The sequence below is a fragment of the Streptomyces sp. NPDC047108 genome, from assembly GCF_040643575.1.
In the GTDB taxonomy this organism is placed as follows: Bacteria; Actinomycetota; Actinomycetes; order Streptomycetales; family Streptomycetaceae; genus Streptomyces.
Map to the genome: position 1 here is coordinate 1 of NZ_JBEYUP010000004.1, position 57671 is coordinate 57671.

The window sequence follows — 57671 nt, forward strand, 5'->3', positions numbered from 1 at the left end:
GGGGGTGCGGTGTGCGGCTGCGCGGCCCCCCCTACCACGACGGGGGTGGGGGGGGGCGCGAGGCGGGCCCCACCGCCGGGCCGCCGGGGGGGGCCCCCGGGGCCCCCCCCCGCGACCGTATGTCCATGGCACCGCCTCACGGCGCGTGCCGCACCGCTGCCTCACGGCGGCGGTGCCTCACACCCGCCTCCACTGCCTCCACGGCACGCGTCTCGCCTCCACGGCACGCGTCCCGCGGCCATGACGCGCGGGTCGCCTGCCGCACGACGCGCAGACCGCCGCGCGTACGCCGGAGTCAGAGCCCGTGCTTGCGGTTGTCGCGCTGCGCGGGAGGCAGCGCGGGCGGACCCGCGCGGTGCTGGCCCCGTCCCCCCGAGTCCCAGCCCTCGGTGCGCTCCCACGAGCCGTGGGGCTCGCGGTTGCCGAACGGCTTGAACCCGAGGTCCTCCTCGCCCGATCGGTCTCCGGGCAGCGCCTTGAAGGAGCGGCGGTACTCGGCGTAGAGCGCGTCGTAGATGGGTGTGGCCGACTGGTGGCCGCTCGCCGGTCTGGCGTCGTGTGGATGACGCATGCCGGGGATGTGGCTCTGGTAGGGAATCCGGGCAGGGGGGTCATATGCGTGCACATAGGTGCCAACGACCTCCGGGCCGCTCGGATGCGGCCGCGCCCCGAAACCCCCTGATCGGCGCGGGGTGAAGGGAACGGCTGACCGGACGGAACGGTGCTGGCCGTTCGCCGGTCCGCCGTCCGGGGTCCGGGTCATGTGCCCGCCAGGGGCATGACGGCGGCCACCAGCTCACCGCGGGCCGCAGCCTTGTCCAAGGCGTCGCGCAGCAGGTCCTCGCGCGGCTGCTGGCCGATCGCGCCGACCGGGGCGGCGAACACCAGCACCTTGGAGGACCGGTTCACGGCCGTACGCCAGTTCTCGGTCACCAGCATCGGCTGGTGCGCCTGCCACCAGGAGACGGGCTGGCCGCCGCCGGTGCCCGGCATCAGGATCGCGTGCAGCTGACCCATGGCCAGAAGGACGGACCAGCCGGGGAGTTGGGCGGGGACGTTCTCCACGTCGTGCACCGGCATGAAGCCCTGCTCGATGAGGAGCGGCAGGAACTCGTCGCCGGCGCCGTCCGTGCCCGGGCGCGCGATGGGACCGGTCGGTTCGACGACCAGAGCCGGGAAGAGCTGGCCGCTCACCAGGACCAGCCCGCTGGTGACACCGATGACCGCCTGCCGCGGTTCGAGGTGGAAGTCCTCTTCCTGGTGCGGCTCGTGGCGGAAGTCCTCGTCGTGGAGCGGCGCCTGACCGTAGTCGTCCCCGGCGCGCGGGGCCGGGGCGAGGACCTCGGGGCCGTGCGCCGCGGGAACCGGCTGGGGGTGGTACTGCGACTGGGGCTGCTGCGCGGCACCGGGGTCGCCGGTGATGCTGCGGACGGCGCCCTGGAGCTGCTCCTCGGAGACCGAGACGACCTGGGACGGGATGCAGCTCGCGTGGGCGAAGGCCAGGACCGCCGTCTCGTCCCCGACGAACAGCACGGTGCTGGTGCGCTCCTGCGCGGTGTCGCCGGGGGTGCGGCAGGAGGTGCAGTCGTAGTTGCCCGGGGCGTTCTCGCCCGCGATCAGCCGGTCGGCTTCTTCGTCACCGATCTCGGCGCGTACGTCATCGCTGACGTCGAGCATGCGCGGCACTGGAGGGCTCCTCGAACTCGGGGATGGGCGCCGGTGAAGAGGACCCGGCTCATAAGAGGACAACGGGTGATCTGTGGGCGGAGTCACGCGCGCACGCCCGCGGAATCGGCGCGTCGGGTGCGGAGCGTGAAGGCAGGCCCGGAATGCATCACTCCCCGTCAATTCCTGGGGATGAGTTGATGGTTGGCGCTGGTGAGGTGAACCACACGACGTGAGGTGATGTGGAGGAAATGGCAGGACATCAAATGATGTAGTGGGTGACCGGAAGTCGCCGCTACCTGAGGTAACCCGCAACTGGCCTGGCACAACGGGGAGTTGTTTGATTCCCGCCGAGGCCGCTGCCTAGATTCTCCGGCCGTGTGCACCGAGCACCGCCCGGGAACGCCCGCCACCCGCGCCTCGCACCACCGGCGCGACAGCACCACCGCAGTACCTCCCCTCGGCGGGCGGGGTGGAACGGCTCGCCGACGCCGGACGCGTACGGCAGCCGGCCCGTCCAGGGGGCCCCGGGTTCGTGGAGAGGGAATACATGTCCAAACGTCGTCGTGAGACAGCAGCGCTCGCCGGGGCCGCCCTGATCGCCGCCCCGCTGGCACTGCTCGCCGCCGCCGGCCCGGCCGGCGCGGCGGACACCGGAGTGTGGGACCGCATCGCGAAGTGCGAGAGCGGCGGCAACTGGCACATCAACACCGGCAACGGCTACTACGGCGGGCTCCAGTTCGCCGCGAGCACCTGGCGCGCGTACGGGGGCACGTCCTACGCGCCGACCGCCGACCGGGCGAGCCGTGCCCAGCAGATCGCCGTCGCCACCAAGGTTCAGGCCGCCCAGGGCTGGGGCGCCTGGCCCGTCTGCGGGGCCCGCGCCGGAGCATCCGGCGACGCGCCCGCCACGTCCACGCCCGCGGCCTCCGCGCCGCGGTCCGAGATCGCGGCGGTGAAGCCCACCAAGCCGTCCGAGCCGCGCCAGGCACCCGCCCGCTCGGACGGGCACACGGACCGCAGCCAGGGCCGCGCCGACTACACGGTGCGGCAGGGCGACACCCTCGGCTCCATCGCCGATGCGCACGGCACCACCTGGCGCCGCGTCTTCGAGGCCAACCGCGCCGTGATCGGTGACGACCCGGACCTCATCCTGCCGGGGCAGCCGCTCGCCCTCTGATCCGTCCCGCTCCACCAGCCTCACCACGCCCCACCCGGTCCCGCCGGACACGTCTCGCGGGACGGCCGACCGACGTCCGGCGGACTGTCGCATCGTCGGCTTGTCGGATCGTCCGACCGGGTGGGGCTCGGTGCGTCCGAGGGCGCGGCTCCCCGGAAACCGCCCAGGGGTCTGCTTAGCGTCTGGCGGCATGTCCCATGTTCTGATCGGCAGGTCAATGGTTCTCGCCCTCGCCGCGCTGATGTCCATGGCGCCCGGAGCGTCGGAGGCCGCCCCCGGCGGTTCCGCCGCGGACAAGTCCCCCGACGAGGTGGAGACGAACGGCAAGAACGGCACGGACGGGAAGTTCGTCAGGCCGGCGGGAGCAACCATGAGCGTCATGGGCCTCCTCGCCACCGACGGCGGCACGAGCGTGGCGAGCGGCACGAGCGGCATGGCCGTGAGCGCCACGGGCGACGCGGTCCGCCGGAGCGACGGAAGCCCCCGGAACGACAGCAGCGAGCGCAACGACAGCAGCGACCGCAAGGACACGAGCCCGCGGAACGAGAGAAGCCCCCGGAGCGAGAGAAGCGACCGGAGCGGCCGGATCGGGAACGACAACGACGGGAACTCCGGCGGCTCGGGCGGTACGGCCGTCTGGGACCGCCTCGCCCAGTGCGAGAGCAGCGGCGACTGGCACATCAACAGCGGCAACGGCTACTTCGGCGGACTGCAGATCCACCACCGCACCTGGGTCGAGCACGGAGGCCTCGCCTTCGCCGCACGCGCCGACCTCGCCACCAAGCAGGAACAGATCATCGTGGCGCGTTCCGTCCAGGCCAGGCAGGGCTGGAACGCCTGGCCGGTGTGCGCCAAGCGCGCCGGAGCCGCGTCGCCCGTCCGGCCCGCCACGCAGGTGGACGCCGCCCGGGCGGTATCGGGCCGGGTCCACGTCGTACGGTCCGGCGAGACGCTGTCGTCGATCGCCCGGCGCTACCGCGTCCCCGGGGGCTGGCAAGCCCTCCACCGGGCCAACGCCCGTACGGTCGGCGCCGATCCGGACCGGCTGACTCCGGGGACGAGGCTGCGCGTGCCCGTGGCGAAGCAGGCCGCACGTCCCGCCGCACGTCCCGCGGCCGCCGCACGCCCGGCGCGGAAGCCCGCGGCCCGCCCCGCGGCGACCGCCCGTCCCGCGGCCGCCGCCGAACCGGTACCGGTCGTGAAGCGTCCCGCGGCCCCGGACCGCACCCCGTCACCGGCCGTCCCGGTCGCCGCTCATGGCGTCGGAGGCGCCTGACCGGTCGTCAGCCCTGCCGTCCGCCCGGCCGGTCCGGGTCCGCAGCGACCGGTGGCTCCTCCGGGATCTCCCCGGGTTCGCCGCTGAGGACCACGGCACCGCGCCGCAGCACGTGCACCACGCTCGCCTCGGCGCGCAGCGCGGGCGGCAGGGACTGCTCCGCCACCACGACCGTCCGCCCGGCCGCGGCCGCCTCGCCCAGCAAGGCGTACGTACGGGCGGCCGTCTCCGGCGACATGCCCTGCGACGGCTCGTCGAGCAGCAGCAGGCGCGCGGGCGACAGCAGTGCCCGCGCCACGGCGAGCATCCGCTGCTCGCCGCCGGACAGTGTGGCCGCCCGGCGGTCGAGAAGAGGCCGCAGCGCAGGGTAGACCCCGGCCACCGCCCGCCCGGGGCCGGTGCCCTGACGCGTCGCCAGTGCCAGATTCTCCGCGACCGTGAGCGAGGCGAACACGGCGCGCTGATCCGGTACGAACGCGAGCCCGCGCCGCGCCCGGACGAAGGCGGGCAGGCGCGTCACGTCCGTGCCCCGCCAGTCCACACGGCCCTCGGCCAGCGGGACGGTCCCGGCCAGCGCGCGCAGCACGGTCGTCCGTCCCGCTCCGTTGCGGCCGGCGAGTACGGTCAGCCGGGCGGTCGGCATCGCGAGATCCACGCCGTGCAGCGCCTCCAGCGGTCCGTACCGGACGCGGGCGGCGCGCAGCGCGATCTCCACGCTCATCGGGCGCCTCCTTCGTGCACGGCGCGGATCCGGATCCTCATGGCGCCGCCCCCGTACACCGCACGGAGCTGAGTCCTCGTGCCGCGCCTCCTTCGTCCGGCACGCGGGGCCCCGGTCCTCATGGCGCGGCCTCGGCGAGCACCCGCCGGGCGGGCCCCGCGGCCACGATCCTTCCGGCCTCCATCGCGTAGACGGTGTCGGCGAGACCGCCCACCAGGTCCAGGTCGTGCTCGACGATCAGCAGCGCCATGCCGTCGGCCGCGAGCGCCCGCAGCACGCGGGCCAGCGCGGCGACTTCGTCCGCGTCCAGCCCGGCGGCCGGTTCGTCGAGCAGCAGGGTCGTGGGCCCGCCCGCGAGGGCGCGGGCCAGTTCCACCCGGCGCAGCGTGCCGGTCGGCAGCCCGGCGGCGGGCGCGTCGCGCACCGGCCCGTCGAGGCCGAGCAGCCGCAGGGCGCGCCCCACGGCGGCGGGGTCGCGCACCCGCCCCTGCTCGGCGCCGATCCGGACGTTCTCCGCGACGGTGAGGGAGGGGAACACGGCGAGCTGCTGGAACGTACGGGCGATGCCGAGGCGGGTACGGGCATGGGCGGGGCGGCGCGTGATGTCACGGCCGCCGAGGACGACCCGGCCCGTCCGGGGGCGGAGTGTCCCGGCGAGACAGTGGAACAGGGTGCTCTTTCCTGCCCCGTTGGGGCCGATGAGCGCGGTGACCCGGCCCGGGGGCACGGCGATGTCCACGCCGTCGAGCGCGGCGAACCCGCCGTACGTCACCCGCACTCCACGTGCCGTCAGCCGCCCGCGGGGAGGAGCAGCCGCCGCGCGGAGGCCTCGATCCGGTCCGGTTCCGGCGCCGGAACCGCCGGGGCCCGCGTCTCGACGGCCCGCGTCGGGACGGCCCGTGCCGGAGGCGCGGTCGTCCGTGCCGCTGTACGGTCCTTGCCGGTACGGCTCCGGTGCCGCGTCCGGCCCCGGCCCTGCCGCTCTCCCGTCTCCCGCCTGCGCGGCGGAACTCCGCGCGCCCGCGCCCGGACCGGAGGCGGCCGCGACGCCCGGCGCCCCGGCAGCCGCCAGGCGCGTGGCGACCCGTACGCCCAGTGGCGTCAGGGTCGCCCGCCCGCGGTGCGGTGCGAGACGGGCCGCCGCCGAGCGGAGCGCGCCGGACACACCGTCCGGGAAGTGGCCGACCAGCACGGCCAGAAGGCCGATCAGCGCCGCGGCGACTCCGCCCCGCGCGCCCGCGTCGAGCCCCACCAGCAGGGCCGCCGCAAGCATCGCGCCGAGGAGGCTGTCCGCGCCGAGCACCACCACGGCCGCGAACCACAACAGGCTCCGCACCGGGTCGAACGCCCCGGGATCGAAGGCCCGTACACCCATGCCCAGCAGGCCGCCGCCGAGCGCGGCCAGCGCCGCACCGGCCACGAACGCCCCGATCTTCAGCTCCGGCACCTGCACCCCGGAGGCCGCGGCGCCCGGCTCGTGATCGCGCATCGCGGCCAGCGCACGGCCCGCGCGGCCGCGCCGCAACACGGCAACGAACGCCAACGCCCCGCCCAGCAGGGCGAGTTCGAGAAGGTAGAACGCCCGGTCGCCGTCGAAGCCCGCGGGCCTGCCCAGCGTCAGGCCGGACGTCGCGTACGGCTGGACGAAGACGAAGCGGCTGACCGCCACCCCGACCGCCAGCGTCACCAGCGCCAGCGCCAGCCCGTGTCTGCGGATGGCCGGGCCGCCGGTCAGCAGACCGAGCGGCGCGACCAGGACGACCGCCACGCCCAGGGCGAGGAGTTCGGGCAGTGCGGGCAGGCCGGGGAAGCGCCCGGCCGCGAGCAGCGCGGTGAACAGCGCGCCCAGACCGGCGTACGCGGCCTGGCCCAGGGAGATCTGCCCGCCCATACCGGTGACCACGACCAGCGACAGCAGGACGACCGCCAGGGCGGGGACCTCCACCGCGGCGTACAGGTCCCGGCCCGCCAGGCCGAGGGGGAGGAGGAACAGCACACCGCAGACGAGCCACGCGGCGCCCGGATGCTTTCCGCGGCGCCGCCGCCCCAGCGGAAGTGCCGATTCCGTACCGGCGGCCAGTCCGCGGACTGCGCCGACCGCCGGCAGCGCGAGCGCGGCGACGAGCAGGGCGACGACGAAGAGGTTCGCGCCGATCGCCTGGACCAGCGGCTCCGCCCAGCCGCCCGGATGGAGCCGGGTCATCTGGCTCTGCGCCACACCGATCGCCAGCGCCACCAGCACCGCCACGGGCAGGCTGCGCATGGCCGCCGCGACCGCGACCGCCATGGCCTCCATCACGAGCAGCGGCAGACCGTACGGGTCGAGACGGACGTACGGGGCCAGCAGCACGCCGGTGAGCCCCGCCGTGAACGCTCCGAACGCCCAGCCCGCCGCCGCGACCCGATCGGCGTCGACCCCGCCCAGCACGGCGAGCCGCCGGTTGTCGACCACGGCCCGCAGCTCCCGGCCGAACGGCGTCCAGCGGGTCACCGCCCCCACCCCGGCCGCGAGGACGACGGCCGTGCCGAGCTGCACCCACGGGTCCTCCGGCAGCAGGACGGGGGCGTCCGCCCGCGCGCCCGGGCCCCAGACTAGTGTGGCGCCGCCGACGAGGAGGACGAAGACACCGAGGGAGGCGACCAGGGTGCGCGCCGGTCCGCCCCCGGTGAGATCACGGGAGCGGGAGAGCGGGCGGAAGACGACGGCGTCGAGCAGCAGGCCGATGCCAGGCGCGACGACGAGCAGGCTCACGGCCGCGGCCACCGGGACCGGCCACCCCCACCCCACCGCGCACTGCCACATCACGTACGCCGTGACCATCGCGACCGCGCCCTGGGCGAGGTTGAGCACGCCGGTCGCGCGGTACGTGACGATCAGCCCGATGCCGGTGAGCGCGGCGGCGCTGCCCACGGCGATCCCGGCGAGGGCGAGTTCGTACGTGAGCGAGCCCACGGTCACGTCTCCGGCGGGGTGCGGCCACCGGGCCGGGCCTCACCGCTGCGCGGGTCCGGGCCCTGGCCCGCCGTCCCGTCGGCGCCCCCGGAACTGTCGCGTCCGGAGTCATCGCGCCCGGGGTGGGGTTCGGCACCGGTGCCGGGCTCCGGCCCGCTGCCGGGAGGCGGACCGCTGCCGGGAGCCGGCCCGTTCCCGTTGAGGTCCGGTTCGCAGACGGGGCATGCCTCCAGGTCCCGCTGCGCCAGCTCCTCCGCCGTGACGGGGGCGGCCTCCGGTTTGCCCGCGGCGAGCGGGCAGTCGGGCCGATGCAGGAGTGTGCCGCCGGGGAGCGCGACGAGCGGAGGTTCCCGGCCCGCCCCGGACCCGGTTCCCCGGCCCCCTCCCGCCGCTCTCCCGCGGCCTCCCCCCTCTTCCCCTCCCGCCCCGCCTCCCTCCTCTTCCTCCGTCCCGGCCCTCCCGGCCGTTTCCGCGGCGCCCTCCCCTTCTCCATAGGTCACGAGCAGCCGGTGCAGTTCCTCCACGCGTTCCCCGGCGGCGTCCCGTTCGCCGCGGGCGAGCAGCACCGCCCCCGCGACGATCAGAGCCGCGCCGGGCACGGTGCAGGAGGCCAGGTAGGGGATCTGCCGCTCGGCGAAACGCTCGCCCGACACCCCGTACCAGCCGGCCACGCAGAGCACGGCGCCCGCGGCGAGCACCGGCCAGCCCGCCCAGTGGGGGACTCTCGCCCACGCGCGCTGTCGTGCCGTCCGCATGAGGCCCCCTCGGGGTTCCATCGGTCGGGGTTCCATCCGTCGTCCCGCGGAGCCGCCGTGCCGAAACTCGTGCCGGGACATACGTCATGCCGGATCTGCATATTTATCGCCAGATAGGTTGCACTATGCCCCTCGGCGTCACACCCTGAAAGCATCGATCAGTACCGGCCCGACTACATCTGGTGGTGGTCCAGATGGTCATTGGCGGACATGCACGGATGGCGGCGTGGGCTGCGGCCGGAATCCTGTTCGCCGGGGTGGCCGCCACGGGGTGCGGGGACGGCGGCGGGGGGAGCGAGCCGTCGCCGACGCAGACCCGGAGCGAGACGCGCGAGCAGAGCCCGACGGGGAACCGTCCGTCCGATCCGACAGCGGCGGAGAAGGAGATCCGGCAGAACTGGGAGACCTTCTTCAGCGCGGACACACCGCTCGACCAGAAGGCCAAGTTCCTCGAGAACGGCGACAAGCTGCAGCCGCTGCTCCAGGCCTTCAGCGGTGACGCGCGTACCCGGCAGGTCGGAGCGGACGTCACGAAGGTGACCTTCACCTCCCCGACCGCGGCCGATGTCACGTACACCCTCACCCTCCAGGGTGCGACCGCACTGCCCGATGCCCGCGGATCGTCCGTCGAGCAGGACAACGTGTGGAAGGTGTCCGTGAAGACCCTGTGCGGTCTGGTGCAGATGAGCGGCAGTGACGTTCAGGCGCCGGGTTGCTGAGGGCGACCGTTCGGCGGCGCACCCGGAGAGCACGTCGGCGGCCCGCGCTCGGGCGCGCCCGAGCGCCGCGGCATCCCACCCCCGCGCCGCGCCCCGTCCTCTGACCCGCTCTCGCACCTGGGCCGCCGCCGGCACCGCGGCGTCCCTGGCGGCGGTGCTCATCGTGACCGCGGCCTGCGGAAGCAGGCTGCCCGAGAGCGAGTTCGGGCAGCGGCCGAGTGCGAACGGCACGGCCTCACCCGGCACCGGCACGGCCCACGGCCCGCCCGTCAAGGTCGGCATCATCACCAGCGCCACCAGCGCCGTGGGCGGCGCCGCCTTCACCGGACCGCGCGACGGAGCCCGCGCCTGGTTCGACGCGCTCAACGCCAGGGGCGGCATCAACGGCCGCCCCGTACAGGTCCTCACCTGTGACGACGGCGGCAGCGGCGTCGGCAACAACGAGTGCGTGCACCGCCTCGTCGACGAGGACAAGGTCTTCGCCCTGGTCGCCACCACCGCCCTGGACTACGCGGGCGCGCCCCGCGTCAGCGCCGAAGGCGTCCCCGACATCGGGGGCCAGCCCATCGGCCCGGCCTACGACACCTACCCGCACCTCTACAGCATCTACGGCAGCCAGGCCCCGCGCCGCGGCGAGCCGGGCTGGGACGGCAGGCTCTACGGCGGCACCGAGGTCTACCGCTGGTTCAAGCGCGAGCAGGGCGCCAGGACCGCGGCCGTCGTCTCGTACAACCAGGCGTCCTCGGCGGCGTACGCCCAGCTCATCACCCGCGGACTGAAGGCCGAGGGCTACAAGGTGGTGAACGAGGAGGTGGACTTCGCGCTGCCCAACTTCCAGGCCGTCGCCGCCGATCTCCGGTCACAGGGCGCCGACCTGGTCTTCGACGCCATGGACACGCACGGCAACGCCCGGCTCTGCCAGGCCATGGACGCCGTGGGCGCCAAGGTCACGGCCAAGGTGACGAACGTTCAGAACTGGTCCGACTCGGTCGCCGAGGACTACAAGGACTCGCCGACCTGCCGCAACGCCCTCTGGGCGACCGGATCCAGCCGTAACTACGACGACACCGGCAACGCCGCCGTGCGGGCGTTTCGGCAGGGTATGCGCGGGCACGCGGGCGGAGACCGGTTGTCCCAGTGGGAGTTGGAGGGGTGGGCGGCCGCGATGTGGTTCACGGATGCCGCGACATCGTGCGGCAACCGGCTGACCCGTGCGTGCGTCGAAAGGTTCATGAACCGCGGCGTGCCCTGGACCGCGGACGGGCTGTTGCTCCCCGCGAGCTTCACGCCGGAGGACGCGCCACCCAGGACGCGGCGCAACTGCCTCTCCGTCGCCCGTTGGAGTGACGATGCGCACGACGGACGGGGTGGCTGGGTCACCCAAGGCGGTGACATGACCCGGAACTGCGTCACGGTTCCCCAGCTCCCCTACCGCCCGTGATGTAGCAGTGGAGACGACGAAATCTCGGCCGGGGTTCCACAAAACGGCTCTCGAATCCGTATCTCTTGTGGAACAAGACGGTGATAGAGACCAACCCTGACCATGGCGGACCGGTCTAACCCTTCGGTAGGCGGACGAGCCGGGCTGTCCGCAGGAAACATGAGATACGGGGACGGATGCACATCTCATTTCTCATCCACAACGCGTACGGAATCGGCGGAACGATCCGTACGACGTACAACCTTGCCCGCACCCTTGCCGAGCAGCACGACGTGGAGATCGTCTCGGTCTTCCGTCACCGCGACGAGCCGGTGTTCGACACCGGCCCCAAGGTGCGGCTCAGTCACCTCGTCGACATCCGCAAGGACAGTCCCGGATACGAGGGGGACGCGCCCGAACACCGGCGTCCCGCCCGGGTCTTCCCGAGGGCCGAGGGGCGCTACGAGCAGTACAGCGAGCTCACCGACCAGCGGATCGCCCACCACCTGAGAACCCTCGACGCCGACGTCCTCGTCGGCACCCGCCCCGGACTGAACGTCCACATCGCCCGGCAGGCGCGCAGCGGACCCGTACGGGTGGGGCAGGAACACCTGACGCTCGACAGCCACTCGGCCGACCTGCGCAGGGAACTGCGCGGTCTCTACCCGCGGCTGGACGCCGTCACCACCGTCACCGAGGCGGACGCCGGCGCGTACCGCGGCCGGCTCCGGCTGCCCGGCGTACGGGTGGAGGCGGTCCCCAACAGCGTGCCCAAGCCCGCGGTCGAGCCCACGGACGGCACCGGCAAGTGGGTCGTGGCCGCCGGCCGCCTGGCCAAGGTGAAGCGCTACGACGTCCTCATCAGGGCGTTCGCCGCCGTGGTCGAGCAGCGCCCCGACTGGCGGCTGCGGATCTACGGCGGCGGCGCCGAGAAGGACAAGCTGCGCCGGCTGATCGACGAACTCGGCCTCTACAACCACGTGTTCCTGATGGGTCCCGCCAACCCCATCGAGGCGGAGTGGGCCAAGGGCTCCATCGCCGCGGTCACCTCCAGCCTGGAGTCCTTCGGGATGACGATCGTGGAGGCCATGCGCTGCGGACTGCCGGTGGTCTCCACCGACTGCCCGCACGGCCCCGGCGAGATCATCGAGAACGGGGTGGACGGGCTGCTCGTCCCGCCGCGCAAGCCCGAGGCAGTGGCCTCCGCCCTCCTCGACCTCATCAACGACGACGCCCTGCGGCACCGCATGGGGCAGGCGGCCCTCGACCGGTCCGCCCGCTACGACCCCTCCCGGGTCGCGGGACGCTACGAGTCCCTCTTCTCCGACCTCGTCGAGCAGGCGGGCCGCGGCAGCACCCGCGCCCGGCTGCGCGGTTCGCTGCACCGCACGCGCGGCGCGCTGCTGGGTGGGGCGTACGCCGTCCGGGACGCCGGGCGCACCGTGCTGCGCAAGGGGCGGCCCGCATGAACACCTCCGCCGACCTCCCGACAGGGACCGGACGCGACGCCGCGCAAGGAGGCGCGTCCGGGAAGGGACGCGCGTCCGGGAGCGGACCCGCTTCCGGGGCGGATGCCACCACCGAGAGGGCGCCGGACACCCGGACGTCCCCGACCACAGAGATGCTCCGGACCACAGAGATGCTTCAGACCCCCGTGACGTGCGAGACCGGAACACCCGAGGAGTGCTCTGACGTGTCCGTCCCGCCGCGACGCTCCGACTGCATTGCGGACTCCGCCGGAGGTCTCACCTTCGACCTCGTGGACTGCGGCACCTCCGGAGGTGCCGACGGCAGTTGGGACGCGGCTCTGGTCCTGCGCGGGCGCGGCGCGGACTCCACGGCGGACGAGGTGCGGCTCCCGCTCGTCCCGGCGGGCGACGGCCGGCTGCGCGCGGTGCTGCCGAGCACGGTGGCGCTGCCCGAAGGCCGCTGGGACGCCTTCGCCGCGGTGGGCGGCCGCGCCTCGGCGGTGACCGTGGGCGAGCCGGACCGGCTGATGCCGGGCATCCTCGACCTCCGGTCCCTCGTCGACCGTCGGCCCGACACCGACCGCCCCTCGGTCGCCGTCCGCATCCCGTACGCCACCAAGCACGGCAACCTCTCCATCCGGAGCTGGCTGCGGACCCCGCACGCCGAAGCGGGCGAGATCCGCCTCATCGACGGGGTGATGACGGTCCAGGGCCGGCTCTACGGCATGCCGGCCGGGCCCGGTGCCACGGCCGAGGCGCGCTCGCGCCGCCACCCCTCGGTGGTGCGGACGGTGCCCGCCTCCGTGGAGGACACCGTCCGTCTCGGCGCCACCGGCCACCACTTCGCCTTCACGCTCGCCTTCAAGGAGCTGGCGGATGAGTGGCAGGGCGGACGCGAGCCGTGGGACCTGTGGCTGCGCCCCGCACCCGACGAGGAGCCGGTGCGGATCGCCCGCATCCTCGACGACGTGCCGGACAAGAAACACATCTTCACCTACCCCGTGCAAACCGTGACCTGCTCCGAGCACGGCCCGGCCGAGGCGGGCCCGTACTACACGGGGGACAACGACCTGGCCGTCCGGATCGCGCCCGCGGGCGAGAGCGAGGACACCGAGCCGAACTGACCCGCCCGAGCCGGGCCGGGACCGCCCCAGCGGGCGGAACTCCCGCGCGGCGGCGGCAACGCGTACGCAGAGGACGGGGACCGCGGACGGTCCCTGTCCTCTATCGCGTGGACACTGAGAACCATGTTGGAGACCTCGGCACGACTGCTCCGTCTGCTGTCCCTGCTGCAGACCCACCGCGAATGGTCGGGACAGGACCTGGCGGACCGGCTCTCGGTCACGACCCGGACCGTGCGCCGCGACGTGGACCGGCTGCGCGAACTGGGCTACCCCGTCCACGCCAGCCCCGGCACGGGCGGCGGCTACCAGCTCGGCGCGGGCGCCGAACTCCCGCCGCTGCTCCTGGACGACGAGGAGGCCGTCGCGGTGGCGGTGGCCCTGCGGACCATGGCGGGCGGCGGGATCGAGGGCATCGAGGAGACGTCGCTGCAGGCGCTGGCCAAGCTGGAGCAGGTGCTGCCGTCCCGCCTCCGGCGCCGTGTCGAGGCGCTGAACTCCTTCACCGTGCCGATGCTCGGCGTCCCTCGCGGCCCGAGGCTCGACGCCGGGACGCTGACCGAGCTGGTGCACGCCTGCCGGGACTGCGAGCGGGTGCGCTTCGAGTACCGCGATCACGCCGGTACGGAGACCCGGCGAATCGTCGAGCCGCACCGGCTGGTCTTCAGCGAGCGCCGCTGGTATCTCGTCGCGTGGGACGTGGAGCGGGAGGACTGGCGTACGTTCAGGGCCGACCGCATCGTCCCCAAGCCGCCGCACGGTCCCCGATTCGAGCCGCGCGAGCCTCCTGCCGAGGACCTCGCGCGGTACGTCGCGCGAGGAGTGTCCACCGCGGCGTACGCGGCGCGGGCCGTCGTGCTGCTGCACGCACCGGTCGAGGAGGCGGCCCAGCGCATCCGCCCGGCGGCCGGGCTCCTCGAGCCGGTCGACGAGCACACCTGCCTGCTGACCACCGGCGGCCCCTCGCTCGACGTCCTGGTGGTCCACATCGTGCTCATGGGCTTCGAGTTCGAGATCGTTGAGCCGGCCGAACTGAGCGACCGGGTCAGGGCGATCGCCGAACGGCTCGGCCGGGCCCTGGATGCGGGGACTCCGGCCCGCTGACGCACCACCCCGGCCAGTGCGCGGGCTTCTCGCGTCACTCCTCCAGCTCGGCGGCCTTGCGCTCCCGCAGCGGCATCTCGGGTTCCAGCGCCGCGACCTCCGGGTGGTGCAGATCAAAGGCCGGTGCCTCGGACCGGATGCGGGGGAGGGTGACGAAGTTGTGCCGCGGCGGGGGACAGGCGGTCGCCCACTCCAGCGACCTGCCGTAGCCCCACGGGTCGTCGACCTCGACGCGGGTGCCGTACTTGGCGGTCTTCCAGACGTTGTAGAGGAAGGGCAGCGTCGACAGACCCAGCACGAAGGACCCGATCGTCGACACGGTGTTGAGGGCGGTGAAGCCGTCGACGGCGAGGTAGTCGGCGTACCGCCGCGGCATGCCCTCGGTGCCGAGCCAGTGCTGGACGAGGAAGGTGGTCTGGAATCCGGTGAACAGCGTCCAGAAGTGCATCTTTCCGAGCCGCTCGTCCAGCCGCTTGCCCGTGAACTTCGGCCACCAGAAGTAGAAGCCCGCGAACGTCGCGAAGACCACCGTGCCGAAGACGGTGTAGTGGAAGTGGCCGACGACGAAGTAGGTGTCGGTGACGTGGAAGTCCAGGGGCGGGGAGGCCAGGAGGACCCCGGTGAGTCCGCCGAAGAGGAACGTGACCAGGAAGCCCGTCGCCCACAGCATCGGTGTCTCGAACGACAGCGAGCCGCGCAGCATCGTGCCCGTCCAGTTGAAGAACTTCACGCCCGTCGGCACGGCGATCAGGAACGACAGCAGGGAGAAGAACGGCAGCAGCACCGCGCCCGTCGCGAACATGTGGTGTGCCCAGACCACCATCGACAGCGCCGTGATGGCCATCGTGGCGCCGATCAGCGTGAGGTAGCCGAAGATCGGCTTGCGCGAGAACACGGGCAGGATCTCGGTGATGATGCCGAAGAACGGCAGGGCGATGATGTAGACCTCCGGGTGCCCGAAGAACCAGAAGAGGTGCTGCCACAGCAGTGCGCCCCCGTTCTCCGGCTGGAAGACCAGGGCCCCGAAGCGCCGGTCGGCCTCCAGGCAGAGCAGCGCGGCCGCCAGCACCGGGAAGGCCATCAGCACCATGATCGAGGTGAAGAGGGTGTTCCAGGTGAAGATCGGCATCCGGAACATCGTCATCCCGGGCGCGCGCATCGCGATGATCGTGGTCAGGAAGTTCACCGCGCCCAGGATCGTGCCGAAGCCGGCCAGCGCGAGGCCCATGATCCACAGGTCGGCTCCGACGCCCGGCGTCCGCTCCACGCTGTTGAGCGGCGCGTAGGCCGTCCACCCGAAGTCCGGTGCGCCGTCGGGGACCAGCAGCGCGCCCAGCACCATCAGCCCGCCGAAGAGGAACAGCCAGTACGAGAGCATGTTCAGCCGCGGGAAGGCGACGTCGGGGGAGCCGATCTGCAGCGGCATGATCTCGTTGGCGAAGCCCGCGAAGGTCGGTGTCGCGAACAGCAGCAGCATGATCGTGCCGTGCAGCGTGAACGCCTGGTTGAACTGCTCGCTGGACATGATCTGGAGCCCGGGGCGGGCGAGCTCGGCCCGCATCATCATCGCCATCACCCCGCCCGCCAGGAAGAAGAGGAACGACGTGATCAGGTAGAGGTGGCCGATCTTCTTGTGGTCGGTGGTGGTCAGCCAGTCGACGACGACGTGCCCCGGCTTCCTCACCGGTGCGGGTCCGACGCTCGCCTCCGCGGTCCGGCTGCTCATCAACGCCCCCTTGTGCGCTCGCCGTACGGGCTGGGCCGTGCCGGCTGTCGGGCTGGTGCTCCACCGCACGTTATGCCTCGAATGTCGGCTTGAGCGGGCAGCGCGCCGCTGCGGTGCTACGGCGCGCGAGGCGGACCGGGACCGGCGGGCGGCCGAGTGGGGAGGCGGTGCGGAGATGATGCGGAGGCCGTGCGCACGGGCTCGGCGGAGAGCGCCGAGGGATGCCGGGGATTTCTGATTTGTCTTTGCCGCCGAGGGCGTGCCGACTCTCCTCGCGCGGTGTTCCCGAACCGTCCGGAAACGCCGTCGAAGGCGGTGCCTGAATGTGCCTGCGCGGGGCCCGCGTTCGGAATTCCCGGAGAATGGGCACCTGCCGCGGTACCGGTAATGCGCGGGAATTCCCGGGGTGTTCTCGGGGGCTCAGGAATGCCCGTACGAGTGACGGCCAACAGGTGACGCGGGTCGTGCCCGCTTGTGACACAGCCGTGACGAGACCTCGATCGGCCGGTGGTCAGGGTGTGGCTTCCGTCTCACGCCGGCGGCGTCCTACGGTGGGCCTCATGAACGACACATCGCAGCATCCGGAGCCGGTGGACGACGACTTCGAGGCTTATGTCGGACTCGCGGCCGAGACCGCCGAGGCGCGGGCGCGCGAACTCGGCTGGACCACCGTCCGCAGCCTCCCGCCGGACGCGATCATCACCATGGAGTACCTGGTCGGACGCATCAACTTCTCCGTCAAGGACGGGGAAGTCGTCCGCTGCTGGAAGGGCTGACCCGCACCGCCGTACCACGGCGGCGCACCCGTGGCGGTCCGGGCATCACGACCGGCACGACGAAGGCCCCGGCGCTTCGAGCAGGAGCGCCGGGGCCTTCGTCCGTGCGGGATCAGGGTGTCCGTACCGTCCCGTGGTTCCGTTGGGCGCCGGTGATCCCGGCGCCTCCCTCCGCGGTGGTGCCTCAGCCGCCGGAGCGTCCGCGCTGGGTCGCGGGGCCCAACCCCGCGGTGCGCGGCGTGCGGTCCAGATGCGGCGGCCTGCGGCTCCCCGTCGGCGTGACGGGCGTGCGCTCGGACCGGACGGTGTGCGGCCGCGGCGGGTGGTGGAGCCGGGTGTCGGCGTTCCGGGTGGCCCGCTGGGGCACGAGCGCCGGGGGGGTGGTCGCGGCCGGTGCGACCGGGATCGGGACGAGCCGGCGACGGCGGCCGAGGCGCGCCTTGGCGGCGATGATCCACGCATCGGCCCGCGCGATGAGGGGCTCGAACCAGGGCAGGGCCAGCAGCACGAGCAGTCCGGCGGCCCAGCCGAGCAGGACGTCGCTGACCCAGTGGGTGCCCAGGTAGACGGTGGTCGCGCCGACGCCCAGAGCGAAGACGGCGGCCACGACGGACAGTACGCGGCGGGCCCGCGGGGTGGTGGCGAGGTAGGCGAGAATGCCCCAGGTCACCACGGCATTGGCGGTGTGACCGGAGGGAAATATATCCCCGCCGGCGAACATCTCGGAGGAGCCGACCGACGTCGCGTAGTGCGGCCCGAGACGGCCGAGTCCGTACTTCACGGCGCCGACCGTGACGTTGAGCAGGAGCAGTCCGGCGCCGAGCGCCAGCAGCGGGCGCATGGTCCGCTGCCGCCACGACCGCCAGCCCAGCCACGCGGCCACGAGCACCGCGGTGGGGCCGCGCTGGCCCATCACGACGAAGTAGTCCAGGAACGCGTGCAGCTCCGGCCACTGCTTGTACGGCCGGAAGAGCATGACCTGCCAGTCCAGGCGAACGAGGTGGTCGCTCACGAAAACGGCGGCGACGTTCGCCAGGTACAACAACACCGCGGCACCGAACAGCACCACGCGGTGTCGGCTCATCCGCGGGACATCGCGGTTGCTTGGTCGCTCCGGCTCCTGCTCCAGCCGGGCGAAGATTCGCTCGGTACGCACCCAATCGACGTTACAGGGGGTGAGCGGTGTCCCCGAACGAACCAGGGGGTTCGTGATGACCATGTGATGTGGCAGAAGCGCACTTCAGCGCCTTTTTTGAGCCCTGCGAACAAAACCGGGATGACGGTGTGGTGAATTTCTCAGGACTATTGCCGGGGCTTGTCTTTGTGTCGCTCGCCGTGTTTACCGGATCGTGGTGCCGAATTCTCCGCGGCGTTCCGCGACGGGTGCGGACCGGAGGGTTCCACCGCGCCGGACTCTCGTCGCGATCATGCGGGTGACCTGTGCGTTCCGGGCGCCTCTGCGACCGTCGACGCGTGGGGCCCGCCCGTGGGGCGATATGTGGACGGTGTCACCTTTGATGACACTCCGCCCATTCCCGTACACCTGTGCGTGAAGGTCGCCCGAATGTGCCGGGCGAGTCCGAGGTGCCGCTGTTGACAAAGGTGAGCCTGGCCACGCTCCCTGCGACCCGATTCGCGTAGTCTGGCGGCTCGCTCGCATTCGATACCGGGTTGCCGGGACCGCACTCCGCCCCGGGCCGTTCGACCGCGAGGCCAGACTGGGAGGTGCCTACATGTCCGGAACGACCACGGCCCGCGATCCGCGGGCGGCGGGCGTTCCCCGGCATCCGCGCGGCACGACCGGCGGTGCCAACCGCTGGGCCGTCCTCGTCGTCCTCTGCGTGAGCCTGCTGCTCGTCGCGCTGGACGCGACCGTGCTGCACGTGGCAGTCCCCGCCCTCACCGAGGACCTGCGCCCCGGCGCGATCGAACTGCTGTGGATCGTCGACGCCTATCCGCTCGTCGCCGCGTCTCTCCTGATCCTCTTCGGAACCCTCGGCGACCGCGTCGGACGGCGGCGCATCCTGCTGCTCGGCTACGGGCTCTTCGCCGTGGCATCGGCCGTCGCCGCCTTCGCCGACAGCCCGTCCCTGCTCATCGCGGCCCGCGCCCTCCTCGGCGTCGGCGGCGCGATGATCATGCCTGCCACGCTGTCGATCCTCCGCCAGGTCTTCCCCGACCGGCGCGAGCGCGCGCTGGCCATCGGCATCTGGAGCGCGGTCGCCGCGGTCGGCGCGGCCATCGGCCCGCTCCTCGGCGGATTCCTGCTGGAGCACTTCTGGTGGGGCTCGGTCTTCCTGATCAACATCCCGCTGATGGCGGTCATCCTGCCCCTCGGCCGCTGGCTCCTGCCCGAGTCGACCGGCGACCACAACGGCCCCTGGGACGTCCTCGGCGCCCTCTACGCCGCCTTCGGACTCTTCGGCATGGTCCTCGGCGTGAAGCGCGCGGGAGGCGGCGAGGCCGTGTTCCACCCGCTGACCCTCGGCCCGCTGCTCGTGGGCACCGCGCTGCTCGTGCTCTTCGTACGCCGTCAGCGCCGCCGCGAGCACCCGCTCCTGGACCTGCGCATGTTCTCCCGGCCCGCGTTCGGGACGTCCGTCGGGTGCATCGTGCTCGCCGTGCTGGCGCTCGTCGGGCTGCAGCTCATCGCCACCCAGTACCTCCAGCTCGTCCTCGGCCTCTCCCCGCTGGAGACCGGGTTGCGCATGGTGCCGCTGACCGTCGCCGCGATGGCGGCCGGGCTCTTCGGCTCGCGCATGCTCCAGCGCTTCGGTCCGCGCGTCATGGTCGCGATCGGCTTCGCGCTCACGGCGGCCGCCGTGCTGTCGGTGACGTTCATGGGCCAGGACGACAATCCCGCACTCCTGACCTGCGCCTTCATCCTTCTCGGCTTCGGCCTGGAGACCACGCTCTTCGGCAGCTACGAGTCCATGCTCAGCGAGGCACCCGCTGAGCAGGCCGGTGGCGCGGCCGCGATCGGCGAGACCTCGTACCAGCTCGGCGCGGGCATCGGGATCGCGCTGCTCGGCAGCATCATGAACGCGGCCTACGCCCCGGGTGTCTCCTCCGTGCCCGGCGTCCCGTCGTCGGCGAGCGGTGCGGCCGGGCACTCGCTGGGCGAGGCGTACGAGGTGGCGGCCGGCCTCGGCGGCCCGGCAGGGGCGGCCCTGCGCGCCGCCGCCCGCGACTCCTTCGTCCACGGCCTCCACATCACGCTCGTCGCGAGCGCCGTCCTGCTGCTGCTGGGCGCGGCCGCCGCGCTGCGGCTGCCGCGCGCGATGGAGTGCGGCGATGACGACGACGGCGCCTCGGCGTCCGCGGAAGCGGACGCGGCGGGCGGTACGGACCGTTCCGGCGACGCCTCGGAGCGGCCGCACCTCGCGACCGACGCCGTCCCCCGCCAGGCCGACGCCCGTGACCGCGAGCGCGACACCCATGAGCGGGGCCGCGACCGTACCGGGGCGGGCGAGGCCCGTGCCCGGGACGCCTCCGCCCGTGAGCGGGTCGGCGCCGAGTCGTCCGGCTAGCGCCCCCCGTCCCCGGCGCCTGCGAGTCCCCCTCCAGCGGCCAACAGGCTCCCGCCGCGGACCGGCTGCCGCGCCCTCGCGACCGGTCCGTGCCCGACCCGCGCGCCCGGGCCACCTGCGCCGGGGACCTCTGGACGCGGAGGCCCGCTCAGCCGTAGCGTCGGCTCAGCCGCAGATGATCTCCCTCCCGGTCCGCCGGGAGGTGCCAAGGAGGACCCATGCCCGCGCCGCAGTTCGATCCCCACGACCCGCTGGGTCTCGACGACCTGCTCGGCGCCGAGGACCTCGCCGTCCGCGACACCGTACGGAAGTGGGCGTCCGACCGCGTCCTGCCGCACATCGCCGACTGGTACGAGCGCGGCGAACTGCCCGGCATCCGCGGGCTGGCCCGTGAGCTCGGCTCGATCGGCGCGCTCGGCATGTCCCTCGACGGCTACGGCTGCGCCGGTGCCACCGCTGTCCAATACGGCCTGGCCTGCCTGGAGTTGGAGGCCGCCGACTCCGGCATCCGCTCCCTGGTCTCGGTCCAGGGTTCCCTGGCCATGTACGCGATCCACCGCTACGGCTCCGAGGAGCAGAAGCAGACCTGGCTGCCGAGGATGGCGGCCGGCGAGGTCATCGGCTGCTTCGGGCTGACCGAGCCCGACATCGGTTCCGACCCCGGTCACATGCGCACCTACGCCAAGCGCGACGGATCCGACTGGGTGCTGACGGGCCGCAAGATGTGGATCACCAACGGCTCGGTGGCCGGCGTCGCCGTCGTCTGGGCCCGCACCGACGACGGCATCCGCGGCTTCGTCGTCCCCACCGACGCCCCCGGCTTCTCCGCCCCCGAGATCAAGCACAAGTGGTCGCTCCGCGCCTCGGTCACCAGCGAGTTGGTGCTGGACGACGTACGGCTCCCGGACGACGCCGTCCTGCCCGGGGTCACCGGGCTCCGCGGCCCGCTGAGCTGCCTGAACCACGCCCGCTACGGCATCGTCTGGGGCGCCATGGGCGCGGCGCGAACCTGCTTCGAGACGGCCCTCGCCTACGCGGGGACGCGCGAGCAGTTCGGGAAGCCCATCGCGGGATTCCAGCTCACCCAGGCCAAGCTCGCCGACATGGCCGTCGAACTCCACAAGGGCATCCTGCTGGCGCACCACCTCGGCAGCCGGATGGACGCGGGGACGCTCGGTCCCGCACAGGTCAGCTTCGGCAAGCTCAACAACGTGCGGGAGGCGATCGAGATCTGCCGCTCGTCCCGGACGATCCTGGGGGCCAACGGGATCTCCCTGGAGTACCCGGTGATGCGGCACGCGACGAACCTTGAGTCGGTGCTGACCTATGAGGGCACGGTCGAGATGCACCAGCTCGTGCTGGGCAAGGCGCTCACCGGGATCGATGCCTTCGCGTGAGCCCGTGAGCCCACGCCGGCGGTCCAGGAGAGGGGGCGCGGTGAGCGGCCCTGCCGTCAGCTCTGGTTGAAGAAGCCGTCCGTGGAACGGCCGGCTTCGCCGCTGACCACGTGGTAGTCGGCGGGGGTGAGCAGGAACACCCGGGTGGCGATCCGCTCGATGGAGCCGCGCAGGCCGAAGGTCAGCCCGGCGGCGAAGTCCACCACGCGCTTGGCGTCGGTGGGCTCCATGGCCGTGAGGTTCACGATCACCGGGACACCGTCCCGGAACAGCTCGCCGATGCCGCGCGCGTCACGGAAGCCGTCCGGGGTCACCGTGGCGATCCGCCGGCCCTCCTCCTGCGCGGTCTCGGCGGCCACCCGCACGCGCGGGTCCGTGACCCAGGCGTCCCGCGGCTGTTGCTGCTGCTGCTCGGACTCCTCGCCGTACTCGTCGTCGTAGTAGCGGTCGTCATCGTGGTCGTCGACGAGGCCCAGCCAGGCACTCGCCTTGCGCACAGATCCCATGGACGCCTCCTCTCACACGCGGTCTGTTGCGTCCGCCTCTCTATGGTCGTCCATGATGCGGATGTTGCGCCAAGCGGATACCGCTCGAAAATGGGTTTCGTGACGGTACTGGTGCAGAACGAATGTCGGAACATCAGTGTTCCTGCTGCGTACGGCTGCTGACGGAGCACCAGCTCCCGCCTGCAGAGCCCGGTTCCGTCCGGGCGGAGCCCAGCCGGATGGGTGATGCGGGGGTCGTACGGGTGACGCATGGCGGTCGGTACGATGCCCGTCTGTTCAGCACCAGGGGGTACGGGGGGAACGTTGTTCGGAATAGTGAGGCCATGCCGGCACCGCCTGTCCGAAGGGCTGCACGCCGAGTGGATGGCCCATCTCTGCGGTCTGTGCCTGGCGTTGCGAGGAGCTCGCGGTCAGTTCGCCCGGGTCGCCACCAACTACGACGGGCTGATCGTGTCCGTGCTCACCGAGGCGCAGTCGCGGCGTTCCGGTGCGTGGCGGCGTACGGCGGGTCCCTGCCCGCTCCGCGGCATGCGGACCGCCTCGGTCGCCCAGGGCGAGGGCGCGCGGCTCGCGGCCTCCGTCTCGCTCGTCCTGGCCTCCGCGAAGGTGCGCGACCACGTCCATGACGGGGACGGGCTGCTCGGGCGGCGGCCGATGGCCGCGGCGGCGCGGCGCGTGGCCGCCACCTGGGACCTGGCCGGGGCCGCCGCGGGGAGCCGACTCGGCTTCGACACCGCCGTTCTGGTCGACGCGGTCGACCGGCAGGCGGACGTCGAGGCGGCGGCAGGGGCGGGCACGCCCCTGCCGGCGGTCACCGAGCCCACCGAGACCGCGACGGCGGCGGCGTTCGGGCACACGGCGGTCCTGGCCGGGCGGCCGGGCAACGTGGCGCCGCTGGAGGAGGCGGGGCGGCTGTTCGGCCGGCTGGCCCATCTGCTGGATGCCGTGGAGGACCTGGAGCGTGACGCGGCGTCAGGCGCCTGGAACCCGGTCGCCGCGACCGGTACGGACCTCGCGGAGGTACGGCGGCTGTGCGACGACGCGGTGCGCGGTGTGCGCCTCGCCCTGCGGGACGCCGAGTTCGTCGAGGACCGGCTGGCGCACCTCCTCCTCGTGCACGAACTGCCGCGCTCGGTCGACCGCGTCTTCGGGACGACGGGGTGCGCGCACCAGGGCTTCGGCCCGCCGCCGGAGGGCGTGCACGGCGGATACGGCCAGGGCGGTCACGGCCCTGGCGGGTACGGCCAGGGCGGTCACGGCCCTGGCGGGTACGGCCAGGGCGGTCACGGCCCTGGCGGGTACGGCCAGGGTGGCGGTCCGCAGATGCCGTACGGGCCGGTGGGTCCGCCAGGACCGGGGAATCCGCACGGGCCCGGGAATCCGTACGGATCCGGGGGCCCGTACGGATCCGGGGGAGGGGCCGGTGGCCCCGGCGGGCCGGGCGGAATGCCCCCCGGTTTCCCGCCGGAACCGCACAAGCCGCAGCGCCGCGGCTTCTGGGCCGGGTGCGGCATGGCGATGCTGTTGTGCTGTACGTGCAAGGTCTGCTGCGCCGAGGAGTACGAGGGGGCCTGGTCGCGGAAGAAGCGGGAGGGCTGCTGTCAGTCGTGCGACTGCGGCGGATGCGGGAACTGCGAAGCCTGCGGGTGCTGCTGCCCCTGCGACGGCTGCTGACTCCCTCTCGGGTCCACACCCCGATCCGCACGGACCGGACCGGCCTGCCGCCCGCCCGGACGAGTGCGGCCCGCTCAATACCTGCGGCGGGCCGGTCGAGGCGTTCACGACACGGCCGGTGCGAGCACGTTCATCCGGACGGACGCAGCGCACGGATTCATCCTGGAGCGCCCGCCGCGCACCCGCCCGTGCCCGCGAATTCATGCGCGGCGTAGTGCAACTGATGCCGTGCCACCGTACGGACCGGGCCCGGTCCTGGCCGCTGGGACGCCGTGCGACCGCATGAGGCTCCCCGTACCTGTGTGCAAGGGTCAGCACCATGAGCGATCACGGAGCGGAGGTGCGGTGGCGGGCGCGGCCCGTCCGCCGTGGCGTGCCGTTCCCGGCGGACGGCGGACTCCCGCTCCCCGGCGGCCGCACCGGCTGCACCTTCCGCGCCGGCCGGACCTCCGGCCCCGCATACCCCGGAAGCACCGGAGACACCGGCCGTGCCCAGGAGCTTCAGCGGGCCGGGTGCACACGGTGCGCGCGCCGTACCGCCAGTCCCGATCCGGACAACTGCCGTCACCGGCCCGGCCCGGACGGTCCCGGCCGCCCGCCGGCCCGCGCCCCGTGGCTGTTCACCGGGGCCGTGACCACGGCGTACTCCCCGCGCCGGAGGACGCCTGAGGGCGTCCGGCCGTACGGCACGAGCCGCGTGGTCCCCGTCTCTCGGCCCGGTGGACGAGGGCGCCGCCCGGGCTCGGGCGAGCCGGCCGGCGCCGCCGCGGAGGCGGTGCCCGGGACCGCGGGCGTGTTCCGGATCGTCGTCGCACAGGACTCCCCCCGGCCCGCGGCCGGGGGAGCGCAGGGCGGAAGCCGCGGCTTCCGCAGACCCTTTCCACGGCTTGGAGAGCAGGCCGCAGACACCTCGGTGACCTCGGCTTTCGCGCGTACGGCTGTCGTGCCGTACGCCGTCGCCCGTCACCTCGCCCCTCCGACTCCGCCGCCCGGCGCCGCCCTTGCGGGCGCCGACGCGGCGGGCGAGCGGAACCGCCCGGCGCCGGTGACGCGTCGGCGCCCCGGCCGGGAGCCGGCGAGAGCCCCGGCGGCATGCGGCCGCCGGGGCTCTCGCTGTGTGTGCATCCCGTCCGAAAGGCACCCTTGCGGCTCCAGGCCCGGCCGCCGAATATCCCCACAGCGCACTTGTCAGGAACACGTCGTGTTCGGGATCCGGTGCGACTCCGCACCGCCGTGTTCCCCGACTGCGCCTCACGGGCCTGCCCACCCAAGCGGACCCCTGATTCCCCTCTGGAGGAAGAAGTGAGGATCAAGCGCATGAACCCCCACAACGGACGTGCGAGACGGAACCGGCTGATCGCCCTGGCGTCCGGGCTCGTCGCCGTCACGGCACTGGCCGCCCCCGCCGCCAACGCCGAGCCCCCCGCCCCCAGCTACAGCGAGCGGCAGCTCGCCGACGCGGGCGAGGCCGTTCTCGCTGCCGACGTGGCGGGCACCGCCTGGCACGTCGACACCAAGACGAACTCGCTCGTCCTCACCGCCGACAGCACGGTCTCGCAGGCCGAGATCAACCGCATCAGGCAGCAGGCCGGGACGAACTCCGGAGCCATCCGGGTCGAACGCACCCCGGGCAAGATCAGCAAGCTGCTCTCCGGCGGCGACGCCATCTACGCGACGAGCTGGCGCTGCTCGGCCGGATTCAACGTGCGCAGCGGCAGCACGTACTACCTGCTCACCGCCGGGCACTGCACCGACGGCGCGGGCAACTGGTACACCAACTCCTCCCGTACCACCCTCATCGGCCCGACCGCCGGTTCCAGCTTCCCCGGCAACGACTACGGCCTGGTCCGCTACAGCAACCCGGCCGTCAGCCACCCCGGCACCGTCGGCAGCCAGGACATCACCAGCGCCGCCAACGCCACCCTCGGCATGTCCGTCACCCGCCGCGGTTCCACGACCGGCACCCACAGCGGTTCGGTCACCGGCCTCAACGCGACGGTCAACTACGGCGGCGGCGACATCGTCTCCGGCCTGATCCGCACCAATGTCTGCGCCGAGCCCGGTGACAGCGGCGGTCCGCTCTACTCCGGCAGCCGGGCCATCGGCCTGACCTCCGGCGGCAGCGGCAACTGCACCACCGGTGGCACCACCTTCTTCCAGCCGGTCACCGAGGCGCTGAGCGCGTACGGCGTGAGCGTCTACTGATTCTCCGTACGATCACGCACTGATCATTCACCGATCACTCGTTGATCCTGCGCGGCGGCCGGCGGGCATCCTCCGGCCGCCGCCCTTTTCCCGGGCCGCTCTCGGGGCCCTCCCAGGCCCTCCCGGCCCGGTCGGAGCGGGATTATCGTGGAGAGAGACCCCGATTCGGGGCCAAGATGCCCATAGGTGGCATCTCTCGCGACGGCGTACGGCAGGCAGGTGGCCGTGATGGTCGAGGAACTCGTCACAGCGGGGGTAGCCGCACTCTCCTGCGGCGCGGTCTACGCGATGGCCGCGGCCCGGGTGGTCAAGCAGTACGAGCGCGGGGTCGTGCTGCGCCTCGGGCGGCTGATGCCGCATGTGCGCGAGCCGGGATTCACCATGATCGTTCCGTTGGTGGACCGGCTGAACAAGGTGAACATGCAGATCATCACGATGCCGGTCCCTGCCCAGGAGGGCATCACCCGGGACAACGTGACCGTCCGCGTCGACGCCGTCGTCTACTTCAAGGTCGTGGACGCGGCGGACGCGGTCGTCCAGGTCGAGGACTACCGGTTCGCGGTCTCGCAGATGGCACAGACCTCGCTGCGCTCCATCATCGGCAAGAGCGAGCTGGACGACCTGCTGTCGAACCGGGAGAAGCTGAACCAGGGCCTGGAGCTGATGATCGACAGCCCGGCGCTGGGGTGGGGCGTGACGGTCGACCGGGTCGAGATCAAGGACGTCTCGCTGCCGGAGACGATGAAGCGCTCGATGGCCCGGCAGGCGGAGGCCGACCGTGAGCGGCGCGCCCGCGTGATCAACGCCGACGCCGAGCTGCAGGCGTCGAAGAAGCTGGCGGAGGCCGCCAAGCAGATGGCCGATACGCCCTCCGCACTCCAACTCCGGCTGCTGCAGACCGTGATGGCGGTGGCCGCGGAGAAGAACTCGACGCTCGTGCTGCCCATCCCTGTGGAGTTGCTGCGCTTCCTGGAGCGCGCCCACGAGGGCCCGCAGCACCCGGCGGTGCAGTCGGCACCGGATTCGCGAAAGCAATCGGACCGCTCGTCCGAGTCGCTGGACACGTCGGCGGACGAGCCGGCGATCGGGCCGTCGGCCGGTGAGGAACCGGGACCTGAGGCGGTGGCAGAAGGGGAGACGTCGGGGGAGAAGTCCGGAATTCCGGCTTCCGCCACGGAGGTTCCCGAGATCCCGGAGCGGCCGGGATCCTCTCGCGTCACCGAACCGCCGTCGGGGCACGGGCATGGAGAGCACCCGAACGGCCACACGTCCTCGGAATCCGGAAGCGGAACGGCGATTACCGGACAGGCGTAACGGGGGCAGCTCTTCGTACGCGTCCGGACACGGCCTCGTCACCGGTGGTCCTGGCCTGAGTTGACGCACGTCTCCGCAGGTGCCTGCCCTGCGTGGGGCGTTGCCGTGAACTTTTCGCACACACGACCGGAACACAGTCTTGTGTGTCACAGACGGGCGTCGGATACTCGACGCCACTCAACTTCATTTGGCATGGACGCGACTTGCGATGCGATGGGCTCGATCGGCGGTCGCGTCCCTTTCGGGTAAAGCGCCACCCAGCAGGACCCACGCCGTTCCGTACGGCGGCACCAGGTCACGACCGGGGTCACCCCAACCGCGGTCACCGCAACCGAGGTACCGACACCCTCCGGGCCCACGCTCCCCACGGCAGGCCCAACCCCCCCACGGGAGGCTCGACTTGAAGCACCGACGCATACCCAAGCGCCGCACCGCCATCGTAGGAGCGTCCGCGGCGGCCGTCGTTGCCACCGCGTTCGCGCTGTCCAGTGCGAACGCCGCACCCACGTCCAGCATCGACACCCTGACGGCCACGTCCGCCGGGAGGCTCGCCTCCACACTCGGTTCCGACCTCGGAGCCGACAACGCCGGGGCGTACTACGACGCCGGCGCCAAGAAGCTCGTCGTCAACGTCGTGAACGAGGCCGCGGCCGAGAAGGTCCGCGCCGAGGGCGCCGAGGCGAAGCTGGTCGAGCACACGCTGGCCCAGCTCAACTCCGTTCAGGACACGCTGACCAAGAAGGACATGAAGGGCACCGCCCGAGCGGTGGACGTCAGAACGAACCAGGTGGTCGTCACGGCCGACAGCACCGTCAAGGGCGCCGAACTGGCCGCGCTGAAGAAGCAGGTGGCGGCCCAGGACGGCAAGGCCGTACTGAAGCGCTCCAAGGGCACGTTCACCACCAGAATCGCCGGCGGTGACGCGATCTGGGGGTCCGGCGGGCGCTGCTCGCTGGGCTTCAACGTCACCGTGAACGGCGAGTCGGCGTTCCTGACGGCCGGTCACTGCACCGAGGCCATCTCGAGCTGGTCCGACTCCCAGGGCGGTGGTGAGATCGCGACCACCACGGACGGCAGCTTCCCCGACAACGACTACGGTCTCGCGACGTACACCGGCGACACCGACCACCCCAGTGAGGTGAATCTCTACAACGGATCCACGCAGGCCATCACCCAGGCCGGCGACGCCACCGTGGGCCAGCAGGTGCAGCGCAGCGGCAGCACCACGCAGCTCCACGACGGCGAGGTCACGGCGGTCGACGCCTCCGTCACGTACCCGGAGGGCACGGTCAACGGTCTGATCCAGACGACCGTCTGCGCCGAGCCGGGCGACAGCGGCGGCTCGCTCTTCGCGGGTGACACGGCGCTCGGTCTGACCTCCGGCGGCAGCGGTGACTGCTCGTCCGGCGGTGAGACCTTCTTCCAGCCGGTCCCCGAGGCTCTCGAGGTCTTCGGGGCTCAGATCGGCTGACCACGGCCGGCCGGCGTTGCAGCGCCGGCCGGCCCGACGGCCGGGGAACAGGCCGTCCCGCAGGCCCCCGGACACCCCCACAGTGTCCGGGGGCCGCGGTGTGCCGTTCCGCGGTCCGTGTCGTCATCCGAGTGGTCAGGGACCTGATCCGGGTGGTCAAGGACCTGATCCGGGCGGTCAGGGACCTGGACGCGCGGGCCGGCCCGCCGGCCGGGGGCACGGCCGTCCCGCAGGTTCACGGACACCCCCACAGTGTCCGGAAGGCGGGTTCGCCGTTCCGCGGTCCGCGTCCCCGGAGAATCCCGGACACCCCCACAGTGTCCGGAGGACGGGGTACGCCGTCCCGTGGCCCGCGTCGTCGTCCGACGGGTCAGGAGCCCGGATTCGGCCCCTGCCTCAGAAGGAGTAGACCGAGCCCTGCTGCATGGCGCCGTTCATCTCGCAGGAGTTGGCGAAGGTCTGGGTCCAGGAGACGCGCTTGCCCTGCCGGACGCCGTCCGCCGTGACGGTGACCGGGTCCCAGATCTTCGTACACATCGGGCCGGGTCCTTCGTGGACCGTCAGGGCCGCGAACTCCCCGCCCACGGAACGCAGTTCGGCGCAGGCCGCGGCGGCGGCCGGGTGTGTGCCGCCGGCCTTGGGGAAGCAGTTCAGCAGCGCGGCGCGCTGCACCGTGGACGTCGCGGCGTCGTTCCCCTTGCCGACCGTCAGCACGAGGGCCGACGGGGCGTACAGCGAGTTCGCCTCGGCGGGTGCGGCCTGAGCCGCCCCGGTGGTGCCCGCCAGCAGACCGACGGTCAGGGCGGAGACCGCCCCCAACGCCCGCACGGTGTAACGCATGTTGACTCCTTTGGTGTTCGCAGGTGCAGATGCCGGACGGGAGTCTTGCTCATGCGAACGGTGAACGCACGCCCATCGGTCACTTTCGGTCGCGGCGTCCGAACTGACAGTGCCCGAATGTACATTCGGGCAGCTCGGAGGGGGTGTAGAGGGTGTGGAGAGCGTGTCCAGAATGTGGACGTGTTTGCCTGGTTCAAGTAAAAACGCCAACTTGACCTGCGCAAACGTGACTTGGAATTCATGCCCGTCTGCGGCAGCTCGACCGGAAACCGCCGTCGCTCATCGGCGTGTCGCGGTTTCCCCGGTGGTGCCGCGGCCTTGCGGGGCCGTTACGGGCGCTCTGCTGTGCGCCTTCTTCGGTTGGGCGATGCGTGACCGCAATCGATCGGACTGGGGCTCAGTTCGAGATCGGTCATGCTCGTTCGTGTTCGCACTTTTCCCGAACGGGGCGCGTCAAACCATGTTCGCGTGTCCTTTTCCGCGGTCATGTGCCCCTGAACACCCCTACGACATGGGCGAGTTGGGGTACTCGGCGGTCCCGGACGGATCGCTCCGCAGGTGCAGGTGCTGCCTCCCGCCGCGCAGGGCCGCGAGCACCAGGGTGATCAGGGCCCCGCCCACCGCCCAGGCGGAGACGACGAGCAGCGGCCCCGTCATCGCGTTGCCCCCGAAATACGCGATCGAGCGGACCGACCACGTCGCCGCCCCCGGCGGCAGCGCCGGTCCGATGGTGCGCCAGAAGTCCGGCAGCAGCGGATACGGGTACGGGCCGCCCGCGCTCGGGTTGCCCGCGATGACGACGATCAGGATGGCGAGTCCGATGCCCACCGTCCCGGCGAGCCCCTGCAGCGCGAGGGTCGTCGCCCCGACGGCGAAGACCAGGAGGGCGCCCAGCCCCCAGAAGCCTGGCGTGCTGCCCGGCAGGGCGCCGAGAACGGGCCCCGCGACGAGCGCGCCACCGAGGCCGCCGAGAACCGCGTACACGGCGAGGACGCCGAGCCGGATCACCGCGCGGTGGGTGTTCGCGGGCCGTGCGCCCGCGCTGACCGCCAGGGCCGCGGCGCACAGATAGCCGCCCACGCACCAGCCGACGACGAGGTAGAACGAGGTCAGTCCGCGGCTGTCCCCGGCGTCCACCGGTGCGACATCCGCGACCCGCAGCTCGCGCCGCTGCGCCTGTTCCGCGCGGGCGACGACCTCCTCGAGGGCCTGTGCGAGCGCGGAGCCGGCGCCGGTGGCCACCAGCAGGGTGTCGGTGGTGCCCTGCGGGTCGATCACGAGTGCCCCGTCGACCTCACGCTCCCGGATGAGCCGGCGGGCGTCGGCCGCGTCCGCCGCCTCCGCGGTCACCTCCAGCGGCTCGCCGGGCAGCGACCCCAGCCGTTCCGCCGCCGTGTCCCGGATCTGTTCGGGGGCGGCGACGGCGATCGGGATCCGGTGCGGCGAGGGGTCGTGGAACGCGCCGATGTAGGACGCGATGAAGGCGAGCTGCAGCAGCAGGACCCCGGTGATCAGCAGGGCGGCCCGGCCCGAGACCGCGGACCTGACCTCGCCCGGGAACGTGGTGCGCGGCCGGGATCCACCGGAGCCGTCACCGGGCGGCGGAGCGGCTCCGGTGTCCCCGGGGCGGGCGGGTCCGCCGTCGCCGGTGGTGGCCATGCGCCGCTCCTCGCTCCTCGCCGTACGCGCGGGAAGCGGGCTGGTTCCGGCGCGGATCCGCTCTCCACGGTGCGTGGGGCCGCTGCCCGGCGCAGGTGGCGGAAGGCCGATCAGGTGAGCGGACGTGAGGGCGGGGGGAGGGTCGGACGCGCCGATATCCAGTCGTACGGTTGTTCGAAACTTGGTCTATGGTGGAGGCGAGGACGAAAGGTTTCGGCCAGGGGGTGGGCGAACGGCAGGAGGTGCGGATGCCCGGGTTCACGCATCTGCACACCGTCTCGGGGTTCTCCATGCGGTACGGCGCCGCACACCCGGAGGCGCTGGCCGAACGCGCCGCCGAGCGCGGCATGGACGCCGTCGCGCTGACCGACCGGGACACCCTCGCCGGGACGGTCCGGTTCGCCAAGGCGTGCGCGCGGGCCGGGGTCCGCCCGCTGTTCGGCACCGGCCTGGCCATCGGTGAACGCCCGCGGGAGACCCGCGAGCGCGCCGCGCGCAGGCGTACGCCCGTGCGCGGCGGGGCGTTCATCGACGAGTCCGCACCCCGTACGGTCTTCCTCGCGCGCGAAGGCTCAGCCGGCTGGGCCGCCCTGTGCCGTCTGATCTCCGCCGCCCATGCGGACACGGCGTCCGAGCGGCCGGTCCTGCCCTGGGCCGACCTGGAGAAGTCCGCCGACGGCGGACTGACCGTGCTGCTCGGCCCCGACTCCGAGATCGGCCGGGCGCTGGCCGCCGGACGCCCCGACCGCGCCGCCCGGCTCCTCGCGTCCTGGCGGGACCTCCACGGCGACGCGCTCCGGCTGGAGGTCGTCCACCACGGCCGCGCCGGCACCGGCCCCGGCTCGCTCCGGCTCGCCGCCCGCACCCTCGGCTTCGCCGCCGAGCAGGGTGTACGAGCCGTGCTGAGCAACGCCGTCCGCTACGCCGACCGGGGCCACGGCCAGATCGCCGACGTCCTGGACTCCGCCCGCCGCCTCGTCCCCATCGACCCGCGAAAACCGGACACCCTCGACACCGGCGAACGCTGGCTCAAGGACCCGCGCGACATGGCCCGCATCGCCGAGCGGATCGCCGAGGCCGCGGGATTCCGCCGCGACGCCGCGCACCTCCTGCTGGAGGAGACCCAGGCCACCGCGGCCGAGTGCCGCGTCGACCCCGAGGACGACCTCGGGCTCGGCAGCGTGCACTTCCCCGAGCCGTACCTGGTCGGCGCGGAGCGGCGCACCGCCGACCGCACCCTGCGCTCCCGCTGCGCCGCCGCCATGGTGCTCCGCGGCTACGACGGGGAGCGGAAGCGCTGGGAGCGGCTGCACGAGGAGCTGGACATCATCGCGTTCCACGGCTTCGCCTCGTACTTCCTCACCGTCGCCCGGGTCGTCGACGACACCCGCGAACTCGGCATCCGCGTCACCGCCCGCGGCTCCGGCGCCGGGTCCCTGGTGAACCATCTGCTCGGTATCGCGCACGCCGACCCCGTGGAGCACGGCCTGCTGATGGAGCGGTTCCTCTCCCGGGACCGGCGGGTGCTGCCCGACATCGACGTCGACGTGGAGTCGGCGCGGCGGCTGGAGGTCTACCGCGCGATCTTCGACCGCTTCGGGGCGGAGCGCGTCGCGACCGTCTCCATGCCCGAGACCTACCGCGTGCGCCACGCCATCCGCGACGTGGGCGCGGCCCTCGGCATGGACCCGGCCGAGACCGACCGCCTCGCCAAGGCGTTCCCGCACATCCGCGCCCGCGACGCGCGCGCCGCACTCGCCGAACTGCCCGAGCTGCGCGGGATCGCCGCCGAGCAGGACCGTTTCGGCGACGGCCGGCTGTGGGAGCTGGTCGAGGCGCTGGACGCGCTGCCCCGCGGCATCGCCATGCACCCCTGCGGGGTGCTGCTGTCGGACGCCTCCCTGCACGCCCGTACGCCCGTCGTGGCGAGCAGCGGGGAGAACTTCCCGATGTCGCAGTTCGACAAGGACGACGTCGAGGATCTCGGCCTGCTCAAACTGGACGTCCTCGGCGTGCGGATGCAGTCCGCGATGGCGCACGCCGTGGCCGAGATCGAACGGGCCTCGGGGGAGCGGGTGGACCTCGACGACCCGGCGGACGTACCGATGGGCGACCCCGCGACGTACGACCTGATCCGGTCCACCGAGACCCTCGGCTGCTTCCAGATCGAGTCGCCGGGCCAGCGTGACCTGATCGGGCGGCTGCAGCCCGGCACCTTCCACGACCTTGTCGTCGACATCTCGCTCTTCCGGCCGGGCCCGGTCGCGGCCGACATGGTCCGCCCCTTCATCGAACGGCGGCACGGACGCACCCCGCCGCACTATCCGCACGAGGACCTGGAGGAGGTGCTGAGCGAGACCTACGGCGTCGTGGTCTTCCATGAGCAGATCATCGAGATCCTCCGCATCATGACCGGCTGCTGGCGGGGGCGGGCGGACGAGGCGCGCCGCGCGCTGTCGGACCCGGAGCGGCAGGGGCGGGTACGGGCCTGGTTCTTCGAGGAGGCGGGCCGGCGCGGTTACGGGCGTGAGGTGCTGGAGCGCACCTGGGAGATCGTCGAGGCGTTCGGCAGTTACGGCTTCTGCAAGGCGCACGCCGTCGCCTTCGCCGTACCGACCTACCAGTCGGCGTGGTTGAAGGCCCACCACCCCGCCGCCTTCTACGCGGGGCTGCTCACCCACGACCCCGGGATGTACCCGAAGCGGCTGCTGCTCGCCGACGCCCGGCGGCGCGGGGTGCCGATCCTTCCGCTGGATGTGAACCGGTCGGGTCCGGCCTATCGAATCGAACTGGTGTCCGGTGATGATGCTGCGTCAGGGGATGAATGGGGCATCCGTCTTGCGCTCTGCGATGTGCACGGCATCAGCGAGGCCGAGACCGAGCGGATCGCGGACGGACAGCCGTACGCCTCGCTCCAGGACCTGTGGCGACGTGCCCGGCCCGGACGCCCGGTCGCCGAACGGCTCGCCCAGACCGGCGCGTTGGACGCATACGGGGACAACCGCCGCGACCTGCTGCTGCACATCGCCGAACTGCACCGGCAGCACCGGACAGCGGCCGGACGGACGAGCGGACGGACGAGCGGACGGCCTGGCGGACGTACGGGCGGGGCGCACGCCGGGCAACTGCCGCTGGACGCCGGGACGCGCGCCGGTGCCGAACCGCTGGGGCTGCCGGACCTCGACGCCTCCGAACGGCTGGGAGCCGAGCTGAACGTGCTCGGCATGGACACCTCCCGCCATCTCATGGGCGACCACCGGGAGTTCCTTGAGGAGCTGGGCGCGGTCCCGGCTCGGCGGCTGGCGGCCGCACGGCACGGCGAGGTCGTGCTCGTCGCCGGCGCCAAGGCGGCCACGCAGACCCCGCCGATCCGCTCCGGCCGCCGGGTCATCTTCACCACCCTCGACGACGGTACGGGCCTGGTCGACCTGGCGTTCTTCGACGACAGCCACGCCGCCTGCGCGCACACGGTCTTCCACTCCTGGCTGCTGCTCGTCCGCGGCACGGTCCAGCGGCGCGGGCCGCGCAGCCTCAGCGTCGTGGGCGCGGCGGCCTGGAACCTCGCCGAACTCGCCGAACTGCGCCGCGAGGGCGGTCTGGAGGCGGTTGCGGCGCGGCTGGCGGAGGAGGGCCGGGGCGGCTCGAACGGCCCGGGGGACGAGGACGGTTCAAGCGGTCCGGGTGGTTCGGGCGACGGGGACGGTTCGGACCGCGAGGACGGGCCGGGCGGCGGCGACGGTGAGCGCGACGGCGACGGGTCGGGCGACGGGTCGGACGACGACGGTGCGAACGGCCGCCGCATCCACATGCCCACCGGCTACGCCATGCACCCCTGGGCGGACCTCCGCCCTGCGGGCGAGGGCTCCGCGACCCCGCGCAAGCTGTGGCACTCCAGCCCCGGGAGTGCGGGCCGATGACCACTCGTGCTCCACGCGCCCCGTTCCCGGCCCGGACTCCCGGCAGAGTCCCCGTCCGGTCCCCCCAGTCCGTGCCGTCCCGGTGGAGAGCAGGAGGAGAGGTCCCGTGAACGACGTCGGGCAACTCGGCGATGGCGTCGGGCAATTCGGCAGTGGTGCCGGGCAACTCGGCAGTGGTGCCGGGCAACTCGGCGATGACGTCGGACAACTCGGCAGTACGGAGAGCATTCTGCATGTGCGCTGCGCCCCGACGCTGTCCGAGGACGGCTACCGGGCCGTGCTGGAACTGCTCCGGGAGTTCTCTCCCGTCGTCCAGGCGGTCCCGCCCAGGTCCGGGCTGGTCCAAGTGCGGGGCGCGCGGCGGTACTTCGGGGCGGACGCCCGGCGGATCGCCGACATGGTGCGGTTGCGCTCCCTGGCCCGCCTGGGCACGGACGTACGGATCGGAGTCGCCGGGACGTGGTCCGTGGCGGCCGTCGCCTCCGATCGCGTACCGCTGCCCGGCGGCGTACTGGCCGTGGCCGAGGACGCGGTGGGCGCTTTCCTCGCACCGCTGCCGGTGGAGGCGCTGTACGGCCTCGGCCCCAAGCAGGCCGAGGCGCTGCACGGGTACGGGCTGCGCACCATCGGCGCGCTGGTCGCCCTCCCCTCGGGAGTCATCGAACGGATCCTGGGCAAGCGCGCGGGCCGGTCGGCGGCGGACCATGCGCGCGGGATCGACCCCCGCCCGGTCACCCCGAAGGACCTGCCGTTGTCGGAGAGCGTCCGGCACCGGTTCACCCGGCACGAACTCGACGGCCCTCCCGTACGGGCCGTACTCCTCGGTTCGGTGGTCCGGCTGGCCGCAGTGCTGCGCACCCGCCGCCAGGCCGCCCGGGCCTTGACCCTGACGCTGGAGTTCGCGGGCGGGGCTCGCTGGGAGAAGACCCGGAGGCTCACGGAGCCGTCCGCGCACGACGAGGACCTGAGGACCCTGGCGTACAGGCTGATGGACGCGGCCGGTCTGCAGCGGGCGCGTCTGACCGGACTGGCACTCCGCGCCGAGGACCTCATCGACGCCGAGCGCGTGACGCGGCAGATCTCGCTCGATCCGGAGCGCGAATCCCGCCTGTTGGCGGAGGCGTCCGTCGACCGGGCGAACTCCCGTTTCGGCTTCGGCACCGTGCGCCCGGCCGCCACGTTCCGCAAGGCGTCGTAGGCGGGGTGTCAGAGGGGTGGACTCGGCGACTCGGCCGGTCGTCCGGCCGGTCGTCCGGCCGTCGTCAAGCCCTGGCTCCGGCCAGAGGTGAGGACGTCATGTGAAGGCCATGTGCCGGATTTTTTACCGCCATATGACTGGTCAGTAGCCCTACCCACTCGTAACTTGAACTGAGAACAGCTCTCTTGTGATCCGGATCACAGGGTGACGGTTACCCAACCCGTCCCGCCCCCGCGAGGAGATCACATGAAGCTGCCCTGGAAGCGAGCGCTGAAGCTTCTTCCTGCCCTCCTGCTGACGGCAGGCCTGACCGCGATCCCCGTCCAGGCCACCGCCACACCCGCTGCCGGTCCCGCCGCTCCCGCCGCATCCGCCGCGAAGTCCAGCGGCTGGAACGACTTCTCCTGCAAGCCGTCCGAGGCGCATCCCCGCCCCGTCGTCCTCGTGCACGGTACGTTCGGCAACTCGATCGACAACTGGCTCGGCCTCGCTCCTTATCTCACCGCACGTGGCTACTGCGTCTTCTCCCTCGACTACGGCCAACTGTCCGGCGTGCCGTTCTTCCACGGCCTCGGTCCCATCGAGAAGTCGGCCGGCCAGCTTCGCGACTACGTCGACCGCGTCCTGGACGCGACCGGGGCCGACGAGGTCGACCTGGTCGGTCACAGCCAAGGCGGCATGATGCCGCGGCACTACCTCAAGTTCATGGACGGGGCCGCGAAGGTGAACGCTCTGATCGGCCTGGCGCCGGACAACCACGGCACGGACCTGAACGGGCTCACCAAGCTCCTGAAGCACTTCCCTGGAGCCGAGGACGTGATCAGTGAGAACACCCCGGGCCTCGCCGACCAGATCGTGGGCTCGGACTTCCTCACCAAGCTCAACGAGGGCGGCGACACCGTGCCCGGCGTCCGCTACACCGTCATCGCGACCAGGTACGACGAGGTCGTGACGCCGTACCGGTCGCAGTTCCTGTCCGGGCCGAACGTCCGGAACGTTCTCCTCCAGGACCTCTGTCCGCTGAACATCTCGGAGCACCTGGCGATCGGGCTCCTGGACCGCATGGCCTTCCACGAAGCCGCCAACGCTCTCGACCCGGCCAACGCCAAGCCCACGACCTGCTGGTCGATCGGCTGACCCACCGCGCAGGACAGGGCCGTACAGAGACAGAGCCGTAGACAGGGCCGTACAGAGACAGGGCCGTACAACAGAGCTGTACGACACGGCCGTACGACAAGGCGCCGCCGCCCTCCCGGACGAGCAGGGCGGCGGCGCCGTGCGCCCGTACGGTGTGTGACCTGCACGCCGTACGGAGACGGGAGTCCCCGAGGGGAGAGGGGACTCAGCCGCGCCGGTGGGCGCCGGCGGTGGCCGTGGCCCTGCGGCGCCGGGCGGCGACGATCAGCAGACCGGCGCCGAGCGCGGCCACGGCGGCGCCGCCGGCGGCGAGCGGCGCGGTGCTGCTGTCGCCACCGGTCCGCGCGAGGCGCTCCTCGCCGTCCTTCCCGCCGTTCCCGCCGTTCGGTTCGGGCGCGTTGGCCCCGGCCGCCTCGCGTTCGGAGCTCTCGCCCGGCCGGTCGGCCGGCTGCTCGGCCGGGGCGGCCTTCACCTCGCCGCCCGTACCGGATCCGTGGCCGCTGCCGCCGTGCTCGTCGCCGCCGTGGCCGTCGTGGTCCACGGTCGACTTCCCGGCCCCGTCCTCGATCTGGCCGTCGGTGGGCGCGCTCGCCTCGGGAGCCGTGGCGGACCCGCCGCCCCCGCCGAACACCACGTCGGAGCAGGTGTAGAACGCCTCCGGGCTGTCCGAGCGCTGCCAAATGCTGTAGATGAGATGGCGACCCGACTTGGCGGGCACCTTGCCCTTGAAGACGTAACTGCCGTTCTGCAGTTTGGGGTCCGTCACCTTGGCGAACGGCTTGGCCTCCAGGTCCGTCCACTTCAGCGGCTTCTTCGGGTCGTAGCCGTCCTTGGTGATGTACAGCTCGAACGAGCCCTTGTGCGGGGCGGTCGCCTTGTACCGGAAGGTGTGGCGGCCCGCGGACATCGTGCTCGACGGCCAGTCGGCGCGCGGCAGGTCCAGGCCCTTGTACTTGTCCCGGCCCGCGCTGCACAGCTTGCCGTCCGGGATGATCTCCTTGTGCCGCCCGGCGGCGTTCGCGATGTTGACCTCGTTCCAGTCGTAGAACGCCTGGGTGCCGCTCGCCGCGACGGCCGCCTTGCACGCGGCCGACTTCGGGTTCTCGGGGCCCTCGGTGAAACAGGCCGACACCCGGCTGACCGGGTCGGTCATCGAGCCGTGCGCCACGGCAGGGGTGGCCGTGAGCGCGGAGAACAGCAGCGGAGCCGCGCCGAGTACGGCGATTCCGGCGGCCTTGCGACGAGCGGTCATCGTGGGGGTCTCCTCAACGGTTCGTGCGGTACGGCGCTCAGGGTTCTGGGCGGGGTCCGGCCGAGGGGCGGGACGCGACCGAGGGCACGGCCCCCATGACGGCACCCGAGGCGTCTCCCGCCCGTCACGGCGCTCAGCACGCTAGCCCCGCGGAACGGTGAAATCCCCTGCTGGGACGGGCTGGAGGCGATCTTTATGGCGCGGTTAAGGAGTGACTAAGCGACGGCTAGGGAAGGGCGCGGCGGAACCCGGTGGAGGGCAGGGCGGACCGGCTGCCCCGCTCCCCCCGGCGCTCACACGGCGGTCACTTTGTGGGCTTGCCCAGGCTCCCCGGGTACAGATACTTGTCCGGCGGGACCTTCGTGCCGTGGGCCCACGCGTCGAAGAAGCCCTTCAGGTCCTTCCCCGACACCTCGGCCGCCAGCTTCTCGAACTCCGGCCAGGAAGCGTTGGAGTAGGCGTTGTCGCCGGTCCAGCGCTTCAGCGTCGCGAAGAAGTCCTTGTCGCCGACGGTACGCCGCAGCGCGTGCATCATCAGCGAGCCCTTGTCGTACAGCGTCCCGTCCAGCTCCTTGCCCTTGCCTGCGTCGTAGATCCTGGTCGACCAGTACTCCGGCTCGTCCTTGACGTCCTCGACCGTGAATGCGTAGAAGTCCTTGTCCAAATCCGTGCCCTCCTTGTGCTCCTGCCAGAGCTGGTAGGAGTACTGGGCGACGCACTCCGAGATGCAGCCGTCCCGCCAATCCGTGAACGAGACGCTGTCACCGAACCACTGGTGGGTGTTCTCGTGCGTCACCAAGGCGTCGAAGATGCGGCCGAGGTAGGTGGGCCGGCTCTGGGTCTCCAGGGCCATCGTGCTGGTGTCCTCGCCGTCCGCCATCTCCCCGATCATGATGGCGCCGGCCGAGGAGAACGGGTACGGGCCGAAGACCGAGGACAGGTACTCGATGATCTCCTTCTGCTCGGCCTCGGCCGCCGGGTCGGGGGTGGTGCCGGGGGGGCCACGCGGTGATCACGGGAGTGCCGTCGGCGAGTTCGTCCTCGTGCACGGTGAACTTGTCGATGGCGACCGTCGCGAGGTAGGTGGCCAGCGGCTTGTCCTCGTGCCAGCGGAAGGTCTTCTTGCCGCCCTCGGTCGTGGTCCTGCCCCGCAGGCCGTTGCCCATGACCGTCCAGCCGTCGGGGACGGTTGCCGTGAGCTGGAAGGTCGCCTTGTCGGAAGGGTGGTCGTCGGCAGGGAACCAACTCGTCGCGCTGTGCGGCTCTCCCAGGGCGAAGGCTCCGCCGTTCTTGAGGGTGTGCCAGCCCTCGTTGTCGGGCTCGCCCGCGTAGGTCACACGGGTGGTGAACTTCGCACCCTTGGCGACGGCCTGTGCCGGGGTGATCACGAGTTCGTGCTCGCCCTCCCGGGCCACCTTCTTCGCGCGCCGCCCGTCGACCGTGACCGATGCGACCTTGAACCCCTTCAGGTCCAGGTTGAAGCGGTCCAGCTTCTCGGTGGCCTTCGCGGTGACGGTCGTGTCGCCGCTCAGGTGGTCGGGGCGCGAGGGGTCGTAGCTCAGGCGCACGTCGTAGTGGGAGACGTTGTAGCCGGAGTTGCCGTCCTGCGGGTAGTACGGGTCTCCCACTCCGGAGCCGCCCCGGCCGGCGGACGCCGTGGCCGGCACCGCACCGCTGCAGACGACCGCGCCGAGCAGCGCGGCGAGCCCGCGCCGGAACCGCCTGGTGCGCTGGTGCACGCTCATGTGGTCCTCCATCAACGGGCCTTGGTGGTGGCGAGTTTCCAGGTCACGTCGAGCATCGCGGTGGTACTGATGGCCTCGCTGGCCGGGCTCACGTTGTCGATGTCGTCGCACGCCTCGTGAATGCAGTCCGAGATGCCGGAGCTGAATCCGCCCGTCGGAATGCCGGCGTTGCCGAACGACTCGTGGTCCGAGCCACCGACGCCGATGTCGAAGGTCGGCAGTCCGCGGGAGGCGAAGTGCGACTCGAACGCCTCGGTCGCCTCCGGTGCGTCGTGGACGACGAGCCACTGGTCCGGGTTCTTGCTGCCGGCCTGGTCGAGGTTGAGATACAGGTCGATCTTCTTGCGATCGGCGGCGGAGAGCTTGTCCACGTAGTGCCGGGAGCCGATCAGGCCCAGCTCCTCGGCGCCCCACCAGGCGAAGCGCAGATGGCGGTCGGGCCTGAGATCCGCTTCGGCGACCTTGAGGGCGGTGGCGAGCACGGCAGCGGAGCCCGAACCGTTGTCGTTGATGCCGGGGCTGTTCTCGGTGCTGTCGAGGTGGGCGCCGGAGAAGACGACATGGTTCTTGTCGCCGCCCGGCCAGTCCGCGACGAGGTTGTAGCCCTTGGCGCCCTGGTGGGTGAATTTCTGGATGCGGGTGATGAAACCCGCCTTGTCCAGGGCCGCCTTGACGTAGTCCAGGGACGCGCGGAAGCCCCGGGTTCCGTGGGCGCGGTTTCCGCCGTTGCGGTCGGCGATCTTCTGCAGGGCCGCGACGTGCGGCATCACGTCCTGCTCGGTGACCTCGGGCGCTCCGGGCGCCGGAGGCTCCGCCTGCGCGGCGGGCACGGCGACGGTGACGAGTGAGAGGGCGCCGGCCACGCACCCGAGACGTATGAACGGTTTCCTTTTCATGCGGCGTTGCTTTCCTTCTGCATATCGGGGGAGGAGACAAGAACTGAGGTGCACGGACGAGAATCGCCGGAAGATGTCAGGAAGTTGTCAGATATCCGTAGTCGTCCCGTTCGGCGGGCCGCCGCACCACGTCACGGCGTCGAAGAAACCGTTGAAGGGACCGCCGAGGAACCGTCGAAGGAACGCGAAGAAAACGGCCGAAGGAAAAGGTCGAATGAGCCGTCGAAGGAAAGAAGGGACGCGAAAGGCCCGGAGGGGAGGAGCGCGGAGAGAGGCCGGCCGGCGACGTGGGAAGGTGTCCTCCATGAGCGGAGCCCGCCCCCGTACCTCGTCCGCCGCGCTGCGGCTCATCGAGGCCGTCGTCGACCCCGGCACCTGGCAGAGCTGGGACCGTCCCGTGGAGATCACCACCGAGGATCCGGACTACCGGTCCGACCTCGAGCGCGCCCGCGAGCGCACCGGTCTCGACGAGTCCGTCATCACCGGCGAGGGCCGGATCCGCGGACGCCGGGTCGCGGTCGTCGCCTGCGAGTTCGGCTTCCTGGCCGGGTCCATCGGGATCGACGCCGGCGAACGGCTCGTCCGGGCCGTGGAGCGCGCCACCGCCGAACGCCTCCCCATCCTCGCCGCGCCCGCCTCCGGCGGCACGCGCATGCAGGAGGGCACGGTGGCGTTCGTCCAGATGGTGAAGGTCACCGCGGCGATCACCGATCACAAGGCGGCGGGGCTCCCGTACCTGGTCTACCTCCGGCACCCGACCACCGGCGGCGTCCTCGCCTCCTGGGGGTCGCTCGGCCACGTCACGGCGGCCGAACCCGCCGCGCTCATCGGCTTCCTGGGCCCGCGGGTCCACGAGGCCCTGTACGGCGAGGAGTTCCCGCCGGGCGTCCAGACCGCCGAGAACCTGATGGCCAACGGCCTGGTGGACGCGGTCCTTCCGGCCGATCAGCTCGCCGGGACCGCCGCCCGGGCCCTCGGCGTCCTCGCCGGCGACGACGCGGGCACCCCGTCCGGCGGGAACGGCATGGCGCCGCCCTCCGACTCCCCGGCACCGTCCGCGGGCGAGTCCATCCGCCGGTCGCGGCGGGGGAGCCGGCCGGGCGTACGGGCGTTGCTGAAGGTCGCGGGCCGCGACGTCACACCGCTCAGCGGCACCGGCGCGGGCGAGCACGACCCCGGGCTGCTGCTCGCCCTCGCCCGTATCGGCGGCACGCCCTGCGTGGTCCTCGGCCACGACCGGCGCGGCGAGGCGGCGCCGCCGCTCGGGCCCGCCGGACTGCGCGAGGCACGGCGCGGCATGCGGATCGCCGCCGAGCTGGACCTGCCGCTGCTCACCGTCGTCGACACGGCGGGTGCCGCCCTCTCCCGCGAGGCCGAAGAGGGCGGACTGGCCGGGGAGATCGCCCGCTGCCTCGCCGACCTCGTGACGCTGCCCGCGCCGACGCTGTGCCTGCTGCTCGGCCAGGGCGCGGGCGGCGGCGCGCTGGCCCTGCTGCCCGCGGACCGCGTGATCGCCGCCCGGCACGCCTGGCTCTCCCCGCTGCCGCCCGAGGGCGCCTCCGCGATCCTGTACCGGACGACCGAGCGGGCCTTCGAGGTCGCGGGCCGCCAGGGCGTACGCTCCTCCGACCTCCTCGCCCACGGGATCGTCGACCGCGTCGTCGAGGAGACGGACGAGGGCGGCGAGGGAGACGCGGCCGACCGCGCGGGCGACTTCATCACGGACCTCGGCGCCATACTCGGTGCCGAACTGGCCGCTCTGCGTGCCGAGCCGCCCGCGCTGCGGCTCGCCACACGCAGGCGGAGACACCGCGCGCTGGGCGAGACGGACTGATGGCCGGGGACGGTCCGGTGTCCGGGGATGGCCCGGTGTCCGGGGACGGTCCGGTGTCCGGGGACGGGGAGTCGGCGGAGGGCGGGCGGACGGTCGGCGACGGCCGGACCGCCGGGGAAGGCATCCGTTCCGCGACTCCGGACGACGCCCCCGCCGTACGGTCCGTCACCGAGGCCGCATACCACCCGTACGTCGGGCGGATCGGCGTCCGCCCCGCCCCCATGGACGCGGACGTCGAGGCCGACATCGCCGCGGGGCGGGTGTTCGTGACGGGCGATCCGGTCGTGGGCGTCCTCGTGCTCGCGCCGCAGGAGGACCACCTGCTGCTGGAGAGCGTCGCCGTCCGCCCGGAGGCGCACGGGCGTGGTGTCGGCGGGCGCCTGCTGGACTTCGCCGAGGCACACGCGCGCGAGCGCGGTCTGTCCGAAGTGCGGCTCCACACCCACGTGTTGATGACCGGGAACCAGCGGATCTACGAACGGCGCGGCTACGAGGAGACGGCGCGCGGGCAGACCGACCGCTACCGCCGGATCCACTATCGCAAGCGGGTGTGAGGGGGCGCCCGTCCCGCCGGGGTGCGGCCGCGTGACCGTGCCGGTCAGGCCGGTTGTCAGTGGCGGGTGCGACGATCCCGGTGTGAGCGATGACAGCGACCTGCAGGCGATGAGGACGGGAACGGCCGCGTACTGGGACGGGGCCGCCGACGCGTTCGACGACGAGCCGGACCACGGACTGCGCGATCCGGAGGTGCGCGCGGCCTGGGCCGGACGGCTGGCCGACTGGCTGCCGGACGAGCCGTCCGACGTCCTCGACCTCGGCTGCGGCACGGGCAGCCTGTCCCTCCTCGCGGCCGAAAGAGGCCACCGGGTCATGGCGGTCGACTTCTCACCCGCCATGGCCGCACGCGCGCGGCACAAACTCGCGGGCACGAGCGCGCGCGTCCTCGTCGGTGACGCGGCGCAACCGCCAGTGAAGGACGGGCGGTTCGACGCCGTCCTCGCGCGCCATGTGCTGTGGATGATGGACGATCCGGTGGCGGTGCTGCACCGCTGGGCAGGACTGCTGCGCCCGGGAGGACGGCTCGTCCTGATCGAGGGGCTCTGGGGCAGGACGGAGCCGGTCGGCATCCGGTCCACCGAACTCACCGCGCTCGTCGGGCGGTTGGGAGCACGCTTCAGCACCGAGCTGCTCTCCGGCGACCCCGTCCTGTGGGGGCGCCGGGTGGACGACGAGCGCTACGCGATGGTGGTGCACCCCGCAGCAGCACATGCGGACCGTACCGTTGCGGACACACATGCTCCCTCGGACTCACATAGTCCCTCGGACTCCAACGCTCCTTCGGACTCCGCGTCTCCGGACTCCGCGTCTCCGGACTCCGCGGGCACGCAGGACGCTCCGTCAGCCCCTGCTGCTGCCGCCGAACCCATCAGGCCCCACCGCCACAGGGAAGTCGTCGACGTCCATCTCATCCTGCGTCGCGGCGGCGAGGTGCTGCTCGGGCGGAGAGCCAACACCGGTTACGCGGACGGGCTGTTGCATGCCCCCTCCGGCCACGCCGAGGACGGGGAGGACGTGGTCCAGGCCATGATCCGCGAGGCGCGCGAGGAGACCGGACTCGACCTGGAGCCTGGCGACTTGAGAGTCGCGCTGGTGATGCAGCACCGCGCTCCGGCGGACAGCGCGCAGCCCCGTATGGGCTGGTTCTTCGAGGCGCGGTACGGAGCGGGCGGCGAGCCGGTCAACCGCGAGCCCGACAAGTGCTCGCAGCTCGACTGGTTCCCGCTGGACGCACTGCCGGACGACATGGTCGCGTACTGCAGGGCCGGGCTCGACGCGTACCGGGCGGGCGACCGCTTCGTCCTGCACTGGCACCGCCCCGGCGACTCGATCGCCTACGACCCGCGCCTCCCGGACCGCGCCACACCGCTGCGGGCCACGGAACCTCCTCAAGCCACCGAACCTCCGGAAGCCGGTGCGTCACTCCGGACCACCGCACCGCCCCGGGACACCCCTCGCATTCCGGCCACGGAGCGATAGGGGAGCCTCCGGCGCTCGTGTCGCCGATCCAGTGACGGACTTCGCCTTTTCGTGTGCCCCGGCGCGCTCGCACTCCCGCCGTCCCAGACAATGGGTGCGACAAAGCGCACCGCACATGATCAGCTCGACCCGAAGCCGGAGGGCAGCACCGCCGTTACGGCCTGCCCGGTCCGGACCCGTCCCGAGGAGCCCCCGTGAGCCTGAAGGTCACCGTCGTCAGTGACGCAGCCGACGCACCGTACGAGCAGGTCCGGGCCCAGATCGCGGACCAGGCGCGCTCGGGGGAGCTCCCGGTCGGCTACCGGCTTCCGACGGTGCGCGGGCTGGCCGAGCAACTCGGTCTCGCGGCCAACACCGTCGCCAAGGCGTACCGCGCGCTGGAGTCGGACGGAGTCATCGAGACGCGTGGCCGGAACGGGACGTTCATCGCCCCGGCCGGGGAGGCGGCCGAGCGCGAGGCCGCCGCGGCAGCCTCGGCCTACGCCCAGCGCGCCCGGCGCCTGGGCCTCGACCACGCCTCCGCGCGAGCGGCGGTCGACGAGGCGCTCCGCGCCACGTACGGCTCATGACGCGCGCCGTGGCCGACCCGCTCCGTGTGGCGACCTGGCGCCTGGAGGCCACGGGCGCCGCCGACCCCGCGCTGCTGCTCCGCGCGGGCCCGTACCTGACGTGCGCCGGACGACCTCGTACGTGACGCGTGCCGCGACGGCCGGTGCGTGTCGACTAGAGGTACAGCCCGGCGTCCTGGTCCGCGGGCTGGTGCGGGACCGACGCCGGGCCGGTGCCGCGGCGCAGTGCGAACAGCTCCGCCAGCGTCGCGCCGTCGCGCCCGATCGACTCCTTGCCGTCGTCGTCCTCGCCGAGCCAGTCGACCGCCTCGCGCCGGGTCAGCCGACCCACCTCGATCCGCGCGAGACAGCGGCCGGGACGCACGACGGCGGGGTGGAGCCGCTCCAGGTCCTCGTTGGTGGTGACGCCCACGAGGACGTTGCGCCCCTGGCCCAGCAGGCCGTCCGTGAGGTTGAGCAGCCGTGAAAGGGCCTGCCCCGCCGTGTGCTTGGCCTCGCCGCGGATCAGTTCGTCGCAGTCCTCGAGCAGCAGCAGCCGCCAGCGTCCCTTCGAGGAGCCGTCGTCCTCGCCGATCGCGATGTCCATCAGATAGCCGACGTCGCTGAACAGCCGCTCCGGGTCGAGTACGCAGTCGACCTGGCACCACTCGCGCCACGACCGCGCCAGCGTCCTGAGCGCCGAGGTCTTGCCCGTGCCGGGCGGGCCGTGCAGCAGGAGCAGCCGGCCCGCGATGTCGTCCGGTGTGACCTCCATCAGCCGGCCCATCGCCTCGGCCACCGGGGCCGTGTAGTTGGGCCGGATCTCGTCCCACGTCCCCGCGGAGATCTGACGGGTCGTACGGTGCGGGCCGCGCCGCGGCGACACGTACCAGAAGCCCATCGTCACGTTCTCCGGCTGCGGCTCCGGCTCGTCCTCGGCGTCGTCGACGCAGCGGTGCAGCACCTTCTCGGCCAGTTCCTCGTCGACCGCCGTGACCGTCACGTCCGCACCGCGGTTCCATCGCGACACCAGGACCGTCCAGCCGTCGCCCTCCGCGAGGAGCGCGCTGCGGTCGTCGTCGCGCGCCGAACGCAGCACCCTGGCACCCGGGGGCACCAGTGTCAGGCCCGGCTTCACGCGGTCGATGGAGGAGCTGCGGGACCAGGGCTGCTCGCCGGTCGCGAACCGGCCCAGGAACAGCGCGTCCACGACATCCGACGGCGAGTCGCTGTCGTCCATCGTCAGCCGGAGCGGCAGGCCGTCGGGGGCAGCGGCTGCACCCCGCGGGGCGGGGGCGCCGCCGTTGGGCGGGCCGTCCGCCCGGTCCGCGTGCGGGTCCGCGCCCTCGGCGACCGCGCCGTCGGTGACGTCTCCCTCGGCGACCACGCCGTCGGTGACGTCCACCTCGGCGACCGCGCCGTCCGTGAAGGCGCCCCCGCGGAGACCACTGCCGGGAAGAGCGCCGTCGGGAAGAACACCGTCGGTGAGGTCACCGTCCGGGAGAACGCCGTCGGGGAGAACACTGTCGGGCAGGGCCTGGAGGGCGTGCGGAGTCTCGGAAGCACGGTCCGGGGTGCTGTCGGGAGCGGGCAGGATCTTCCTCCTGTCGTCGAGGTACGGCCGGTCGGCACACATGCCGCTCATGATCCGGCACGAAACGGCCCTACGCATCCAGGTTTCCCGGCGTCTGCCCCGCAGTTCCCCCGAGGAACCGACCGCCACCCGTGGTAGCTTTCGTATACGAGCTGTATGCGATAACTGGGGGTTCCCGTGCAGTCCGGCCGTGAGAAGGCGTACACGTACCTCAAAGAGGTCGTGCTGGCCGACCCGGAGATGCAGGGCCGGTTCCTCACCGAGCAGGAGATCGCCGACCGGATCGGCGTCTCCCGCACCCCGATCCGCGAAGCGCTGCTGCTGCTCGCGGCGGAGGACCTCATCCAGCTCGTGCCCAAGCGCGGCGCCCACATCGCCCCGCTCTCCGGCCGGGAGATCACCGAGCTGATGGAGCTGCGCGGCATGGTCGAGCGCTACGCGGCGGAGCATGTGATCGGCAGCGGCGACGTGCCCGCCCGGGCCCTCACCGAGATCCTGGAACGCCAGAGCGCGCTCACCGGCCCCGGGCAGGGGCGGGAGTTCATCGCGGCCGACCATCTCTTCCACGCCACCCTGGTCGCCAGCGTGGGCAACGCTCTCCTCGACCGGCACTACGACGGGCTGCGCAGCCGTCAGATCCGCGTCGGTGTCGCCGCGCTCCACAACCAGCCGGGGCGGCAGGAGGCGGTGCTGGCCGAACACCGGGCGATCCTCGACGCGTTGGTCGCCGGAGACGCCGAGGCGGCGCGCACCGCCATCACCGGCCACCTCGACAGCACGCTCCGCGTCCTGCTCGCGGGCTAGGGTTTCCCGCCATGACGACGACCGACGCCATGGGATCGGATTCCTCACCGGTGACCGGGACTTCCGCGCATCTCCGGGAGACAGCCGATGCCTACGACGCCGTCGCCGTCCTCTACGCCGCATTGGTCCGCGACGCGCTCGACGGGCTTCCGCTTGACCGTGCCGTGCTCGCTGCGTTCGCCGAGCTGGTACGGGGGACCGATGCCGGACCGGCCACCGGTTCCGGAACGGCCGCTGGTTCCGGAACGGCCGCCGCTGCCGGACCCGTTGCCGAGCTGGGTTGCGGACCCGGGTGGGTGACCGCGCATCTGCGGGACCTCGGGCTGGAGGTCTTCGGCGTGGACCTGTCGCCGGTGATGATCGATCTGGCGCGCGAGGCGTACCCGGACGTGCGGTTCGAGGTGGGTTCCATGGACGCCCTCGACCTGGCCGACGGCGCGCTGAGCGGCATCGTGTCCTGGTACTCGGTGATCCACGCGCCGCCGCGGGACCTGCCCTCGTACTTCGCCGAGTTCCGGCGGGTCCTCGCCCCCGGCGGCGCCCTGCTGGTCGGATTCTTCGAGTCGGAGGGTGAGCCGGTCACGGCGTTCGACCACAAGGTGACGACGGCCTACCGGTGGCCGATCGACGACCTCGCGCGGCTGGCGGGCGACGCCGGGTTCGCCGAAGTGGGGCGGATGCTGCGCGAGCCGCAGGGCGAGGAACGGTTCCGGCGGGGGCATCTGCTGATGCGCGCAGAGGCGTAACAGGGGGAGCCGAACGGGCGCCGCGTTCGGCCCATGGAACGGCTCCCCACCCGCCCTACGGTCGGTCCAGTCGCCTGTTGGCGAGGACCGAGACCTTGCGGCGGACCGCTGCGACCTCGTCCGTGTCCACATCGGCGATCAGTAGCCCAGGGCCGGACTCCAGTTGTCCGCGCACCGTGCCGTCCGGGCCGGCGACCGTGCTGTATCCGATCCCGGTCGGTGCGGTCTTCCGCGACCCGCCCTCCTCCCCGGTGGGTACCGGTTCGGCCTGGTCCACCGCCGCGACCCAGAGTGTGGCGTCCAACGCCCGTGCGCGGACCAGGAGTTCCCACTGCTCCCGCTTGCCCGGTCCCGCGCCCCACGAGGCGGGGAGCAGCGACAGCAGCGCCCCGGCGTCCGCGTGCGCCCGGAAGAGTTCGGGGAAGCGGACGTCGTAGCAGGTGGCCAGCCCGATCCGGACGCCCTCGACATCGATGGTCACCACCTCGGTCCCCGGCGCCACGGTGTCCGACTCGGCGAAGCCGAAGGCGTCGTAGAGGTGGATCTTGTCGTAGGACGCTTCCACTCCGGGGCCGGTGGCCAGCAGGGTGTTGGTCACCCGGCCGTCGGGGGAGGGGGTGAACATCCCCGCCACCACGACGATCCCGGTCTCCTTCGCGATGGCCCGGACCTCGTTCGCCCAGGGGCCGTCGAGCGGTTCGGCCACCGGTCCCAGCGGCACCCCGAAGCAGGCCATTGTCGCCTCGGGGAAGACCACGAGACGGGCACCGGACTCCGCGGCCAGGTGCGCTTCCTCGCGCACCGTCACGAGGTTGCGCTCGGGGCGCGGATCCGCGGTGATCTGACTGAGCGCGATGCGCATCACGCTTCCGCCTTTCTGCTCACGTGCCGTTCACGGCTGTCGGGACGACGTACGGGTACGGGTCCGGCGCGACACATGGTCGCCGGGGGGTCGGCGCCGGGTACCACCGGTGCACCACTGGGCCCGGGTCAACGGCCCGCCCCCTACCACGTGACCTCGGCCGCATGCCGCTGCCCGGCCTCGCGCTCCAGTTCCTCGTCCTCGGTCGGATCGCCGTCGCGGCCCAGGCGGATCCCGACGACGGTGAGCACCGCCGTGACGGCGATGTAGACCGCGAGCGGAACCCAGGAGTCGTACGCGCCGAGCAGTGCGGTGAACAATACGGGGGCGACCGCGCCGCCGATCAGGCCCGCCAGGGTGTAGGCGAGCGAGGAGCCGGTGTAGCGGAGCCGGGGCGTGAACTGCTCGGCGATGAAGGCGGCCTGGGGCCCGTACATCAGCGAGTGGATCGCGAGGGCCCCGACCACGCCGAGGGTGAGCAGCAGCCAGCTGCTGCCGTCGACGACCGCGAAGAACAGGAACGGCCAGACGGCGGCGGCGACGGCGGAACAGCCGTACACCAGGCGCCGGTTGACCCGGTCGGACAGCGCTCCGGCCAGCGGGATGAGGACGATCTGCAGCGCGGAACCGATGAGGACGGCGCTGAGCGCGGACGCGCGGGACATGCCCAGCTCGCCGGTGGCGTAGGTGAGGACGAACACCGTGAACATCGCGTACAGCACGTCGGGTGCCACACGGCTGAGGATCGCCGCGCTCAGCGCCCTCGGCTGGGTGACGAAGACGTCGCGGATCGGCGCCTGCGGCCGGTCCTGGGTCGCCTCGATCGCCTTGAACACCGGGGTCTCCTCCAGCTTCACGCGGATCCAGAGGCCGAAGACCACCAGGAGGCCGGAGAGCAGGAACGCCACGCGCCAGCCCCAGGAGAGGAACTGGTCCTCGGTGAGCAGGGCGCCGAGCGCCGCGAGGACGCCGTTGGCGAGGAGATTGCCCGCGGGCGGTCCGACCTGGGCGGCCGAGGCGTAGAAGCCGCGGCGGTGCAGGTCGGCGAACTCGCTGGAGAGCAGCACGGCCCCGCCCCACTCGCCGCCGACGCCGACGCCCTGGGCGAAGCGCAGGAGCACGAGGCCGATGGGGGCGGCGACGCCCACCGTGGCGTACGTCGGGAGCAGGCCGATGAGGAGCGTCGCGATGCCGATCAGGACGAGGGTGGAGATCAGCACCCGCTTGCGGCCGATCACGTCGCCGAGGCGGCCGAAGACGAACCCGCCGAGCGGTCGTGACACATAGCCGACCGCATAGGTGGAGAACGCCAGGAGCGTGCCCGTGAGCGGGTCGCTCGAGGGGAAGAAGAGGTCGCCGAAGACCAGGGCCGCGGCGGCCGAGTAGACCGCGAAGTCGTACCACTCCAGCGATGTTCCGGTGAGGCTCGCGAAGAAGGCGCGGCGGGCCGCGCGGGGGTGAGGAGCGGACTGGTCCGCGGTCCGGCCGCCGGGGGACTTCTGCGGCCGGGGGGCTGAGCTGTGCATGGTTCCCATCCCTGTCCGGGGCGCGTTCAACTATTGGCATACTTGCTGTATACCAGTCGTATGCGCAATCCCCCGCGCGGGAATTTCGACGCTGAGAGAACCGGCGAATACGAAGAAAAATGGACGTAACGCCGACCGGTGTCCGTGGTCTGGAGGGCCGATGAACACACTGATCTTTGAACTGCCCGACGGCTCGACCCGGAGCGTGGACGTGGTGCAGGTGCTGAACGCGGGCTACGCGGGGCGCAGCCAGGAGGACGTCGCGGCGCATGTGGAGGAGCTGGCCGCACTCGGGGTCCCGGCCCCGTCGACCACTCCGGCTCTCTACCCCGTGTCGCCGTACCTCGCTCAGCAGACGGGTTGGGTCGGCGTCCAGCACGGCCGTACCTCGGGCGAGGCCGAGTGGGCGCTGATCGTCGCGGAGGACGGCGAACTGCTGCTCACCGCGGCCTGCGACCACACGGACCGCGACCTGGAGGTCCACGGTGTCGCGTGGAGCAAGAACGCCGGGCCGGACGTGCTGTCCACCCGGGCCTGGCGGCTGGAGGACGTACGGACGCGCCTCGACGCGTTCACGCTCCGCGCGTGGGTGGTGCACGGGGGCGAGGAGCGGGAGATCCAGAACGGGACCGCGGGTGAACTGCTGCCGCCGGACTACTGGGTCGACCTGCTCGTCGAGCGGGGCGATCTGGTCCCCGGCACGGTGCTGATCTCCGGCACGATCCCGATGGCCGAAGGCGTCGACCAGTTCGGGGACGGCTGGCGGGTGGAGCTGGGCGACCCGGCGACGGGCGACACGATCGGGCTCGCCTACGCGGTGGTGCCCATGGCCGAACCGATCGGCTGAGCCGGGCCGTTGGGCTGCGATGCAGTCGAGCCGGGTGCGTGCTCAGGCGCATCTGGCGCACCCGCGGGCGAGCCCGTCGCGCGCGTCCGTACGGGAACGGCCAACGTCCGTACGGGAACGGCCACGTCCGTACGGGAACGGTCGACGTCCGTACGCGAACAGCCAACGTCCGTACGGGAACCCGCCGTGGACCGTCGATCGCCGGTCCACGGCGGGGTCGGACGTCACGCGTCACACGGTCGTGCGCGCGGTCCGCCCGAAGATCACTCCACGATCTTCAGCAGCTTGTTGGGCGAGCCGCTGCCCGGGTCGGTCACGACATCGGGGGTGGCCCCGTCGCTCAGGGCCTGGGCGACCTCGGCGGGCGTCGCGCTCGTGTGCCCCGCGAGGTAGACCGCCGCCGCGCCCGCGACGTGCGGACTGGCCATCGACGTACCCGAGATGGTGTTGGTGGCGTCGTCCGTGGAGTTCCACGCACCGGTGATGTCCGAGCCCGGGGCGAAGATGTCCAGGCGCGCACCGGTGTTGGAGAAGTACGAGCGCCCGTCCGCGTTGGTCGTCGAGCCGACCGTGATCGCCTCGGGAACCCGCGCGGGGGAGAAGCTGTCGGCGTCGGCGCTCGAATTCCCCGCCGCCACCGCGTAGGTGACACCACTGGCGATGGAGTTCTTGACGGCCGTGTCCAGGGCCTCGTCGGCGCCGCCGCCGAGCGACATGTTGGCCACCGACGGTCCGCTGTGGTTCTGCGTCACCCAGTCGATGCCCGCGACGACGCCCGCCGTGGTGCCCGAGCCCTGGTCGTTGAGCACGCGTACCGCCACGACCTTCGCGCTCTTCGCCACACCGTGCGCGGTGCCCGCCGCCGTGGAGGCGACGTGCGTGCCGTGGCCGTGCCCGTCCTGCGCGGTGTTGTCGTTGTCCACCGCGTCGTAGCCGTCCGCGGCCCGCCCGCCGAAGTCGGAGTGGCTGATGCGGACGCCGGTGTCGATGACGTAGACCGTGGTGCCGCTGCCCGCGCTGTCGGGATAGGTGTACTTCTGGTCGAGCGGCAGAGCCGCCTGGTCGATACGGTCGAGGCCCCAGGACGGCGGGTTGTCCTGGGTCGCGTCGATACTGACTCTCCTGTCCTGGTAGACCTTCGCCACCGCCGGATCGGCGGCGAGCCGCCGCGCCTCGGCCGCGTCGAGGCTGACCGCGTAGCCGTTGAGCGCGGCGCGGTAGGTGCGCTGGACCGTGCCGCCGTAGGCGGCCACCAGCTTCTTGCCTTCCGCGGACGCGGACTTGAGGCCGCTGCCCGGCTTCAGCGTGACGATGTAGCTGCCCTTGACGGCGTCGGAGGCGCCGGCGCCGACGACCGTGCCGTCCGCGGGTGCGGCGCCGGCGGGAAGTGCGGTGAGTCCGCCGAGAAGCGTGGCTGCCGCCGCCACGGTGATCGCTGTGGTGATCCTGCCCGAGGTGGTACGCATCGCTGCCATTGCGGGGGTTCCTCCTCATGGGTGGCGCGCTGTGGTGCGTGCGCGCATGTGGGGGGAGCGCACGGGGAGTTCGTGCGCGAGAGGCCCGAACGTGGGTGCGTGCTGGGGCCTTTCTGAAGAGTCCACGCTCTCCCTCGAAGGAACAAGAGTTCTGACGTGATGTCATATGCACGTCAAGGTTCGCGTGTCACATATAGGGGCTCATCGTCAGTTTTGACATGAACACTTCCGGCACTGCCCGGCCGCTGCTACGACAGATGTGGCAGAGGTCCTGCTAAGGGAGGTTCCATGAAACTGTCCCGCATTGCGGCAGTGATGTCCGCAACCCTTCTCACCGCAGCGCTCGCCCTGACCGGGGCGGGCGCCTCTCATGCGGCCCAACAGACCGCCGCGCCCCACTACGTGGCCCTGGGCGACTCCTACTCCTCCGGCGTCGGAGCCGGGAGCTACGACTCCGGGAGCGGCAACTGCAAGCGCAGCACCAAGGCGTACCCCGCGCTCTGGGCCGCCGCCCATTCACCCGCGTCGTTCAGTTTCACCGCGTGCTCGGGGGCCCGTACGGGTGATGTTCTCGCCGGTCAGCTCGGCCCCCTCAACTCCTCCACCGGCCTGGTCTCCCTCTCCATCGGCGGGAACGACGCGGGCTTCGTCGACGTCATGACCACCTGCGTCCTCAGTTCCGAGAGCACCTGCCTGCAGCGCGTGCAGGAGGCGCGCTCCTACGTCGCCACAACACTGCCGGGCAAGCTCGACCAGGTCTACACGGCCATCGCGAGCCGGGCCCCCAACGCCCATGTCGTCGTCCTCGGTTACCCCCGCCTCTACAAACTGGGCGGCTCCTGCATCGCCGGGCTCAGCGAGAAGGAGCGGTCCGCGCTCAACGCCGCGTCCGACGACATCAACGCCACGACCGCCAAGCGCGCCGCCGACCACGGCTTCACCTTCGGCGATGTGACCACCACCTTCGGCGGTCACGAGATCTGCTCCAGCGACTCCTGGATCCACAGCGTGACCTGGCCCATCGAGAACTCCTACCACCCCAAGGCCGCGGGACAGTCCGGCGGTTACCTGCCCGTGTTCGCGTCGGCGGCCTGACCGGCCGCACACGCGTACGGCACCTGCGGTTCGTACGGTTCCACGGCTCGTGTGTACGGCGGGTGCGCGATCGGGTCGAGCGCCCCCCCCGGACCACCGCCCTGCCCCACCTCCGGAGCATCGCGAGGAGGCCCCGTCCGCCGGGGTCTCCTCGCCCTGGTCACAGGGGAGTTCGGGGCCGCCGGGGAAACGTCACATTGTACGCTGGGGGCTCCGCAGAGCATCGGAGGACCGCGATGGACGCCCTGCAGCAGCGCAACCCGATCACCGCTCAGGAGCGGCTCCGCGACCAGGTCGCCCATGCCCTGCGCGCCGCCCTCATCGCGGGCGAACTCCGGCCCGGAACCGTGTACTCGGCCCCCGGCCTCGCCGCCGACTTCGGCGTCTCCGCCACCCCGGTGCGCGAGGCGATGCTCGATCTCGCCCGCGAGGGCCTGGTCGAGCCGGTGCGGAACAAGGGTTTCCGTATCACCGAGGTGAGCGAGCGGGACCTGGACCAGTACACGGAGATCCGTGCCCTGATCGAGGTGCCGATGGCCGGCCGGGTGGCCGGGACCGCGACCCGCGAGCAGCTCGAGGAACTCAGGCCCGTCGCCCAGGAGATCGTCGACGCCGCGCGCAAGCACGACCTCATCGGCTATCTGGAGGCCGATCGGCGGTTCCATCTCGGCCTGCTGGGGCTGACCGGCAACCACCGGCTCGTCGACGTCGTCGGCGATCTGCGCAAGCGCTCCCGTCTCTACGGTCTCAACCGCCTCGACGAGCGGGACGAGTTGCTGCCGTCGGCCGAGGAACACCTCGAACTGCTCGACCTCATGCTGGACGGCGACGCCGAAGGAGCCGAGGCGTGCATGGCGCGCCACCTCGGGCATGTCCGCTCGCTCTGGGCGCGGGCCCGCGACGAACCCGTGGAGCCTCGCCCGCGGCTGCGGTTGGGCGCGCCCGCGACCGCCCGCTGACACCGTACGAACGCCGCGACACCGCCCCGTCCCGCTGGCTCACGCAGCGTGCCGCTGCGGTCACTCCTGGACGCGGTGGCCGCACCCCGCGACGGCGAAGATCGCCGACCCGTAGCCGCTGACCTGCGCCGACCGAATCGAAGGGGACGAGGTGTCGGGGTCGGGCCCCGCCTGGGCACTCGAAACCCGGGACGTCCCGTGGCGATGTCACATCGGCGACGTCGGTGTCCGTCGCAGGGGCAGAAGCGCAGCGCGCGCACGGCGGAAGCGGGGACGCGGACGCCGGTACGCGGAAGGAGGCCACCATGAAGGTTCTTGTCACCGGCGCCACGGGCGCCATCGGCGTGCAGCTCGTACCCCAGCTCGTCGAAGCAGGCCACACGGTCGTCGGCACCACCACTGCCGAGGCGAAGACCGCCGGGCTGCGCGAGGCCGGGGCGGAACCGCTCGTGCTGGACGTACTGGACGCGGACGCGGTGCGGGAGGCGGTGGACCGGGTCCGGCCCGAGGTGATCATCCACGAGGCCACCGCACTGGCCGGGAATCTGGACCTCCGCAAGCTCGACCAGTCCTTCGCGCTCACCAACCGGCTGCGTACGGAGGGCACCGGCAACATCCTGGCCGCGGCGACGGCGGCCGGGGTACGGCGCGTCATCGCGCAGAGCTTCGCGGGAGTCGTCTACGCCCGCACCGGAGGTCCGATCAAGACGGAGGAGGACCCGATCGACCCGACACCGGTACCGGGCAGCGAGCAGACGGTGGCCGCGATCCGGCATCTGGAGGAGGCCGTGACCTCGGCTCCCGGAATCGAGGGCGTCGTGCTGCGGTACGGCGGCTTCTACGGCCCCGGCACCTCGCTCGGGCCCGGAGGCGTGCAGGTCGAGATGGTCCGCAAGCGGCAGTTCCCGGTGATCGGCGACGGGGGCGGGATCTGGTCGCTGATCCATATCGCGGACGCGGCCCGCGCCACCGTGGCGGCCGTCGATCACGGCGCCCCGGGCATCTACAACATCGTGGACGACGACCCTGCCAGGACATCCGAGTGGATCCCGTTCCTGGCCCAGCTGCTGGGGGCGAAGCCACCGATGCGCGTCCCGCGCCTGCTGGGCGTCCTGCTGGCCGGCAAGTTCGGCACCGCGCTGGCGACCGAGGCGCGCGGCGCATCCAACGCGAAAGCGAAGCAGGACCTCGACTGGAAGCCGCAGCACGCGTCGTGGCGGGACGGCTTCACGGAGATGCTGCGGGGGTGATCCAGGCCCCTGTGGGCGGGGGCCCGGGGGTGATACCGAACGCCGCGATGTCCGACGGGAGTTGAGCCGCAGAAGGCGCGGTGACACCGGGCACCGGAACCTGACTCCGGGCCGAGGGCAGCCGTCACCGCTCTGCCCCACCCGGTGCGGCTCCTCCTGCGAGCTGACCGTGCGGCTCACGTGCACGTGCTGCCGGGGGACCCCTTCGCTCACTTGCGCATCCGACCGACCGTAACTCGCCCCAGACGTACGGCAGTTCGTACCGAGTGCTGCCTGAAGCCTTGTCAGTGCAATTTCACATTACTATGTTACGTGCCACACCTCGGGGCGGAGAGCCCAGCAATGCCCCGTCAACTCCCCACACCTCCCTGGAGATTCAGGTGTCGCACTCGCGTATGCCACGCAGAATCCTGCTGGCCACGACCCTTGTCACCGCACTGACGACCGGCTTCCTCCTCCCGGTCGCCC

General features: G+C 72.3%; 45 protein-coding genes and 2 pseudogenes (1 of these 47 running past the window's edge). 29 read left to right on the plus strand and 18 right to left on the minus strand.

All coding sequences use genetic code 11. The features are described from left to right. Positions 1-295: 295 nt before the first annotated feature. Both ABZ822_RS11285 and ABZ822_RS11290 read right to left on the minus strand, forming a co-directional pair. A complete protein-coding gene (locus ABZ822_RS11285) occupies positions 296-571 on the minus strand; it encodes a hypothetical protein (protein WP_360850548.1) in 276 nt (91 codons plus the stop codon). 188 nt (positions 572-759) lie between these two features. Next, on the minus strand, positions 760-1686 hold the full coding sequence (locus tag ABZ822_RS11290; RefSeq protein WP_360850551.1) for a hypothetical protein: 927 nt from the start codon (positions 1684-1686) through the stop codon (positions 760-762). 529 nt (positions 1687-2215) lie between these two features. Here ABZ822_RS11290 and ABZ822_RS11295 point away from each other — a divergent pair. Both ABZ822_RS11295 and ABZ822_RS11300 read left to right on the plus strand, forming a co-directional pair. Beyond that, the gene (locus ABZ822_RS11295) at positions 2216-2845 is read left to right on the plus strand and encodes a transglycosylase family protein (RefSeq protein WP_360850554.1); all 630 of its coding nucleotides are present in this window, start codon (positions 2216-2218) and stop codon (positions 2843-2845) included. Positions 2846-3035: 190 nt separating this feature from the next. Then, the gene (locus ABZ822_RS11300) at positions 3036-4121 is read left to right on the plus strand and encodes a transglycosylase family protein (protein ID WP_360850557.1); all 1086 of its coding nucleotides are present in this window, start codon (positions 3036-3038) and stop codon (positions 4119-4121) included. 7 nt (positions 4122-4128) lie between these two features. On the opposite strand, the gene ABZ822_RS11305 is transcribed toward ABZ822_RS11300, so the two are convergent. The 3 genes and pseudogenes from ABZ822_RS11305 to ABZ822_RS11315 all read right to left on the minus strand — a co-directional run. Beyond that, positions 4129-4842: an ATP-binding cassette domain-containing protein gene (locus ABZ822_RS11305; RefSeq protein WP_360850560.1), complete on the minus strand. Its 714-nt coding sequence runs from the start codon at positions 4840-4842 to the stop codon at positions 4129-4131. Between the two features lie 118 nt (positions 4843-4960). Next, positions 4961-7795 (minus strand): branched-chain amino acid ABC transporter permease/ATP-binding protein, encoded by a 2835-nt coding sequence (locus tag ABZ822_RS11310; protein ID WP_360850563.1) that lies wholly within the window; start codon positions 7793-7795, stop codon positions 4961-4963. 206 nt (positions 7796-8001) lie between these two features. Then, positions 8002-8550, minus strand: a pseudogene (locus ABZ822_RS11315) (hypothetical protein); the annotation flags it as partial. A gap of 218 nt (positions 8551-8768) precedes the next feature. Here ABZ822_RS11315 and ABZ822_RS11320 point away from each other — a divergent pair. The 5 genes from ABZ822_RS11320 to ABZ822_RS11340 all read left to right on the plus strand — a co-directional run bounded on the left by ABZ822_RS11320 (position 8769) and on the right by ABZ822_RS11340 (position 14383). Next, positions 8769-9269, plus strand: a complete 501-nt coding sequence (locus ABZ822_RS11320) for a hypothetical protein (protein WP_360850566.1) — start codon at positions 8769-8771, stop codon at positions 9267-9269. A gap of 145 nt (positions 9270-9414) precedes the next feature. Beyond that, positions 9415-10710 carry an ABC transporter substrate-binding protein gene (locus ABZ822_RS11325; protein ID WP_360851401.1) on the plus strand — a complete coding sequence of 432 codons (1296 nt, stop codon included), beginning with the start codon at positions 9415-9417 and terminating at the stop codon, positions 10708-10710. A 176-nt stretch (positions 10711-10886) separates the two neighbouring features. Continuing rightward, positions 10887-12158, plus strand: coding sequence for a glycosyltransferase family 4 protein (locus tag ABZ822_RS11330; protein ID WP_360850569.1), 1272 nt, complete (start codon positions 10887-10889; stop codon positions 12156-12158). A gap of 224 nt (positions 12159-12382) precedes the next feature. Continuing rightward, the gene (locus ABZ822_RS11335) at positions 12383-13282 is read left to right on the plus strand and encodes a hypothetical protein (RefSeq protein ID WP_360850572.1); all 900 of its coding nucleotides are present in this window, start codon (positions 12383-12385) and stop codon (positions 13280-13282) included. Between the two features lie 123 nt (positions 13283-13405). After that, positions 13406-14383 (plus strand): YafY family protein, encoded by a 978-nt coding sequence (locus ABZ822_RS11340; protein WP_360850575.1) that lies wholly within the window; start codon positions 13406-13408, stop codon positions 14381-14383. A 34-nt stretch (positions 14384-14417) separates the two neighbouring features. On the opposite strand, the gene ctaD is transcribed toward ABZ822_RS11340, so the two are convergent. Next, positions 14418-16109 carry a cytochrome c oxidase subunit I gene (gene ctaD / locus ABZ822_RS11345; protein WP_360850577.1) on the minus strand — a complete coding sequence of 564 codons (1692 nt, stop codon included), beginning with the start codon at positions 16107-16109 and terminating at the stop codon, positions 14418-14420. Positions 16110-16669: 560 nt separating this feature from the next. On the opposite strand from ctaD, the gene ABZ822_RS11350 reads away from it, so the two are divergent. After that, positions 16670-16885, plus strand: a complete 216-nt coding sequence (locus ABZ822_RS11350; protein ID WP_360850580.1) for a hypothetical protein — start codon at positions 16670-16672, stop codon at positions 16883-16885. A gap of 184 nt (positions 16886-17069) precedes the next feature. Here the strand turns inward: ABZ822_RS11350 and ABZ822_RS11355 are convergent, their stop codons facing one another. Further along, complete coding sequence (locus tag ABZ822_RS11355; RefSeq protein WP_360850583.1) at positions 17070-18041, minus strand: phosphatase PAP2 family protein; 972 nt, start codon at positions 18039-18041, stop codon at positions 17070-17072. 577 nt (positions 18042-18618) lie between these two features. Between ABZ822_RS11355 and ABZ822_RS11360 the strand changes: the two genes are divergently transcribed. Further along, entirely contained in the window at positions 18619-20415 is a 1797-nt protein-coding gene (locus ABZ822_RS11360) for an MFS transporter (RefSeq protein WP_360850586.1), read from the plus strand. Positions 20416-20633: 218 nt separating this feature from the next. Continuing rightward, positions 20634-21812, plus strand: a complete 1179-nt coding sequence (locus ABZ822_RS11365) for an acyl-CoA dehydrogenase family protein (protein ID WP_360850589.1) — start codon at positions 20634-20636, stop codon at positions 21810-21812. Between the two features lie 56 nt (positions 21813-21868). Here ABZ822_RS11365 and sepF read toward each other — a convergent pair whose 3' ends face one another. Further along, positions 21869-22318, minus strand: coding sequence for a cell division protein SepF (gene sepF / locus ABZ822_RS11370; protein ID WP_360850592.1), 450 nt, complete (start codon positions 22316-22318; stop codon positions 21869-21871). A 303-nt stretch (positions 22319-22621) separates the two neighbouring features. Here sepF and ABZ822_RS11375 point away from each other — a divergent pair, with 303 nt between their 5' ends. The 4 genes from ABZ822_RS11375 to ABZ822_RS11390 all read left to right on the plus strand — a co-directional run bounded on the left by ABZ822_RS11375 (position 22622) and on the right by ABZ822_RS11390 (position 28982). After that, on the plus strand, positions 22622-23992 hold the full coding sequence (locus tag ABZ822_RS11375; RefSeq protein ID WP_360850595.1) for a DUF5685 family protein: 1371 nt from the start codon (positions 22622-22624) through the stop codon (positions 23990-23992). A 1302-nt stretch (positions 23993-25294) separates the two neighbouring features. Continuing rightward, positions 25295-26197, plus strand: a complete 903-nt coding sequence (locus ABZ822_RS11380) for a S1 family peptidase (protein ID WP_360850598.1) — start codon at positions 25295-25297, stop codon at positions 26195-26197. A 228-nt stretch (positions 26198-26425) separates the two neighbouring features. After that, positions 26426-27511: a slipin family protein gene (locus ABZ822_RS11385; RefSeq protein WP_360851404.1), complete on the plus strand. Its 1086-nt coding sequence runs from the start codon at positions 26426-26428 to the stop codon at positions 27509-27511. A gap of 400 nt (positions 27512-27911) precedes the next feature. After that, positions 27912-28982 carry a S1 family peptidase gene (locus tag ABZ822_RS11390; RefSeq protein ID WP_360850601.1) on the plus strand — a complete coding sequence of 357 codons (1071 nt, stop codon included), beginning with the start codon at positions 27912-27914 and terminating at the stop codon, positions 28980-28982. A gap of 396 nt (positions 28983-29378) precedes the next feature. On the opposite strand, the gene ABZ822_RS11395 is transcribed toward ABZ822_RS11390, so the two are convergent. Then, complete coding sequence (locus ABZ822_RS11395; protein WP_360850604.1) at positions 29379-29822, minus strand: subtilase-type protease inhibitor; 444 nt, start codon at positions 29820-29822, stop codon at positions 29379-29381. 504 nt (positions 29823-30326) lie between these two features. Then, complete coding sequence (locus tag ABZ822_RS11400) at positions 30327-31481, minus strand: DUF3533 domain-containing protein (RefSeq protein WP_360850607.1); 1155 nt, start codon at positions 31479-31481, stop codon at positions 30327-30329. A gap of 248 nt (positions 31482-31729) precedes the next feature. Between ABZ822_RS11400 and ABZ822_RS11405 the strand changes: the two genes are divergently transcribed. From ABZ822_RS11405 to ABZ822_RS11415, 3 genes are all read left to right on the plus strand, one after another. Further along, positions 31730-35398, plus strand: coding sequence for a DNA polymerase III subunit alpha (locus tag ABZ822_RS11405; RefSeq protein ID WP_360850610.1), 3669 nt, complete (start codon positions 31730-31732; stop codon positions 35396-35398). 106 nt (positions 35399-35504) lie between these two features. Continuing rightward, the gene (locus ABZ822_RS11410; protein WP_360850612.1) at positions 35505-36596 is read left to right on the plus strand and encodes a hypothetical protein; all 1092 of its coding nucleotides are present in this window, start codon (positions 35505-35507) and stop codon (positions 36594-36596) included. 246 nt (positions 36597-36842) lie between these two features. After that, positions 36843-37733, plus strand: a complete 891-nt coding sequence (locus ABZ822_RS11415; RefSeq protein ID WP_360850615.1) for an alpha/beta fold hydrolase — start codon at positions 36843-36845, stop codon at positions 37731-37733. A gap of 205 nt (positions 37734-37938) precedes the next feature. On the opposite strand, the gene ABZ822_RS11420 is transcribed toward ABZ822_RS11415, so the two are convergent. The 4 genes from ABZ822_RS11420 to ABZ822_RS11435 form a co-directional block, all read right to left on the minus strand. After that, entirely contained in the window at positions 37939-38985 is a 1047-nt protein-coding gene (locus ABZ822_RS11420) for a lytic polysaccharide monooxygenase (protein WP_360850618.1), read from the minus strand. 304 nt (positions 38986-39289) lie between these two features. Beyond that, the gene (locus tag ABZ822_RS11425) at positions 39290-39838 is read right to left on the minus strand and encodes a M1 family aminopeptidase (RefSeq protein ID WP_360851407.1); all 549 of its coding nucleotides are present in this window, start codon (positions 39836-39838) and stop codon (positions 39290-39292) included. Next, positions 39747-40730, minus strand: a complete 984-nt coding sequence (locus ABZ822_RS11430) for a hypothetical protein (protein ID WP_360850621.1) — start codon at positions 40728-40730, stop codon at positions 39747-39749. Before ABZ822_RS11430 ends, ABZ822_RS11425 begins: the two co-directional genes overlap by 92 nt. A gap of 11 nt (positions 40731-40741) precedes the next feature. Continuing rightward, a complete protein-coding gene (locus ABZ822_RS11435) occupies positions 40742-41626 on the minus strand; it encodes a M28 family peptidase (protein WP_360850624.1) in 885 nt (294 codons plus the stop codon). A gap of 304 nt (positions 41627-41930) precedes the next feature. Between ABZ822_RS11435 and ABZ822_RS11440 the strand changes: the two genes are divergently transcribed. The 5 genes from ABZ822_RS11440 to ABZ822_RS11460 all read left to right on the plus strand — a co-directional run bounded on the left by ABZ822_RS11440 (position 41931) and on the right by ABZ822_RS11460 (position 46191). Next, on the plus strand, positions 41931-43460 hold the full coding sequence (locus ABZ822_RS11440; RefSeq protein ID WP_360850627.1) for a carboxyl transferase domain-containing protein: 1530 nt from the start codon (positions 41931-41933) through the stop codon (positions 43458-43460). A 122-nt stretch (positions 43461-43582) separates the two neighbouring features. Continuing rightward, entirely contained in the window at positions 43583-44014 is a 432-nt protein-coding gene (locus ABZ822_RS11445; protein WP_360851410.1) for a GNAT family N-acetyltransferase, read from the plus strand. An 82-nt stretch (positions 44015-44096) separates the two neighbouring features. Further along, positions 44097-45497 carry a methyltransferase domain-containing protein gene (locus ABZ822_RS11450; protein ID WP_360850630.1) on the plus strand — a complete coding sequence of 467 codons (1401 nt, stop codon included), beginning with the start codon at positions 44097-44099 and terminating at the stop codon, positions 45495-45497. A gap of 194 nt (positions 45498-45691) precedes the next feature. Next, positions 45692-46066, plus strand: a complete 375-nt coding sequence (locus ABZ822_RS11455) for a GntR family transcriptional regulator (RefSeq protein WP_360850633.1) — start codon at positions 45692-45694, stop codon at positions 46064-46066. Next, entirely contained in the window at positions 46063-46191 is a 129-nt protein-coding gene (locus ABZ822_RS11460) for a hypothetical protein (protein ID WP_360850636.1), read from the plus strand. Before ABZ822_RS11455 ends, ABZ822_RS11460 begins: the two co-directional genes overlap by 4 nt. A 29-nt stretch (positions 46192-46220) precedes the next feature. Here the strand turns inward: ABZ822_RS11460 and ABZ822_RS11465 are convergent. Then, positions 46221-47309, minus strand: a pseudogene (locus ABZ822_RS11465) (DUF5925 domain-containing protein); the annotation flags it as partial. 507 nt (positions 47310-47816) lie between these two features. Between ABZ822_RS11465 and ABZ822_RS11470 the strand changes: the two are divergent. Further along, positions 47817-48443: a GntR family transcriptional regulator gene (locus ABZ822_RS11470; protein WP_360850638.1), complete on the plus strand. Its 627-nt coding sequence runs from the start codon at positions 47817-47819 to the stop codon at positions 48441-48443. A 50-nt stretch (positions 48444-48493) separates the two neighbouring features. Beyond that, entirely contained in the window at positions 48494-49189 is a 696-nt protein-coding gene (locus ABZ822_RS11475) for a class I SAM-dependent methyltransferase (RefSeq protein ID WP_360851412.1), read from the plus strand. A gap of 55 nt (positions 49190-49244) precedes the next feature. Here the strand turns inward: ABZ822_RS11475 and ABZ822_RS11480 are convergent, their stop codons facing one another. Together ABZ822_RS11480 and ABZ822_RS11485 are read right to left on the minus strand one after the other, a co-directional pair. Then, positions 49245-50051, minus strand: a complete 807-nt coding sequence (locus ABZ822_RS11480) for a carbon-nitrogen hydrolase family protein (protein WP_360850641.1) — start codon at positions 50049-50051, stop codon at positions 49245-49247. A 143-nt stretch (positions 50052-50194) separates the two neighbouring features. Continuing rightward, positions 50195-51577 (minus strand): MFS transporter, encoded by a 1383-nt coding sequence (locus ABZ822_RS11485; protein ID WP_360850644.1) that lies wholly within the window; start codon positions 51575-51577, stop codon positions 50195-50197. Between the two features lie 160 nt (positions 51578-51737). Here ABZ822_RS11485 and ABZ822_RS11490 point away from each other — a divergent pair, with 160 nt between their 5' ends. Next, positions 51738-52424 (plus strand): DUF2848 domain-containing protein, encoded by a 687-nt coding sequence (locus ABZ822_RS11490; RefSeq protein ID WP_360850647.1) that lies wholly within the window; start codon positions 51738-51740, stop codon positions 52422-52424. A gap of 263 nt (positions 52425-52687) precedes the next feature. Here the strand turns inward: ABZ822_RS11490 and ABZ822_RS11495 are convergent, their stop codons facing one another. Continuing rightward, complete coding sequence (locus tag ABZ822_RS11495; protein WP_360850650.1) at positions 52688-53899, minus strand: S8 family peptidase; 1212 nt, start codon at positions 53897-53899, stop codon at positions 52688-52690. A gap of 288 nt (positions 53900-54187) precedes the next feature. On the opposite strand from ABZ822_RS11495, the gene ABZ822_RS11500 reads away from it, so the two are divergent. From ABZ822_RS11500 to ABZ822_RS11515, 4 genes are all read left to right on the plus strand, one after another. Then, positions 54188-54994, plus strand: a complete 807-nt coding sequence (locus ABZ822_RS11500) for an SGNH/GDSL hydrolase family protein (protein ID WP_360850653.1) — start codon at positions 54188-54190, stop codon at positions 54992-54994. A gap of 236 nt (positions 54995-55230) precedes the next feature. Continuing rightward, entirely contained in the window at positions 55231-55953 is a 723-nt protein-coding gene (locus ABZ822_RS11505; protein WP_360850656.1) for a GntR family transcriptional regulator, read from the plus strand. Between the two features lie 305 nt (positions 55954-56258). Next, the gene (locus ABZ822_RS11510; protein WP_360850658.1) at positions 56259-57203 is read left to right on the plus strand and encodes an NAD(P)-dependent oxidoreductase; all 945 of its coding nucleotides are present in this window, start codon (positions 56259-56261) and stop codon (positions 57201-57203) included. A gap of 395 nt (positions 57204-57598) precedes the next feature. Continuing rightward, positions 57599-57671 carry the beginning of a collagenase gene (locus ABZ822_RS11515; protein ID WP_360850661.1) on the plus strand. It continues 2300 nt past the right edge of the window, so only the first 73 of its 2373 coding nucleotides appear in the window; the start codon lies at positions 57599-57601; its stop codon lies beyond the right edge, outside the window.

Bases quoted from the DNA above. Each gene is read 5' to 3' on its own strand.
- ABZ822_RS11420 (WP_360850618.1), bottom strand. From the start codon at position 38,985: ATGACCGCTCGTCGCAAGGCCGCCGGAATCGCCGTACTCGGCGCGGCT.
- sepF (WP_360850592.1), bottom strand. From the start codon at position 22,318: ATGGGATCTGTGCGCAAGGCGAGTGCCTGGCTGGGCCTCGTCGACGAC.
- ABZ822_RS11365 (WP_360850589.1), top strand. From the start codon at position 20,634: ATGCCCGCGCCGCAGTTCGATCCCCACGACCCGCTGGGTCTCGACGAC.
- ABZ822_RS11430 (WP_360850621.1), bottom strand. From the start codon at position 40,730: ATGAGCGTGCACCAGCGCACCAGGCGGTTCCGGCGCGGGCTCGCCGCG.
- ABZ822_RS11385 (WP_360851404.1), top strand. From the start codon at position 26,426: ATGGTCGAGGAACTCGTCACAGCGGGGGTAGCCGCACTCTCCTGCGGC.
- ABZ822_RS11400 (WP_360850607.1), bottom strand. From the start codon at position 31,481: ATGGCCACCACCGGCGACGGCGGACCCGCCCGCCCCGGGGACACCGGA.
- ABZ822_RS11485 (WP_360850644.1), bottom strand. From the start codon at position 51,577: ATGCACAGCTCAGCCCCCCGGCCGCAGAAGTCCCCCGGCGGCCGGACC.
- ABZ822_RS11425 (WP_360851407.1), bottom strand. From the start codon at position 39,838: ATGGCCCTGGAGACCCAGAGCCGGCCCACCTACCTCGGCCGCATCTTC.
- ABZ822_RS11480 (WP_360850641.1), bottom strand. From the start codon at position 50,051: ATGCGCATCGCGCTCAGTCAGATCACCGCGGATCCGCGCCCCGAGCGC.
- ABZ822_RS11350 (WP_360850580.1), top strand. From the start codon at position 16,670: ATGAACGACACATCGCAGCATCCGGAGCCGGTGGACGACGACTTCGAG.
- ABZ822_RS11285 (WP_360850548.1), bottom strand. From the start codon at position 571: ATGCGTCATCCACACGACGCCAGACCGGCGAGCGGCCACCAGTCGGCC.
- ABZ822_RS11460 (WP_360850636.1), top strand. From the start codon at position 46,063: ATGACGCGCGCCGTGGCCGACCCGCTCCGTGTGGCGACCTGGCGCCTG.
- ABZ822_RS11510 (WP_360850658.1), top strand. From the start codon at position 56,259: ATGAAGGTTCTTGTCACCGGCGCCACGGGCGCCATCGGCGTGCAGCTC.
- ABZ822_RS11295 (WP_360850554.1), top strand. From the start codon at position 2,216: ATGTCCAAACGTCGTCGTGAGACAGCAGCGCTCGCCGGGGCCGCCCTG.
- ctaD (WP_360850577.1), bottom strand. From the start codon at position 16,109: ATGAGCAGCCGGACCGCGGAGGCGAGCGTCGGACCCGCACCGGTGAGG.
- ABZ822_RS11330 (WP_360850569.1), top strand. From the start codon at position 10,887: ATGCACATCTCATTTCTCATCCACAACGCGTACGGAATCGGCGGAACG.
- ABZ822_RS11440 (WP_360850627.1), top strand. From the start codon at position 41,931: ATGAGCGGAGCCCGCCCCCGTACCTCGTCCGCCGCGCTGCGGCTCATC.
- ABZ822_RS11305 (WP_360850560.1), bottom strand. From the start codon at position 4,842: ATGAGCGTGGAGATCGCGCTGCGCGCCGCCCGCGTCCGGTACGGACCG.
- ABZ822_RS11490 (WP_360850647.1), top strand. From the start codon at position 51,738: ATGAACACACTGATCTTTGAACTGCCCGACGGCTCGACCCGGAGCGTG.
- ABZ822_RS11435 (WP_360850624.1), bottom strand. From the start codon at position 41,626: ATGAAAAGGAAACCGTTCATACGTCTCGGGTGCGTGGCCGGCGCCCTC.
- ABZ822_RS11500 (WP_360850653.1), top strand. From the start codon at position 54,188: ATGAAACTGTCCCGCATTGCGGCAGTGATGTCCGCAACCCTTCTCACC.
- ABZ822_RS11395 (WP_360850604.1), bottom strand. From the start codon at position 29,822: ATGCGTTACACCGTGCGGGCGTTGGGGGCGGTCTCCGCCCTGACCGTC.
- ABZ822_RS11495 (WP_360850650.1), bottom strand. From the start codon at position 53,899: ATGGCAGCGATGCGTACCACCTCGGGCAGGATCACCACAGCGATCACC.
- ABZ822_RS11340 (WP_360850575.1), top strand. From the start codon at position 13,406: ATGTTGGAGACCTCGGCACGACTGCTCCGTCTGCTGTCCCTGCTGCAG.
- ABZ822_RS11415 (WP_360850615.1), top strand. From the start codon at position 36,843: ATGAAGCTGCCCTGGAAGCGAGCGCTGAAGCTTCTTCCTGCCCTCCTG.
- ABZ822_RS11505 (WP_360850656.1), top strand. From the start codon at position 55,231: ATGGACGCCCTGCAGCAGCGCAACCCGATCACCGCTCAGGAGCGGCTC.
- ABZ822_RS11320 (WP_360850566.1), top strand. From the start codon at position 8,769: ATGGCGGCGTGGGCTGCGGCCGGAATCCTGTTCGCCGGGGTGGCCGCC.
- ABZ822_RS11405 (WP_360850610.1), top strand. From the start codon at position 31,730: ATGCCCGGGTTCACGCATCTGCACACCGTCTCGGGGTTCTCCATGCGG.
- ABZ822_RS11300 (WP_360850557.1), top strand. From the start codon at position 3,036: ATGTCCCATGTTCTGATCGGCAGGTCAATGGTTCTCGCCCTCGCCGCG.
- ABZ822_RS11360 (WP_360850586.1), top strand. From the start codon at position 18,619: ATGTCCGGAACGACCACGGCCCGCGATCCGCGGGCGGCGGGCGTTCCC.